Origin of the sequence: Lysobacter enzymogenes (genome assembly GCF_900106525.1) — a bacterium.
GTDB lineage: Bacteria > Pseudomonadota > Gammaproteobacteria > Xanthomonadales > Xanthomonadaceae > Lysobacter > Lysobacter enzymogenes.
This window is the reverse complement of the sequence record NZ_FNOG01000004.1, coordinates 334,298-390,148: the sequence shown is the minus strand read 5'-3', so window position 1 is coordinate 390,148 and position 55,851 is coordinate 334,298. Positions and strand designations below refer to the sequence as shown.

Genomic DNA, 55,851 nt, shown 5'->3' with positions numbered 1-55,851 from the left:
GACCGGCCGCCGAGCGAAGGCGAGCGCCTGCAGCGCGAGGCCGGGCGCGACCGGGTCTCGGCCTGGTACGGCTTCGAACTCGGCCGCGAGCGCCAGGTGACGATGCGCATCGCCACCTCGCTGATCTCGGTGGAGCAGGCGCGGCGCAATCTCGAACTGGAAATCGCCGCCGACGACGACTTCGACAGCGTGCGCGAGCGCGCGCAGGCGGCGTGGGACGCGCAACTGGGCATCGTCCAGGTCGAAGGCGCGCCCGAGCACGAGCGCAGCACGCTGTACTCCAATCTCTACCGCCTGTTCCTGTATCCCAACAACGCCAGCGAGAACACCGGCAGCGCGCAGCAGCCGCGTTGGCAGTACGCCAGCCCGTTCGTGCCGGCGCCGGCGCAAAGCGACGCCGAACGTACCGGCGCGCGCATCGTCGACGGCCGGGTCTACGTCAACAACGGCTTCTGGGACACCTACCGCACCGCGTGGCCGGCCTATGTGCTGCTGACCCCGACCCGCGCCGGCGAGATGATCGACGGCTTCGTCCAGCAATACCGCGACGGCGGCTGGATCGCGCGCTGGTCGTCGCCGGGCTACGCCGACCTGATGGTCGGCACCAGTTCGGACGTGGCCTTCGCCGACGCCTGGCTCAAGGGCGTGCGCAACTTCGATGTGCGCGGGTTCTATCAGTCGGCGATCCGCAACGCGTCCAGCGCCAGCCCGCTCGCCGGCACCGGGCGCAAGGGCATCGAGCGGGCGATCTTCCGCGGCTACACCGACACCAGCACCGACGAGGGGCTGTCGTGGTCGATGGACGGCTACATCAACGACTTCGCCATCGGCGCGCTGGCCACCGCGCTGTCGCGCGAGGCCGGCGCCGACGATCCGTATCGCGATGCCTACGCCGACGATGCGGCCTATTACCGCAACCGCGCGCTGGGCTACGTCAACCTGTTCCATCCGCGCCTGGGCTTCTTCCTCGGCCGCCACCGCGACGGCCGCTGGCGTTCGACCGACACCGAGTTCGAACCGACCCGCTGGGGCGGCGACTACACCGAGACCAACGCCTGGAACATGGCCTTCCACGCGCCGCAGGACGGCGCCGGGCTGGCCGCGCTGTACGGCGGACGGATCGCGCTGGGCAACAAGCTCGACCTGTTCTTCGCCACGCCCGGCACCTTCGAGACCGGCAGCTACGGCGGGGTGATCCACGAAATGCTGGAAGCGCGCGACGTGCGCATGGGCCAGTACGGCCACAGCAACCAGCCCTCGCACCACATCCCTTACATGTACGCGATGGCCGGGCAGCCGTGGCGGATCCAGGAGAAGGTGCGCGACATCATGGATCGCCTGTACGCCGGCAGCGACATCGGCCAGGGCTATCCGGGCGACGAAGACAACGGCGAGATGTCCGCGTGGTGGTTGTTCAGCGCCGCCGGCTTCTACCCGCTGCGCATGGGCTCGCCCGAGTACGTGATCGGCGCGCCGCGCTTCGAGCGCATGAGCATCGCGTTGGAGGGCGGCAAGCGCATCGAGATCCGCGCGCCCGGCGTCAGCGCGCGCAATCGTTACGTGCAGTCGCTGAAGATCGACGGCGAGCCGTGGGAGCGGTTGACCCTGCCGCATGCGCGCCTCGCGCAAGGCGCGCTGCTGGAATTCAAGATGGGGCCGATCCCGTCGAACTGGGGCAGCGCGGCCGCGGCGCTGCCCGAATCGCTGAGCGCCGACGGCGAACTGCCGTTGCCGCTGCGCGATCTGGCCCGGCGCGACAACGCCACGGTCGCCGGCTTGAACGCCAAGCAGGCCGCGGCCTTGTTCGACGACGACGCGACCACCTCGGCCCGGCTCAACGCGCCGATGCCCTTGCTGAGCTGGAACTTCAAGGCCGCCGCGACCGTGCGCCTGTACACGTTGACCTCGTCCGACAAGCCCGGCGACGCCGCGGCCTGGGCGCTGCAAGGCTCCAACGACGGCCAGCAGTGGACCACGCTGGACGAACGCCGCGACCAGAACTTCCCGTGGCGGCGGCAGACGCGCGCATTCGCCATCGCCGCGCCGCAGGCATTCTCGCGTTACCGGCTGCGGCTGGTGGGCGAGGGCGCGGGCGGGATCGAGCTGGCCGAGGTCGAGTTGTTGGGCGAGGCGAAGTAGCCCGACCGGTTGCGCCGCGAGTTTGCGGCTTCGCGGTCGCGACTCGCGTCGCTCCTACAGGTCGCCCCTGTAGGAGCGACGCGAGTCGCGACCGCGCCGACACGACCGCCGGCGCGACCGTGCGCCGCGCGTGACGCACTGCGCGCTTTAACGCCGATCCGCTAACGCCGTCGCAACGCGTGCCCACGCGGCCTGCGAAACCTTCCCGCCGCGTCCCGTTTCCTGCCCACGCCCGTCCTTCGCCGTCGTCGCGCGCCGCGCTAAGGTCGATGCGCGCGATGGTTCGCGCATGTGGTTCAACGCAAGCCCACTCCGCCGGCGCGTTACGCCGCGCCGGCCACTGCGCGGACTGGTTCCGCAAACGAGGCTGACATGGACACGAAGGGACTCACACGGCCCGGCCTGCGGCGATGCGCCGCAACGCTGGCGGCCGGTCTGCTGCTCGCCGCTCCCCTGGCGCAGGCGCAGAATTTCGAAACGTATTACGGGCAGCCCGAATGGCGCGACGCCGCCGAGGACGTCAAGTCGGTCGCCCAGTGCCCGGGCGGCGGCTCGGTCACTGTCGCCACCCGCCGCAACGGCAGTTCCGACCAGGTGCTGATCACGCGCATGGACGACAACGGCGTCAGCGACGGCGCCGCGCCGGGCACCTGGCAGCGCGCGTATCCGATCGCCGGCGCCAAGTTCTCTTCCGGCCTGGGCATCGTCGAGCTGGGCGAACGGCGCGGCTTCGCCGTCACCGGCACGGTGCGCGCGGGCGACAGTTCGCGCATCTACGTCATGAACGTGGACTGCGCCGGCAACATGGTCTGGACCACGCTGCTGGAGAACGCCGACGGCAATGCCATCGCCACCGGCTACGACCTGATCCAGAGCGGCGCGCTGACCTCCTCGGGGAAAGGCGACATCGTGGTCGTCGGCGACGAGATCGTGCCCAGCCAAGGCCGGACCTTCGGCCGTATCGTGCGCCTGGATCTGGGCGGCAACGTGATCTGGGACCAGCGCTACGACGGCCGCGAATGGCCGACGCTGCAGTTCCGCGCAGTCACCGAAAACCTCGCCGCGACCGGCGCGTTCACGGATCTGGTCGTGGCCGGCGGCGCGTCGGGCGGCGATCTGCGCAAGGCGCTGATGTTCCGCACCGACGCCAACGGCGCGCCGGTGTGCGCCACCACCCTGGGCGACGAGCGCGAGCACCGGGATTTCTACGGCCTCACCGCCTTGCTGTCGCGCGGCTACAGCGGCGACACCGTGTTGGTGGGCGAGGCGCGCGGGCCTGCGGAAGGCGCGCTGCCGCGGCCGTACCTCGCGCGCTTCGGTCGCGGCAGCTGCGATCCGAAGGCGCAGGCCGACTGGTATGCGCCCGACAAGCAGGGCTTCACCGCGTTCGATGTGGTCGAGGCCCGCAACATCGACGGCAACGACGGCGCGCTCGCCGTCGCCGGCACGATCTACGGCACCCAAGGCTTCAGTTTCGCCGCCAATCCGGCCGACCTGCGCCAGTACGCCGCCGGCCCGCTGGCCCGTCTCTACGGCAACGAGAAGCGCGAAGCGATCTACGCGATCGACCGCAAGGGCGACCGTTTCGTGCTCGCCGGCTACACCGGCGCCGACCGCGACGGCTCCGGCGATCCGCAGGACGTCTACTTCGTGCAGAGCGATCCGGTGCTCAAGACCCGCTGCGCGCAGGACTGGACGCCGCAGGGCATGGGCGTGGACCTGCCGTACAAGGACACGCGGCCGGAGCCCAAGCGCATCGACAAGTGGTCCGCGGCCGGTACCGAGCCGATCGTGGCCAGCGACTGGAAGTACGCGTGCGAGCGCGACCCGCCGAACGGCTGCCCGGGCGTGATCGACAACGGCACCGTCATGCTCGGCGTGCACGACGCCGGCTACCTCAACATCGAGTGTCCGGCGATCAAGCCCTCGATGGGCCTGTACGGCACCAGCCTGGTCGGCCTGCGGTTGATGTCGACCAACGGCGAAGCCTCCGCGCCCGGCGCGCCGTGCGAAGGCTGGGGCGTGGCCAACGCCGACCCCGCGTTGCCGATCACCGCGCACGCCTCGCGTTGCGGCACCACCGCCAATGTCGTGGCTGCGCCGCTGACGGTGCAACCGACCGCGCCGTTCGACCGGGCCACCTCGACGGTCACCGTCGGCAGCACCTTCCGCATCGTGCATCGCTTCATCCCGACCGCGGTGACGCCGTTCCTGTACCGCGTCGAGGTGTCGATCCAGAACATCGGGCGCAGCACGGTGAAGGACCTGCGCTATACCCGCGGCATCGATTACGACGTGCCGCCGAACACCTTCTCGGAGTACATCACCCTGGCCGGTTCGTCGCCGCTGCTGGTGGGCTGGAACAACAACGGCTTCACTTCGCTCGATCCGTTGGCCGCGCACCCGACCACCGGTGCGATGACCGACAACGGCCCCGGCGATCTCGGCTCGCACATGGACTTCCGTCTGGGATCGTTGGCGCCGGGCGCGACGCGCAGTTTCGTGACGTACTACGGCGCCGCGCCGACCGAAAAGCAGGCGCTCAACGCGTTGTCGTCGGTCGGAGCCGGCCTGTATTCGCTGGGCCAGCCGAACTACCTCAACGGCACTCCGTGGAATGCGCCGATACCGGGGCCGGACGGCCCGCTGCTCGGCGTGCCGAACACCTTCATGTACGGCCTGCAAACCAAGTAAGACGCTTCAGTCGTCGGCCGCGAACGCGGCCGGCGACGCCGCGCCGTCGCGTGGGCTGGCCGCCCGCGCGACGGTCGCGCGCAGATGCAGGTGCATCGCGCCGGCCAGTGCGCATGCGGCCAGCGCGGCCGCCAGAGTCAGGCTCGCGCCGGCCAGGCCGCGGGTTTCGATCAGCCAGCCGGTCGCCAGCGCCGCCAGCGGCATCGCGCCCATGGTCGCGGCCGAGAACCAGGTCATCTCGCGCCCCATCCGGCGCGGATCGGCTCTGCGCTGCAGCCACGACAGCGAGCGGATGCCGTAGTGGTTGCTTGCTGCGGCGAGCAAACCGAACGCCAGCACCGTCGCGCCCAACGGCCATGCCGCCGCGCCCCAGCCGAGCAAGACGTAGGCGAGGGCGGCCGCGAGCCAGCAACCGGCCACCCCGTACAAGATCCGTTCCATGCGCTCGGGCGGGCGCCGCGCCGCGAGCGCTGCGGCCAGCGACACGCCGAGGAACTGCGCGGCGTAGACCGCCAGATAGCGCGGATCGTGGCGCTGCACCAGCAGCACCGGCAGCAGGATCTGCACCGGGCCGAACGCGAGCAGGCTGCTGGCGAGCAGGTAGAGGTAATAGCTGCGCGCGATGGCGGGCGCGTTGACGGTCGCAGCGTTCGTCGTTGCGGCGCCGGCTTCCGCGTCGACGGCCTCGCGCCCGCGCGCCGGCCCGCGCCGGCGCAGCGCCGCGATCAGCGGCAGCGAGGCCGCCACGCATAGCGCATCGACCGCGAACGCCGCGGCCAGCGCGTGCGGGCCGGACGAGGACAGGATCAGGCCGCCGGCCAGCATCGGCATCGCCATCGTCGCCACGCTGGAGGCCAGCGCGAACACCGCATTGGCCGGTGCCAGCAGGCCGCGGCGCAGGTACAGGCCGAAGCAGGCGCGCCCCGCCGGATACGCCACCGCCCAGACGATGCCGCCGATCAGCGCCAGCGCATAGATCAGTTCCAGGCTCATCGCGTCGAACCAGGTCGCTGCGGCCAGGGTGAGGTTGATCGCCACGTACGCCGCGCGGCACCACCACAGCAGGCGCGCCGGATCGAAGCGATCGAGCGCGCCGCGGAACGCGAACAGCAAGACCAGGCTCGGCAGCGCCTCGATCGCCGCGACCGCGCCCAGGTCGAGCGCGCGGCCGCTCAGGCGCATGACCAGGAACGGCAGCGCGATCAGGGTGAACGCGGCGCCGAAGGTAGTGATCAGATTGTCGAGCAGCAGCCAGGCCGGACGCCGGTCGCGCCGGCCGATCCGCAGCAGCCGCGCGGCCGCGCTGCGGCGCGCGCTCATGCGGACGCGCTCAGGTCCGCGCCGGGCGGCGCAGGAAGAACAGTTCGCCCTCGCGTTCGACCTGGAAGCCGAACGCGGCGGCGATGGCTTCGAGCTTGGCCGCGTCCAGGCGCCAGACGGTTTCGACATCGTCCACGCCCACATCCAGGGTCCATTGCATGCCCAGCCAGTGGGTCAGGACGAAGCCGCCGGGCTTGAGCAGCCGCGCCAGCGCGTCGAAATAGCGCTCCAGATGGCGCTGGCAGCAGGCGAAGCTGGCCAGGTTGTTGTCGAGCACGCAGTCGAAGCCGGCCGCGGCGAAGCGTTCGGCGAAATCGCGGCTGTGCTTGTTGAGCAGGTGCACGCGATAGTCGCGCAGGCCCAGCGACTGGGCGTGCTCGAACTCGCCGCGGGCGACGGTGACCGACACCACCCGCGCGCGACCGTCGAGCAGGCGCGCCACCGAGGAATTGCCGGTGCCCACGTGCAGCACGTCCAGGCCGTCGAGCGCGGCGCTGCGCAGCCAGCGGTTGATCGCCGCCTGATCTTCGGTCGGCTCGCAGTTCGAATAGTCCAGCAGCGGCCAGCTCGCGCGTTCGTCGGCGCCCTGGTGGGTGTCGACGTGCGGCTCGCGCCCACAATCGATGCGGTCGGCGCCGATGTCGAAGCGCGGCTGGAAGGCGGGAACGGCGGACGCGGAAAAAGTCGGATTCATGACAGCGGCTCGGACGCGGACGGGGCGCGTCGATTCTTCGCTCATGCGCGAACACGTGTCGAGCGGCGCAGCGCGGCGTTCGCGGAACTGCACGGCGCCGTCACAGATTAAATCGTGCGCTGCTTTCATTCTTCGTTGCGAAAGCGCGGCGATGCACTGCGCTCGCGCCGCGCGGACGGCGTCGGAATTCTTCTATCGGGCACTGCGCTTTCGCGGCAGCCGATGCGAGCTTCCTTCCGCACCAGCTTCGGCCAGCGTTCCCCCCAAGCAATCGTTCCGTCCGCTCCAATCCGCAAGCTTCAGCACCAGGCGTGCGGGCGCCGCATCGCGGCCGTCCGTATCGACGCGTCCGGTCTGCCAATCAGACCCTGCGAGCCCGCAGCGCATGCGCGAATCCGCGCAGCGCCGTCGTGCCCGCGTCCGCCGGATGCGCCGCCCCATGCTCAACCAGTTCGGTTTCGATCGGCTCGTCTTCAGTCAGTTGCTGCTGACCGGCGTGGTCGGCTTTTCCACTCTGATCCTGCTCGCCTGCCTGCTGTTCCTGATCGGCTGGGGGTGCTGGCGCGGTGTGCGCCGGCCGCCGTCGCGCGTGCTGGCGCGCTATCCGTTCGTGTCGATCCTGGTGCCGTTCTACAACGAGCCCGAAGGCTCGCTGCTGGACACGCTGGAATCGATCGAAGGCAACGACTATCCCGGGCCGGTGGAAGTGCTGCTGGTCGACGACGGTTCGACCAACGCCACCGCCGCCGCGGTCGCCGACTGGCTGCGGCAAGCGCGCGGCAAGCGCTACCAACTGATCGCGCGCGAACGCAACGGCGGCGCCAAAGGTTTGGCTTTGGACGCGGCGCTGCCGCAGTTGTCGCCGGATTCGGAAGTGGTCACGGTGATCGACAGCGACACGGTGATCCTGCCCGGCGCGCTGCGCAGCGCGGTCGAAGCGCTGTATTCCTCGCCGCGCCACGCCGCCGCCTGCGGGTTGATCGTGCCGGCCGGGCGCAACCAATCCTGGCTGCACCGGTTGCAGTTCTACGAACACATCGGCGCGCTGGCGGCGATCCGCTACGTGCAGAGCAAGCTCGGCTCGGTCAACGTGGTCGCCGGCGCGTTCTCGCTGCACCGCACCGACGTGATCCGCGAACTCGGCGGCTGGGGCGAGTGGCTGGTCGAGGACATCGCCTGGACCTGGCGCGCGCTAGCCCACGGCTATTCGATCGCCTACGCGCCCGACGCGGTGGCCTACACGATCTGCCCGACCACCTTGGGCGGCCTGTTCCGCCAACGCCGGCGCTGGGCGCGCGGGCGCCTGGAATCGTTCCGCGTGGCCTGGCGCATCTCCTGGCCGCGGACGATGAAGATGCTGCCGTGGTGGCTGCTGTGGGCGCAGTCGGCGCTGGTGCCGACCCTGCTGCTGGCCGCGGCCGGCGCGCTGCTGTACCGCAGCCACGCGCTGCTGGCGGTGGCGGCACTGAACTGGCTGCTGATGGCCGCGCTCAATTTCGTCTCGGTGCTGCACGCGCGCGAACGGCTGCAACTGGGGCCGCTGGATCTGCTGCTGGTCTCGGTCTACAACACCGTCATCGACGTGCTGTTGCTGCCGGCCAATCTGATCGGCCTGCTCGACGAGTTGCGCGGCGGCCGCAAAAGCTGGATGACCCGCTGAGGCGCGCATGGACTATCACGCCTTCCTGGCCCAGCGTCCGCGCGCCTACCTCGGCCGCGGCCTGCCGCGCCGACGCGCGCTCGCGCTGAGTTTCGACGACGGCCCCGGCCAGGCGACGCCGGCGCTGCTGACCGCGCTGCGCGAACTGGAAGTGGCCGCGACCTTCTTCTGCATCGGTCGCCTGCTGCGCGCCTCGCCGTGGCTGAGCGCGCGCATGCTCGCCGACGGCCACGAACTGGCCAATCATTCGATGAGCCACGTCGACGCCCGCGGCCTCGACGCCGAAACCCTGCTGCACGCCGAAGTGGCTCCGGCCGCGGCCGAACTGCGCCGCGCCGGCGCCGACGCGCTGTCGGCGCGGCTGTTCCGTCCGGCCTTCGGCGAGATCCGCGCCGATCAGGTCGACCTGCTGGCGCGGCACGGCTACACCGTCGCCGGCTGGTCGATCGATCCGTGCGACTGGCTCGAACCCGACGCGCCCGGCCACGTCGACTGCGTGGCCGGCGCTGTGCTGGCGCAAACCCATCCCGGTGCGATCGTGCTGCTGCACGACGGCGACGACGACCACGGCCGGGCGCGGTCGCGCATCGTCGAGATCGTGCGCGAGCTGGTGCCGGCGCTGCGCGCGCAGGGTTATGGCTTCGTGCGGGTCGGCGATTTGTTGCGCGAGCGCGAGGCGCAGGGGGAGCTGGGGTGAGGCAGGGGGCGGGCGAGTCGCGCGCGAGTCGAGTGGCGCTGGCCTATGCGATGTCGCGGTCGCGGCTCGCGCCGCTCCTACAGGCAGATCGCAAACTTCGGTCGCTACCTGTAGGAGCGGCGCAAGCCGCGACCGCGACATCGCATAGGCCGGCACCGCTAGCTCAATGCTGCGAAATCACCGCTGCTCGTCTTAACCCGTCTGGCAGATTCACGCAGACGCGGCGGTAAACGCCAACGGCGGCAAGAGTGCAGGCAAATCCGCGCGATCCCTGCGCGCGGCCATATCGGTTCAGCCCTTGGGCCGGCTGGCCCCGCACGACAGCGCATACACCCGCACCAGCTCGCGTTTGAGCGTGGCCTGGGCCTGAGCGACCTCGGCGTCGCGCAGGCGCTGCGGGCTTAAAGGCTCGCGCGGCCACGCCGGCGCCGCGTCGGCCGCAGCGGCCGCGTCGTCGGATTCAGGAAGATCGGCTTGCCTGCGCATGCGTACTGTCCGTCTTGAGGTACCCGGCGAATCTAGCATCGTGTGGGCGCGCGGCTCAAACCCGCGCCGCGGCCGGGCGCCCTTGCGCGCGGTTTTCACCGTCGGCGGCGCTATCATCGCGGCCTGCACGAGGCAGCGGCGCGCTCGCGTATGCGGCGTTTTCCGCAGCCTGCGTCCCGCATTCATCGAACCCGAATCATCGCGAGGTAGTCCGTGGCATCCGTCGTCGCCCAACCCATCGTTGCCGGCCTGACCCGTTCGGCCGTGTTTCTCGTGGTGACCCTGCGGCCGGAGCCGCAACATCGGCGCGCCGTGCGCGCGTTGTGCGCGGACCTGGCCGGCCTGCTGCGTTCGGTCGGTTTCCGCGATCTCGACGGGCGGCTGTCGTGCATCCTGGCGTTCGGCGACCAGGCCTGGTCGCGCCTGTTCGGCGCGCCCGCGCCGGCCGAGCTGCATCCGTTCCGCGCCATCGAAGGCCGCCATCGCGCGGTGTCCACCCCGGGCGATCTGCTGTTCCACATCCGCGCCGAGCGCATGGACCTGTGCTTCGAGCTGACCCAGCAGATCCTCGCCCGCCTCGGCGAGGCGGTAGCCACGGCCGAGGAAGTGCACGGTTTTCGCTACTTCGACCAGCGCGACCTGCTCGGCTTCGTCGACGGCACCGAGAACCCGGTCGACCAGGAAGCGATCGACTCGGCCATCGTCGGCGCCGAAGATTCCGGCTTCGCCGGCGGCAGCTACGTGATCGTGCAGAAATACCTGCACGACCTCAAAGGCTGGGAATCGCTGCCGGTCGAGCAGCAGGAGCGCATCGTCGGCCGGCACAAGCTGTCCAACGTCGAGCTCGACGACGCGGCCAAGCCGTCCTACGCGCACAACGTGCTGACCGTGATCGAGGAGAACGGCGAGGAGCTCAGCATCGTGCGCGACAACATGCCGTTCGGCGATGCCAGCAAGAGCGAGTTCGGCACCTACTTCATCGGCTACGCGCGCTCGCCGCGGCGGATCGAGCGGATGCTGGAAAACATGTTCCTCGGCGACCCGCCGGGCAATTACGACCGCCTGCTCGACTTCAGCCGCGCGGTCACCGGCTCGCTGTTCTTCGCGCCGTCGGCGACGTTCCTGGCGGACGTGGAGGACGAAGACGAAGACGAACAGGCCGCGACGGCCGCCGCCGCCGCGCCCGCGGTTTCATAGGGTTCGGCGCGTACGCCGCGGTCGCGGCGCGCGCGCTTCACGCGATCATGCCGCGAGCGCGGCGGAGGACGCTGTCATGGCCAAGCACGACGACGAAGTGCCCGGAGTCAAAACCTACGAGGGTTCGGCGGGCGGTTGGGGCGCGTTGGGCGCGGTGGCGCGCGCGCTCAAGGGACAGATGGCGATCGCCGAGGACGTGCGCACGCTGATGCGGGTCAACCAGCCCTGGGGCTTCGATTGTCCCGGCTGCGCCTGGCCCGATCCCAAGCACACCTCTTCGTTCGAGTTCTGCGAGAACGGCGCCAAGGCGGTGACCTGGGAGGCGACCAGCAAGCGCGCGGCGCCGGAGTTCTTCGCCGAGCACACGCTCGCGCAGTTGTGGGAATGGTCCGATCACGCCTTGGAAGACGCCGGGCGGCTGACCCATCCGATGGCGTACGACCGCGCCAGCGACCGCTATCTGCCGATTTCCTGGGACGAGGCCTTCGCCCGCATCGGTGCGCTGTTGCGCGGCTACGAGGATCCCGCCACGGTGGAGTTCTACACCTCCGGGCGCACCTCCAACGAAGCGGCGTTCTTGTACCAGCTGTTCGTGCGCGAGTACGGCAGCAACAATTTCCCCGACTGCTCCAACATGTGCCACGAGGCCACCAGCGTCGGCCTGCCGCAGTCGATCGGCGTCGGCAAGGGCACGGTGACGCTGGAGGATTTCGACCACTGCGACGCGATCTTCTCCATCGGCCACAACCCCGGCACCAACCACCCGCGCATGCTGTCGACGTTGCGCGAAGCCTCGCGCCGCGGCGTGCCCATCGTCGTGTTCAACCCGCTCAAGGAACGCGGACTGGAGCGCTTCGCCGCGCCGCAGGACCCGGTGGAAATGCTGACATTGAGCGCGACGCCCATCGCCACGACCTATTACCAGGTCAAGGTCGGCGGCGATGTGGCGGTACTCAAGGGCATGATGAAGGCGTTGCTGGCCGCCGACGCGGCGGCCATCGCCGATGGCGGCGAAGGCTTGCTCGACCGCGAATTCATCGCCGAACACACCACCGGTTTCGAGGCCTTGGCCGCGGACTTGGAGGCGTTGGCGTGGCCGACCATCCAAGCCCATTCGGGCCTGAGCCGCGCCGATATCGAGGCGGCGGCGCAAGTCTACGCCGCGGCGAAGCGGGTGATCGTCTGCTACGGCATGGGCATCACCCAGCACCGGCACGGCACCTCCAACGTCCAGCAATTGGCCAATCTGTTGCTGTTGCGCGGCAATATCGGCCGCGAGGGCGCGGGCATCTGCCCCTTGCGCGGCCATTCCAACGTGCAGGGCGACCGCACCGTCGGCATCACCGAGATTCCCTCGCGCGCCTTGCTCGACGGGATCGAGCGCGCGTTCGGCTTCGCCCCGCCGGATTCCAGGGGCCACAACGCGGTGGAGGCGCTGCAGGCGATCGCGGCGGGGCGTTCGAAGGCGATCATTTGCCTGGGCGGCAATCTCGCCGTGGCCATGCCCGATCCGCAAACCGTGTTCCCCGCCATGCGCGGGCTGGAACTGGCCGTGCACGTGGCGACCAAGCTCAACCGCTCGCACCTGCTGACTGCGCGCGAATCGATCCTGCTGCCGTGCCTGGGCCGGACCGAGCGGGATGTGCAAGCCGGCGGCCGCCAGTCGGTGACGGTCGAAGATTCGATGTCGATGGTGCACGCCTCGCGCGGCACGCTGAAACCGGCGTCGGAGCAACTGCGTTCGGAACCGGCCATCGTCGCCGGCATCGCCCAGGCGACCTTGGCTGAAACCAAGGTGGACTGGGCCGGGTTGATCGCCGACTACGCGCTGATCCGCGACAAGATCGAAGCGGTGTTTCCCGACTTCCATCGTTTCAATGAGCGCATCGCGGTGCCCGGCGGTTTCCGCCTGGACGTGCCGGCCTCGCGGCGCGAATGGCGCACCGCCTCGGGCAAGGCCAACTTCCTGCTCTGCGCCGGGGTCGAGGAAGACCCGCGCGCCGGCGGCGCCGACGCGCTGCGCCTGGCGACGATCCGCAGCCACGATCAGTACAACACCACGATCTACGGCCTCGACGACCGCTACCGCGGCATCGCCGGGCGGCGCGACGTGGTGTTCGTGAACCCGCGCGATTTGCAGCGGTTAGGGCTGGCGCACGGCGACTTGGTCGATGTCGAGACGGTGGCGGCGCACGCAGGCGCACCGCCGCGTGCGCTGCGCGGGCAGACCGTGGTGGCTTACGAGATCGCGCCCGGTTCGGTCGCTGCGTATTACCCGGAAGCCAACGGGTTGCTGGCCTTGGACCAGTACGACGAGCGCAGCGGAACCCCGGCGTACAAATCGATTCCGGTTTCGATCCGGCGCGCGCGCTAGCGCGCCGGCCGTTGCCGCGCATGGGTGCGCCGTGGCCGCAAACGCGGCCGGGCCATGTCGCGGCGCGACGACGGCGCAGTGGGGCGAACGTTCGCGCGAGCGCTCGCGCTGGCGTGGTGCTGATTCGGCGGCCGCTGGCTCAATCGGACTGGAACTTGACCTTCGCCGACACGAAGTAGCCCGCCAGCTTCCACTTGCCGTCGACGTGCTCGAAGACGAACTTCTCCTGCCCGGTCTTGATTCGGGAGAATTCGGTCGTGATCGCGATCGTGCCGAAACGCCCGGCGATGCCGTCGATCTCGTTCTCGAACCCGAAGCCGGCGACTTTGCGCTCTCCAGGCGTGCCCGCGACGCTCCTCATCCGCGCGGCGGTGTTCCCGAACTCCTCCTGGGACGCCTGCTTGGACAGCCTCGGACTAGCCTTGGCCCATGCCGCGGTATAGCGGCCGGCGTCGAGATCTTTCGCCACGGCTTCGGCCGCGCGCAGCAATTGCAGCTGCTCGGCTTCGGTGCCGGTGTTTACGGCTTGCGCCTGCTTCTTCTGCGAGGGGCCGACTTGTACTTTGCATGCACACAGCGTCCCGGCCAGCATCGCAGCCGCCATCGACACCGCCGCGGTTCGCGCGAACCGATTGCAGGCCGTTGTTTTCATGTCTCGCCCCCGTGTCGACGGGGCCATCATAGTCGCAGGCTGCGATGGGGCGAGGCGGCGGCGGCCCTTCTTGGCGTGGGCGCAAACTGCGTCGATCCAGGCGGGGAGGGGCGCAGTCGCGCTTGCAGCAGCGTGGGCGATGCGTTCGCGAGTTTGTCGCGCAAACGAAAAAGCCGGCACTGGGCCGGCTTTTATCGCACGATGATTGGTCGGGGAGACAGGATTCGAACCTGCGACCTCTACGTCCCGAACGTAGCGCTCTACCAGACTGAGCTACACCCCGACTTCGTGAGCCGCAAATTCTAGCGATGCTGACCGGGGGGCGCAATAGGGGACGACAGAAAAATTTCATTCCGGTTGCGCCGCCCGTCCCGGATGGCCGGAAACCCGCGTGGCGCGGGGCTGCGCCCCAGCCATTATCGGCAAAGTCCGGCAAATTCCAGCGCGGGCGCCGTCCGGCGGCGCTGGACGGGGATGCGCGCGCGAGTGCGGTCCCGGGGCCGCGCAATCGCTAAACTAAGCGGCATGCCGGCGGCGCCCGCGGCGCATCCCCTCGGGGACGCCCGCCGCACCCGTTCCGGGCCCGCCCTTTCGCGCCTTTTGCAGTGATTTCGGAGTCTGTCTTGATCAAGCCTCGCACCCCGCCCGGGGTCATGGAGCTGCTGCCCCGTGACCAGATCGCGTTCCAGCGCATGCTCGACACGATCCGCCGCAATTTCGAACGCTTCGGCTTCCTGCCGGTGGAAACGCCGGTGATGGAGCTGACCGAGGTGTTGCTGACCAAGTCCGGCGGCGAGACCGAGCGTCAGGTGTATTTCGTCGAGTCGACTGGCGCGCGCGCCAACAACGCACAGGAAGGCGACGGCCGCGCCACGCCGGAACTGGCGCTGCGCTTCGACCTGACCGTGCCGCTGGCGCGCTACGTGGCCGAGCACGAGGCCGAACTGGCGTTCCCGTTCCGCCGCTATCAGATGCAGCGCGTCTACCGCGGCGAGCGTCACCAGCGCGGCCGCTACCGCGAGTTCTACCAGTGCGATATCGACGTGATCGGCAAGGACAGCCTCAGCGTGCGCTACGACGCCGAGCTGCCGGCCTGCATCTACGCGGTGTTCTCCGAGCTCGACATCGGCGCATTCACCATCCAGCTCAACAACCGCAAGCTGCTGCGCGGCTTCTTCGAAGCCCAGGGCGTGGCCGACGGCGAGCTGCAGGCGCTGGTACTGCGCGAGGTCGACAAGCTCGACAAGCGCGGCGCCGATTACGTGCGCGATGTGCTGATCGGGGCGAATTTCGGCCTGCCCAGCGACGCGGTGGACCGGATCCTCGATTTCGTCGCGGTGCGTTCCAACTCGCACGCCGATGCGCTGGCCAAGCTGGACGCGCTGGGCGAGGGCAACGACTCGCTGCGCCAGGGCGTGGCCGAGCTGCGCGAAGTGCTCGAGCTGATCCGCGCGCTGGGCGTGCCGGAGGCCAACTACGCACTGAACTTCTCCATCGCCCGCGGCCTGGACTACTACACCGGCACGGTCTACGAGACCACGCTCAACGATTACCCGCAGTTGGGTTCGATCTGCTCGGGCGGGCGTTACGAAGACCTGGCCAGCCACTACACCAAGTCCAAACTGCCGGGCGTAGGCATCTCGATCGGTCTGACGCGGTTGTTCTGGCAACTACAGGAAGCTCGGTTGGTCAGCACCGCCGACAGCAGCGTGCAGGTGCTGATCACCCAGATGGACGATGCGCACCTGCCGCAGTGCCTGGCGCTGGCCAGCGAGCTGCGCGCGGCCGGGCTCAATACCGAAGTGGTGATGGAAGCGTCCAAGCTCGGCAAGCAGTTCAAGTACGCCGACCGCGCCGGCATCCGCTTCGTGGTGGTGCTGGGCGAGGACGAAATCGCCAAGGGCAGCGCCACGGTCAAGGACCTGCGCCGCGAGGACCAGTTCGAGGTCGCGCGCAGCGAGCTCGCGCGCACCTTGCGGGTCGAACTGGAACAGTCGCGGGTCATGAAGTGACCTTGCGGCGCGCCCATCGCAGCGGCCGCGCGCGCGTTCGTCGCGCACGGCCCGCGGCGTGCGCGCGCGGTGCCGCGGGTTGCCGCGCGCATCGCCGCCATCGTCCATCCTGTCATTCGCCGCGCCGGCATCGCCCGGCGCCGGCAGCAGCATCGGCGCGAGCCGACACCCACGCCGCGGCCTTCACCCGCCGCGGTTTCCTTTTGTCTGACGCACCGACTCCCGAGTATGCGCGCCGCCGATCCGCCGGCGCCGCGCAGATGATCGCCAGGGTGCGATGCGGAGAACCCCAGCTTTGAACAAGATCCGACTCGACGGCCGCTCGCTGACGCGGTCCCAGCTCGTCGCCGTGGCTTACGGCGCCCAGGTCGAACTATCCGCCGAGCAACTGCCGGCCGTGACGCGCGCGGCCGATTTCCTGGCCGAACAGGTGCGCCGCGAAGAGCCCATCTACGGCGTGTCCACCGGCTTCGGCAGCAACGCCGACCGCCTGCTCGGCGCCCACCACCTGCGCGACCAACTGCCGGGCGCCAAGCGCTCGCCCGAAACCCTGCACGAAGAGCTGCAGCGCAATCTGATCGTCACCCACGCAGTGTGCGTGGGCGAGCCGTTCGCGCCGGAGATCGTGCGCGCGATGCTGTGCATCCGCATCAACACGCTGATGCGCGGCCACTCCGGCATCCGCGTGCAGACCTTGCAGGCGCTGACTCAGATGCTCAACGCCGGGATCGTGCCGGTGGTGCCGCAACTGGGTTCGGTCGGCGCCAGCGGCGACCTCGCGCCGCTCTCGCATCTGGCCATCGTCCTGCTCGGCGGCGGCGAAGCCTTCTTCGAAGGCGAGCGCCTGCCGGGCGCGCAGGCGCTGGCGCGCGCCGGTCTGGAGCCGGTGAAGCTGTCGTACAAGGAAGGCCTGGCACTCAACAACGGCACCGCGCAGATGCTGGCCTGCGGAGTGCTGGCGCTGAGCAAGCTGGAAGACCTGCTCGACACCGCCGACCTCGCCGCGGCGATGACCATCGACGCCTTCGCCGGGCGCCTGGGCGCGTTCGCGCCGGAAGTGCATGCGCTGCGTCCGCATCCGGGTCAGGTCAAGGTGGCCGAGAACCTGCGCAGCTTGCTCGACGGTTCGACCCTGGCCGATATTCCCTACCACCTAGTGCCGCGCTTCCGTCCGTGGCTGCCGCAGAGCTGGGACACCGAAGCCGCGCAGCAGCTGAGCTTCGACATCGGTTGGGACTGGGTGCCTTTCAGCCAGCGCCACGGTCGCGAGAAGTTCTACACCCGCTTCCGTCCGTTCCGCGGCGGCAAGAAGCACCAGCCGCAGGACAGCTATTCGCTGCGCTGCATCCCGCAGGTGCACGGCGCGGTGCGCGACGCCATCGCCCAGGCTGCGCGGGTGCTGGAGATCGAACTCAACTCGCTGACCGACAACCCGATCGTGTTCCCCGACGCGCAGGCCGAGCACGTCGAACAGCAGGTGATCTCCGCCGGCCATTTCCACGGCATGCCGCTGGCGCTGGCGATGAGCTACGTCAAGGCCGCGATCCCGGTGCTGGCGAGCATTTCCGAGCGCCGCCTCAACAAGCTGGTGGACCCGGCGACCAACGACGGCCTGCCGGGCTTCCTGATCGGCAACGAAGACGCCACCGAGTCGGGCCACATGATCGTGCAGTACACCGCCGCGGCCATCGTCAACGACCTGGCCAGCCGCGCGCATCCGGCTTCGGTCTATTCGATCCCGACCAGCGCCAACGCCGAAGACCACGTCTCGATGGGCGCGAACGAAGCGCGCCATGTGCTGGCGATGGCCGACGATCTGGGCAAGGTGCTGGCGCTGGAGCTGTACACCGCCGCCCAGGCGCTGGACCTGCGCCGCGACATGATCAACGCCGCGCGCGACCTGGCCGACCGCGCCGACGCCGCGACCCTGGCGGCGAAGGTCGCCGGCGGCCCGGTCGCCGGCACGGACGATCACGCCGGGTTCCTGGCAGAAGTCGAAGGCTTGCGCGCCGAGTTGTCGGCGGCCGAAGAGTTCCGCCCGGGCCGCGCGGTGGCCATCGCCCACGCCAAGCTGCGCGAGTCGATCGCCTTCCTCGACCACGACCGCGCGCTCGACGGCGAAGTCGCGACCGCGGTGCAACTGGTGCGCGACGGCAGCGTGCTGTCGGCGGTGCGCGCGGGTCTGCAGGACTGATCCGGTGCGGCCCCTCCCGCCTGGGAGGGGCCGCATTCGCCGCGCAAGCCGCGTTTCCCCTTGTAGGAGCGGCGCAAGCCGCGACCGCGACAATGCAACTGCGACGCGGGTTTCGACGTCGCTGCGATAGCGCAGTCGCGGCTCGCGCCGCTCCTACAGGGTCTGCGGCCGGTTTCGTTTCAGACTGTAGGAGCGGCGCGAGCCGCGACCGCGACAATACAACTACGACGCGGGTTTCGACGTCGCTGCGATAGCGCAGTCGCGGCTCGCGCCGCTCCTACAGGGGCTCCGGCCGGTTTCGTTCCAGACTGTAGGAGCGGCGCGAGCCGCGACCGCGACATAACAACTGCGACGCGATTCTCGACCCGATCGCGGCCGCACAACCGGTTCCGCCAAGCCTCGTCCAGACCGGCGCAACGCCCGTACCCCGCCGATCGGCGCTATCGTTCTACAACACCCCAGGCCACGGACAGCCGCCATGCAGGTCATCCATCACAGCGCAACCGTCTTCACCCTGGCCGGCCTGCTGACCCCGGCCGAATGCGAGGCCTTGATCGCGCAGGCCGAAGCCCACGGCTTCGAACCCGCCGGCGTGCGCACCGCCGACGGCGGCCAGAAATCGATGGCCCACGTGCGCAACAACAAGCGCGTGGTGTTCGAATCGCCGCACTGGGTCGACACGCTGTGGCAACGCCTGCGCGCCGCCGATCTGCCGGCGCTCGACAACGAAATCCCCGCCGGGCTGCCGCGCGCATTGCGCTTCTACAAATACGGCCCGGGCCAGCGCTTCCGCATGCACAAGGACGGCCCCTGGAGCGAGGACGGCCGGTCGAGCAAGCTGACCTTGCTGGTCTACCTCAACGACGGCTTCGTCGGCGGCGACACCGCGTTCCGTGGGTTCCGGGTCGAGCCGCGCGTCGGCGACGCGTTGCTGTTCGTGCACGACACCTGGCACGAAGGCTCGGCGGTGGAGCAGGGCGTGAAGTACGCGCTGCGCTCGGATGTGATGTACGCGCCGCCGGCGTGAGCCGAATGCGGCGCGTTTAGGCCGCCGCGCCCCACATCCGCACGCAATCGCGCCCGCCGGCCTTGGCCAGGTACAGCGCCTGGTCGGCGAATTGCAGCGCCGCTTCGACGCCGAGGTCCGAATCCGGCGCGATCTCGTGCACGCCGATGCTGGCGGTGACCGGGATGTCGTGGCTGCGGCTGGGGCAGGGTTGGGCGCGCAGGCGCAAGCGCAGGGTTTCGGCCACGCGCGAGCCCGCTTCCAGGTCGTGATCGGGCAGCACGGCGACGAACTCCTCGCCGCCGAAGCGCGCCAGCAGCGCGTGGTGCGGCGCCAGCGTCTGCGAAATCAGCCCGGCCGCCCAGCGCAGGCATTCGTCGCCGACCAGGTGGCCGTGGTGGTCGTTGATCTGCTTGAAGTGGTCCAGGTCGATCATCATCAGCGCCAGCGGCCGCCGCTGCCGGCGCGCGCGGTGCAGCAAGGATTCGAACGCCTCGCGGAAATGGCTGCGGTTGTGCAGCCCGGTCAGGCCGTCGCGCTGGGCGGTTTCGCGCAGGCGGTCGTGGGCTTTTTCCAACTGCGCCAGCGCGGTGCGCAGCTCGCCGGTGCGCTGCTCGACTTTCTGTTCGAGCTGTTCCTTGGCCTCGCGCACGATCCGTTCGTTCTCGTTGCGCAGCGAGGCGTAGCGGTAGCCCAGCGCCACCGACAACAGCAGCATTTCCAGGGCCGAGCCGATCTGCACGCCGTATTCGGTGATGAACACCTTCGGCAGCAGGTCGAAGGCGATCGCCGCGAACATGCCGGTGCCGAGCAGGAACGCCGACCACGCCAGCAGGAACAGCCGCGCCGGCTTGTAGCCGCGGCGCAGCGCCGCCACGCTCGCCACCGCGATCCAGCCGATGCTGACGAACACCGCGGCCGAGGCGATCGGGGTGACGATGCGATAAGGCGCCTGGGTCGCGATCAGCCCCAGCAGCACGAAGAAGGCGATCATGCCCCGGCCGACGTAGTCGCCCAAGCGCCAGCGTTGCGACAGGCCGAGGAATTCGCGCGCGAATTGCTGCATGCCGACCTGGGCCAGGCAGATCGACAGCGGCACCGAGTGGTCGGCCAGCCACGGCGAGTCCGGCCATAGGTATTCGAACCCCAGGCCGTTCAAGGTCAGCAGCACCAGGCCGAACGCGCAGATGTGGAACAGATACCAGAAGTAGCTCGAATCGCGCAGGCTCAGCCACAGCACCAGGTTGTAGAAGAACAGCGCCAGCAGGATGCCGTAGTAGATGCCGATGCCCAGTTGCGCGTCGCGCGATTGTTCGGTGAAGGCGCTGGGCGTGTACAGGGTCAGCGGCACCTGCATCGAGCTTTGGCTCTGCACTCGCACGTACACGTCCACGCGCTGGCCGACCGGCAGGTCGATCCAGAAGTTCGGATGGCGGTAGCGGATCGCGCGCGAGTCGAACGGCAGGTTGTCGCCGCCGCGCTGGTGGCGGACGCCGCCGTCGTCGCTGTGGGTGTAGACGTCGATGCGGTCGCTCAGGGCGAAGCCCTGCACCAGCAGCCAGCGCGGCGTGTCGGCGTCGGCGTTGCGCGCGGCGAAGTGGAACCAGTAGGCGCCGCGCTGGAAGCCGAACGAGCTGTTGCCGCCCGGCAGCAGGCGAAAGCGCCCTTCGACCCGTGCGCGTTCGGCGCCGGGCAAGTCGAGGCGGCCGCCGGGGTCGTGGTAGTAGCCGGTGAACGGGGCCAGTGCGACCTCGGCGCTGTGCCGGTCGAGGTCGAGCAGGCTCTGCGCCGCGGCGGCCGGAACCCCGCCCGACAGCAACAGGCAGAGCAGCAGCCACAGCCGGAACAACGGCGACGGGCGCGCGGAGCGGGCGGGAGTCGTATTCATCTTCCTTGGACCGGAACCTTCCTTGGGCCTGCCGGCGCAGGCCGTCGCGCCGGTGAGGGAGGGGCGGCGGCGCCGGTGGACGGCGCGCGACGCGTGCCTGGAGTCTTAACGCAAATCCCGGGCCATGCAGGCCGGGTTGACGGACGGCGGTTTCGCGAGCTAATGTATTAACGCGTTATCACATTAATGCATTAGTTCGCTCTCTCGTACAGGTAGATGCGTCCAGGGGTGTCCGGCGAGACGCCGGCCCGCTGGATCGCTCGCCATGGTTGGGCGGTCCGATGAGCCTCGCCCCGCCGGGTCCAGATTCGCTTCCCCGTTCATCCATCCTTTCCTTCAGCCGTCCAGCCCTCCTCCATGAAACGCCGCACCGCCACCACCGTCGAAGCCTACGCCGAAGACTCTCTGGCCGAACTCGCCGCGACCTTGTCCGCGCTGCGCTCGCCCGAGCAGGTGCGCGCGTTTCTCGAAGACCTGTGCACGCCGGCCGAGCTGGAGGCGATGAGCGACCGCTGGCGGGTCGTGCCGCTGCTGGAAGAGGGCGTGCCTTATCGCGAAATCCACGACCGCACCCAGGTCAGCGTGACCACCATCGGCCGCGTCGCGCGGGTGCTCGAGCGCGGCGCCGGCGGCTATGCCGCGGCCCTGCATCGGCGCGGCCTGCGACATCGCTGACGGCCCGTTCCGTCCGCCGCCGGCGCTGCCGCCGGCCCTGGCCCGCACCGCCGCCCGCCCACGCCTTCTCCCGAGACCGAGTCCATGAGCCCTCCCGCCAGTGCCGCCGCACGCGACCGCCTGCGCATCGCGATCCAAAAGTCCGGCCGCCTCGCCGATCCGGCGCGCTCGCTGCTCGCCGCCTGCGGCCTGAGCTGGCGCGAAAGTCGCGACCGTTTGTTCTGCTACGGCGAAACCCTGCCGGTGGACCTGCTGCTGGTGCGCGACGACGACATCCCCGGCCTGATCGCCGACGGCGTCTGCGACCTCGGCGTGGTCGGCCGCAACGTGCTGCTGGAACAGGACGGCGACCGCCGCGGCAACGGCCGCGCGCCGGCGTTCCGCGAATGGCGCGCGCTGGGTTTCGGCGGCTGCCGCCTGTCCATCGCCGTGCCCGACGCGTGGCAGTGGCAGGGGCCGCAGGATCTGTCCGGCAAGCGCATCGCCACCAGCTACCCGGCGCTGTTGTCGCAGTGGTTGGCGCAGCAGGGCATCGATGCGCAGGTGGTGCTGCTGTCGGGTTCGGTCGAAATCGCCCCGCGTCTGGGCCAGGCCGAGGCGATCTGCGACCTGGTCTCCAGCGGCGCCACGCTGTCGGCCAACCAGCTCAAGGCGGTGCAGACCCTGGTCGAAAGCGAGGCGGTGCTGGCCGGCCCGGTCGACAAATTCGACGACGTGCGCGGCGAACTGGCCGACCTGCTGCTGCGCCGCCTCGACGGCGCGCTGCGCGTGCGCAACAGCAAGCTGCTGATGTTCCAGGCGCCGCGCGATCTGCTGGCCGAACTGCTGCCGCTGCTGCCCGATGCCGAGCAGCCCACGGTGATGCGTCTGGACGACGGCGACGATGTCGCCCTGCAGGCGCTGTGCCACGGCGCAGTGACCTGGCAGCGGCTGGAAGAACTCAAGCGCGCCGGCGCGCGCGGGCTGATGGTGCTGCCGGTGGAGGGCATGCTGGCATGAACGCCCGGGCCGCCATGCAACGCTACGAATGGAGCGCCCTCGACGCCGGGCAGCGCGCGCAGGCGCTGCGCCGGCCGGCGCAGGAAACCCGTCAGACCACCGCCGATGCGGTCGCCGCGATCCTGGCCGAAGTGCGCGCCGACGGCGACGCCGCGCTGCGCCGCTTCGGCGAACGCTTCGACGGCGCCGCGCCCGAGGCCTTCGCCGTCTCCCAAGCCGAATTCGCTGCTGCCGAGGCCGCGGTAAGCGCGCCGCTGCGCAACGCCATCGACGAAGCCGCGCGCCGGATCGAACGCTTCCACGCCGCCGGCATGATGCCCGGCTATGCGCTCGACACTGCCGAGGGCGTGCGCTGCGAACGGATCCTACGGCCGATCCCGCGGGTCGGCTTGTACGTGCCGGCCGGCTCGGCGCCGCTGCCGTCGACCGCGCTGATGCTGGGCGTGCCGGCGCGTCTGGCCGGCTGCCGCGAAGTGGTGCTGTGCACGCCGCCGCGCAAGGACGGCAGCGCCGATCCGGCGGTGCTGTGCGCGGCCCGGCGCTGCGGCATCGGCACGGTCTACAAGGTCGGCGGCGCCCAGGCGATCGCGGCGATGGCCTTCGGCACCGCAACCATCGGCAAGTGCGACAAGTTGTTCGGGCCGGGCAACGCCTATGTCACCGAGGCCAAGCGCCAGGTCGCGCTGCTGGAAGGCGGCGCGGCGATCGACATGCCGGCCGGGCCGTCGGAGGTGCTGGTGATCGCCGACGCCGGCGCGCGCGCCGATTTCGTCGCCGCCGATCTGCTGTCGCAGGCCGAGCACGGGGCCGACTCGCAAGTGATCCTGCTCAGCGACGACGCAGCCCTGCTCGACGCGGTCGATAGCGAACTCGAACGCCAACTGGCGCGGCTGTCGCGCGCCGACACCGCGCGCGCCGCGTTGTCCAAGTCGCGCTCGATCCAGGTCGATTCGATCGCCACCGCGATGCAGGTCAGCAACCGCTACGCGCCCGAGCACCTGATCCTGGCCCTGCGCGACGCACGCGCGTGGCTGGCCAAGGTCGAGGCCGCCGGTTCGGTGTTCCTCGGCGACTGGGCGCCGGAAGCGCTCGGCGATTATTGCAGCGGCACCAACCACGTCCTGCCGACCAGCGGCGCGGCGCGTTATGCCGGCGGGCTCAACGTGTCCAGCTTCCAGGTCGCGATCACCGTGCAGGAAGTGCAGCCGCGCGGGCTGCTGGAAATCGGCCCCTGCGCGGTGATCCTGGCCGATGCCGAGGGCCTGGACGCGCACCGCGAGGCGGTGGCGCTGCGCTTGGCCGCGCTGGCCGACGCGCCGGCGCAGGCGCGCCGCGCCTGAGCGAGTCCGCCCGGCCGCACGCCGGGCGATTGCACCTTCCAAGCAGAACTGATCCGGTCCTCCCCGCCATGTCCCAGACCCGCGACGACAATCCCCTCGACCTGCTGCGCGACGACCTGCGCGATTTCGCCGGCTACAAGTCGGCGCGCAGCGACACCCGCAGCGGCCGGGTCTGGCTCAACGCCAACGAGGCGGCCTGGCCGAGCGTGGCCGATTGCGACGGCGCGGTGCGCCGCTATCCCGACCCGCAGCCGGCGGCGCTGCGCGCGGCGCTGGCGCGGCTGTACGGCTGCGCACCTGAGCAGTTGCTGGCCGGACGCGGCAGCGACGAGGGCATCGACCTGCTGGTGCGCGCGTTCTGCCGCCCCGGCGGCGACGCCATCGCGATCGCGCCGCCGACCTTCGGCATGTACGCGGTCAGCGCGCGCCTGCACGGCGTGCGCGTGGTCGAAACTCCGCTGCGCGACGGCGCCGACGGCTTTTCCTGCGATTTCGACGCGCTGGCCGAGGTGGCCGAGCGCGAGGGCGCCAAGTTGGTGTTCGTGTGCTCGCCGGGCAATCCCTCCGGCACCTTGCAGCCGCTGGCGGCGATCGACGCGCTGGCCCAGCGCTTGAGCGGCCGCGCCCTGGTCGTGGTCGACGAGGCCTACCTCGAATTCGCCGACGGCGACTCCGCGACCACCTTGCTGGCGCGGCGCCGCAACGTCGCGGTGCTGCGCACATTGTCGAAGGCGCATGCGCTGGCGGCCGCGCGCATCGGCAGCGTGATCGCCGACGCCCAGGTCGTCGCTGCGCTGCAGCGCTGCCAGGCGCCGTACCCGTTGCCCACGCCGTGCGTGAACCTGGCCTTGCGCGCGCTCGGCGAAGTGCCGGGCAATACCACCAAGGCGCGCGTGGCCACCGCGATGAGCGAGCGCGAACGTTTGTTCCAGGCGTTGCGCGCGCTGCCCGGCGTGCGCCGGGTCTATCCCTCGCAGGCCAATTTCCTGCTGGCGCGTTTCGACGACGCCCAGGCCGCGCTCGATGCCTTGCTCGACGCCGGCGTGGTGGTGCGCGACTTCCGCCACGCGCCGGGCCTGGGCGATGCGCTGCGCATCAGCGTGGGCACGCCGGAGCAGAACTCGGCAGTGATCGAAGTGCTGGGCCGCGCGCTGCGCCGCAGTGGGGTGGCCGCATGAGCGCGCTCAAGCCGATCCTGTTCGTCGACCGCGACGGCACCCTGATCGAGGAGCCGGCGGATTTCCAGATCGACAGCTACGCCAAGCTGCGCTTCGTGCGCGGGGCGATCCCGGCGATGCTGAAGCTGCGCGACGCCGGCTACGAATTCGTCATGGTCACCAACCAGGACGGGCTGGGCACCGAGTCGTTCCCGCGCTGGTCCTTCGACGGCCCGCACGAGCTGATGATGCAGGTGTTCGAAAGCCAGGGCATCGTGTTCCGCGACGTGCTCATCGACACCAGTTTCCCGGCCGAGAACCTGCCGACGCGCAAGCCCGGCATCGGCCTGGCGCTGCCGCTGCTGAAGGACCGCGGCATCGATTGGGAGCGCTCGGCGATGGTCGGCGATCGTGAGACCGACAACGGCTTCGCCGCCAATCTGGGCATCCGCGCGTTCCAGCTGCGGACCCGCGAGTTCGGCGGCGAGTGGGACTGGGCCGGCATCGCCCACGTGCTGGCCGAGCGCCCGCGCACCGCCAGCGTGCAGCGCAACACCAAGGAAACCCGGATCCAGGTGCGCGTCGACCTGGACCGCGCGGCCGAGCCGCAGGTCGCCACCGGCCTGGGCTTCTTCGACCACATGCTCGAACAGCTCGGCAAGCACGGCGGTTTCGCCCTGGAGCTGAGCTGCCAGGGCGACCTGCACATCGATGAGCACCACACCATCGAAGACAGCGCGCTGGCGCTGGGCCAGGCGCTGCGCGAAGCGCTCGGCGACAAGCGCGGCATCGGCCGCTACGGCTTCGAGCCGCGCGCGGGGCAGGGCGACGACGTCGCCGCGCCGGCCGCGCACGAGTTCGTGCTGCCGATGGACGAGACCCTGGCGCGCGCGGCGCTGGATTTTTCCGGGCGTCCGTACTTCGTCTTCGGCGGCGGCTTCGCGCGCGAGAAGGTCGGCGATTTCCCGACCGAGCTGCTGCCGCATTTCTTCCGTTCGTTGTGCGAAACCGCCGGGCTGAACCTGAATCTGAACGTGGAAGGTGATAACGATCACCACAAAATAGAGGCTTGTTTCAAGGTCGTCGCACGCGCGCTGCGGCAGGCCATCGCCCGTCAAGGGCGCGAACTCCCGAGTACCAAGGGAGTTCTGTGATGACGGTTGTAGCTGTCATCGATTCGGGTGGGGGGAACATCGGCTCGGTGCGTTATGCATTGGAGCGGCTGGGTGCGCGGTCGATGTTGACCGCGGACCCCGCGATGATCGCCTCAGCCGATCGCGTGATTCTGCCGGGCGTGGGCGCCGCCGCCCCCGCGATGGCCCGACTGCGCGAACTCGACCTGGTCGCCACGATCCGCCGCTTGCAGCAGCCGCTGCTCGGGATCTGCCTGGGCATGCAGCTGTTGTACGAGTCCTCGGAGGAGGGCGAGGTCGAATGCCTCGGACTCCTTCCGGGCCGTATCACCAGGCTGCCCACCGGACCAGGAGTACGAGTGCCGCATATGGGATGGAATCTCCTTCAGAAGCATGAATCGGCCTTAGGCGAACGCTTGCTGGCCGGTATCGGCGAGCGCGATCAAGCCTATTTCGTGCACAGCTACGCCGCCCCCGTCACCGCCGACACCTTGGCCAGCGCGGGCTACGGCGCCCGCTTCACCGCGGTCGCCGGGCGCGGCCGCTGCTTCGGCGCCCAATTCCACCCCGAGCGTTCCGCCGCGGTCGGTTCGCGCCTGCTCGCCAATTTCCTGGCGTTGGAGGCATGAACATGGGCAACAGCACCCTCTACCCCGCGATCGACGTTCGCGACGGGCGCGTCGTGCGCCTGCACCAGGGCGACTACGCCCAGGAAACCCGCTACGAAACCGAACCGCTGGCGCTGGCCACGCGCTACGCCGAAGCAGGCGCCAAGTGGCTGCACCTGATCGACCTGGACGCCGCGCGCTACGGCGGCTACACCCTGGCGCCGCTGCTGCGCGCGATCACCACCTCCAGCTGGATGCGCGTGCAGACCGGCGGCGGCGTGCGCAGCGAGGCCGATGTGGAAGCCATCCTCGACGCCGGCGCCGACCGGGTCGTGGTCGGCTCGCTCGCGGTCAAGGATCCGGACACGGTGATCGGCTGGCTCAAGCGCTTCGGTTCCGAACGCATCACCATCGCCCTGGACGTGCGCCAGAACGAGTCCGGCGAATGGGAACTGCCGGTGGCCGGCTGGACCCAGGACAGCGGCGTGCGCCTGGAACCGCTGCTGGAGCGCTACGCCGCCGCCGGCCTGCGCCACCTGCTGTGCACCGACGTCTCGCGCGACGGCACCATGGCCGGGCCCAACCTGGATCTGTACAAGCACATCCGCGAAATCGCCCCGGACGTGCAGCTGCAGGCCTCCGGCGGCATCCGCGACATCGCCGACATCGTCGCCGCCGACAGCATCGGCTGTTCCGGCGCGGTGCTCGGCAAGGCCCTGATCGAAGGCCGCTTCCAACTCACCGATGCCTTGAAGCAAGTACGCCGCTGCTGACCCTTATGCCCGAGAACGCCACGCCCTTGCCGACGACCACGCTCAGCCGCCGCATCGTGCCCTGCCTCGACGTGCGCGACGGGCGCGTGGTCAAGGGCGTGCGCTTCCGCGATCACGTCGACATGGGCGATATCGTCGCGCTGGCGCTGCGCTATCGCGACGAAGGCGCCGACGAGCTGGTGTTCTACGACATCACCGCCAGCCCGCAGGGGCGCAGCGTCGACCGCGACTGGGTCGAGCGGGTGTCGCGCGCGATCGACATCCCGTTCTGCGTCGCCGGCGGCATCCGCAGCGTCGCCGACGCGCGCGGCGTGCTCAACGCCGGCGCCGACAAGATCTCGATCAACACGCCGGCGCTGGAACGGCCGGATTTGATAAGCGAGATCGCGGCGGAATTCGGCGTGCAGTGCGTGGTGGTCGGCGTCGACAGTCTGCGCGACGCCGACGGCCAGTGGCGGGTGCGCCAGTACACCGGCGACCCCTCGCGCACCCAGGCCTTGCCCAAGCGCACCCTGGACTGGGTGGTCGAGGCGCAGCGCCTGGGCGCCGGCGAGATCGTGCTCAACTGCATGGGCAGCGACGGCGTGCGCAGCGGTTACGACATCGAGCAGCTGGCCGCGGTGCGGGCGATCTGCGCGGTGCCGCTGATCGCCTCCGGCGGCGCCGGCGCGATCGAGCATTTCGGCGAAGTGTTCCTGCGCGCCGACGTCGATGCGGCGCTGGCGGCGAGCGTGTTCCATTCCGGCAGCGTGCGCATTCCCGAACTCAAGCGCGCGCTGAGCGCGCAGGGCGTGCCGGTGCGGGAGTTGAACTGATGGCCGCCGCCACGCTGAGCCCGCAGGAGATCGACGCGCTGGCCTGGGACAAGCAGGACGGCCTGCTGCCGGCGGTGGTGCAGGACGCGGCCAGCCTGCGCGTGCTGATGCTCGGCTACATGGACCGCGCCGCGCTGCGGGCCACGCTCGACAGCGGCCACGTCACCTTCTTCAGCCGCAGCAAGCAGCGGCAGTGGACCAAGGGCGAAAGCTCGGGGCACTTCCTCGACCTGGTCTCGATCGAAACCGACTGCGACCGCGACACCTTGCTGGTGCGCGCGCTGCCGCACGGGCCGACCTGCCATCTCGGCCGCGACAGCTGTTTTCCCCATGCGCCAGGCGACGCGCTGGCGTTCCTCGGCGAACTCGACGCGCTGATCGCCCAGCGCGAACGCGAGCGCCCGGCCGGCAGTTACACCACCGGCCTGTTCGAGCGCGGGCTGCGTTCGATCGCGCAGAAGGTCGGCGAAGAGGGCGTGGAAACCGCGCTGGCCGCGGTGGCCGAAGACGATTCCGCGCTGGCCGGCGAAGCCGCCGACCTGCTGTTCCATCTGCAAGTGCTGCTGCGCGCCCGCGGCCTGTCGCTGGCCGATGCGGTGGCGGTGCTGCAGCAGCGTCACGGCCAGCCGCATCGCGGATTCAAACCCGCCGAGTAACCTGCCGCGTTGAAGCGGGTTTCGTCGTAGTCGCGATGTCGCGGTCGCGGCTCGCGCCGCTCCTACAGGAGCCCATGCCGCAGCCGAAGCCCCTGTAGGAGCGGCGCAAGCCGCGACCGCGACACCGCACCTGCGACGAAACCCCGCAACCCCGCGCCGCCCGCCCAATCGCGGACACCCACCGGCCTGATTGCGCCACCCCCGCCCAGCCGCCCCGCCTGGACCCGCCGCATAATGCCGGCTTCGTTCCGGAGACCGTTCCATGCGCCTGCGCGCCAGCCTGCTCGCCCTGTCCCTGCTCACTGCGATGCCCACCGTCGCGCTGGCCGCCGCGCCCGCGGCGCCGGCCGGTTCCGCGCCGCCGTGCGCCGGCGGCACGGTGTTCGAGGATCGCAACGGCAACGGCCGGCGCGATCCGGGCGAGCCCGGGCTGGCCGGGCAGCGCGTGTCCGACGGCCGCAGCATCGTGCTGACCGATGCGCAGGGCCGCTACGCGCTGCCGCCCGGCGAGCGCAGCAGCCAGTTCCTGATCAAGCCGGCCGGCTATCGGCTGGCGGCGCGCGCCGACAGCGGCCTGCCGGATTACTGGCTCAACGTGAACCCCAGCGCGCCGCCGCCGCTGAAATACGGCGGGATGCCGCAGGCCGCGCCGGGCTGCCGCGATTACGCGTTGATCCCCGACAAGCGCGCCGCGCGTAGCGGCGACCTCGACGTACTGGTGTTCGCCGATCCGCAGACCCGCAACGCTACCGAAATCGGCTACTACCGCCGCGACATCGTCGAGCCCTTGCTGGCGCAGCGCAAAGGCCGCGCGCCGCTGGCCGATCTGGGCCTGAGCCTGGGCGATATCGTCCACGACGATCTGTCGCTGTATCCGCAGATCAACGCGGTCACCGCGAGCCTGGGCGTACCGTGGCTGCACGCGCCGGGCAATCACGATCTCGACTTCGACGCCCGCAGCGACGAAGACTCGCTGCTGAGCTACCGCCACGTCTACGGCCCCGACACTTACGCCTGGGAAGAGGCGCAGGCCAACTTCGTCGTGCTCGACGACGTGATCTACCTGCCCGGTTCCAAACCCGAGTACATCGGCGGGCTGCGGCCGGAGCAGTTCGATTTCCTCCAGGCCTATCTGGCCCGCGCCGACAAGCGCCGGCTGCTGGTGCTGGCGATGCACATCCCGCTGTTCGACGCCGCGCCCGGGCGCGAGACCTTTCGCCATGCCGACCGCGAGCGCCTGTTCGGGTTGCTGCGCGAGTTCCCGCACGTGCTGGTGCTGAGCGGGCACAGCCACGCCCAGCGCCACGTCTATCACAGCGGCGACAGCGGCTGGCGCGGCGCGGCGCCGCTGCACGAGTACAACGTCGGCGCGGCCTGCGGCGCGTTCTGGTCCGGGATCAAGGACGCGCAGGGCCTGCCCGATTCGACCATGAGCGACGGCACGCCCAACGGCTACGCGCGCCTGCGCGTGCGCGGCGATGCCGGTTACGCGCTGAGCTGGCATCCGGCGCCGTCGGCCGGGCACGCGCTCGGCGCGGCGGCGGTCGCCAACGAGTATCTGCGGCTGTATGCGCCCAAGGCGCTGCGCAAGGATTCGTATCCGGTCCGAGGCGTCTACGCCAACGTGTTCATGGGCCGCGACGACAGCCGCGTGGAGTACCGCATCGACGGCGGCGCGTGGAAGCCGATGCGCCGGGTCGAGCAGCCCGATCCGGCGCTGCTGGGCGAGAACGCGCGCGACGACGCTTCCGCGCAGTTGCGCGGCTTCGACCGCGCCGCGCCCGCCACGCCCACGCCGCATCTGTGGAACGCCGGATTGCCGACCGACCTGGCCGCCGGCGAGCATGCCATCGAGGTGCGCGCGTTCGACCCCTGGCAGGGCGAACAGCGCCTGGGCACTTCTTATCGCCTGATCGAGGCCGCGCCATGACCGCCAAGCCCATCGGCCCGGCCGACGACCTGCCGGCGATCGCGTTCGCCGACGCGGCCGAGTTCGAACATTGGCTTACTTCGCCGCCGGCCAAGGCCGGGCTGTGGCTGAAGATCGCCAAGAAGGGCACGGGCGTGGTCACCTTGAACTACGCGCAGGCGTTGGAGGTGGCCTTGTGCCACGGCTGGATCGACGGGCAGAAGCGCAGCCTGGACGAGACCTATTTCCTGCAGCGCTTCGTACCGCGGCGCGCGCGCAGCCTGTGGTCGCAGATCAACATCGGCAAATGCGAGGCGCTGATCGCGCAGGGGCGCATGCGCGCCGGCGGCCAGCGCGAGATCGACGCGGCCAAGGCCGACGGACGCTGGGCGGCCGCCTACGCTTCGGCCAAGACCATCGAAATGCCCGAAGACCTGGCCGCCGCGCTGGCACAATCGGCCAAAGCGCGCCGTTTCTTCGACACTTTGGATGGTGCCAACCGCTACGCCGTGCTGTGGCGCGTGCACACCGCGAAGAAGCCCGACACCCGCGCCGCGCGCATCGCCAAGCTGATCGACATGCTCGCGCGCGGCGAAAAGATCCATCGCTAGCTCCGGCTGCCTCCTGTAGGAGCGGCGCGAGCCGCGACCGCGAAACTTCAACTGCGTCGCAACCTCGTTGCAGGCGAGCGGCCACGGCTCACGGCTGCAAACACGCGCGCGCGATCGTCAATCGCGTCGTCGCTCCATTGGCGCGGTCGCGGCTCGCGCCGCTCCCACACGGAGCAATCGCACCGCCGTCCATACGGCGCGGGCGTCGCCAGAATTGACGCAGGTTTTACGGCCCGCCGCGCGCGCTGCATAGCGCCTTTATGCCCGCGGTTCCTACAGTGGCATCCATGGCGCACCGCTCCGAGTGCGCAGCGAGTGATAACGTGTCGATCCTGATCCTGCGCGGCCCGAACACCGATGCGGCCGTCGATTCGATGGTCCCGCCGCTGGCCGGCGAAGTGCGCGCCACCCTGGTCGAACGCGCCGCCGGCGCCGGCAAGGCGCTGACGCTGCGCAGCTGCCGCAGCGAGAGCGAGCTGGTGGAATGCCTGCGCGGCATGCGCGCGGCCAACGCCGAACTGCTGCTGCTCGACCCGGGCGCCTGCCTGCCGGCCAGCGCGGAACTGCGCGGCGCGCTGCAACAGCTGCCGGTGCCGTACATCGAAGTCCACGACGATCACATGAACGCGCTGGAGCCGAGCCTGGCGCCGGACTGCGGCCGCCGCCTGCGCCTGGTCCACGGCTACTCGGCGCAGAGCTACACCCTGGCGCTGTCGATCGCGCTGGAGCACCTGGGCTGTGCGGAGAGCGGCAACGACATCCACGTCGGCACCTGAGCGGCCATGGACGCGCATTACTGCTACTTCGCCGACTACGAGATCCTGGTCGGCGGCCGGTTCATCGTCTGGGGCCAGACCACGCTCGATTACGCGCCCGGCGAACCGGGCCGTTTCGATCCGGCCGAATTGCTCGACCGCATTCGTCGCCAGGCCGCGCGCGAGCACGGTGTGGAGCGCGATGAGGTGCGGGTCAGGAATCTGAGCCGGTTGTTGTAGCCGCGCGGATTCGCTGCGGGAGCGGGCCGTTCAAAGCGCGGCGAACGCGGAATGCGGGCGCGATGATCGTTGCGGCGTAGTCGTCTTTTCGTGGTCGCGGCTCGCGCCGCTCCTACATGGGCTACCTGTAGGAGCGGCGCGAGCCGCGACTGCGACATTGCGTTTGCGACGAAGCTTGCGGAGGCCTGCGAAAGGCTCAACCTGCACGGATTGCGGGTTTCGCGCGCGGCGATGATTGCGGCGTAGCTGTCTTTTCGTGGTCGCGGCTTGCGCCGCTCCTACAGGTAGCCCATGTGGTGGCGATCAGGTCTCGATCTGGTCGAACGAAACCACCCGCACGTGGCCGTGAGTGGCTTCGCCTTCGCGCGGTTGCGGGTAGTCTTCGCGCCGGTCCACCAGCACCGTGCCCAGGCCGGCTTCGCGCGCGGCGTCGAGTTCTTCGACCACGTCGGACAGGAACGCGATCTCTTCGCCCGGCAGGCCGATGCTCTCGCGGATGCGCTGATAGCTCGCCGCCTCGCGCTTGCCGCCCACTTCGGTGTCGAAGAAGCCGGAGAACAGGTCGGTAAGGTCGCCCGCGTCGCTGTGGCCGAACAGCAGCCGCTGCGCCGGCACGCTGCCGGAGGAGTACACGTACAGGCGCAGGCCGGCGTCCTTCCAGCGCTGCAGTGCCGGCGCGGCGTCCGGGTACATGTGCGAGGTGAAGTCCGCGCTCTTGTAGCCGTCGGCCCAGATCATGCCCTGCAGCGCCTTGAGCGCGGTGTGCTTGCGGTCTTCGTCGATCCAGCCCTGCAGCACCTCGACGATCACCGAATCCTGGCAGGCGCCGCCGTTCTCCACCGCCACCACGTCGAGCCACTTGCGCACGTTCGGCTCCTTGCCTCGCGCGGCGACGAAGCCGGGCAGGGCGCGCCGCGCATACGGGAACAGGACGTCCTTGACGAAGGAAATGCTGCTGGTGGTGCCTTCGATGTCGGTGAGGATGGCGCGGATAGGCATGGGCTAGGAGATGGCCGGTAGGAGATGGGAGATAGGAGATGGGAGATAGGAGATAGAGAAAAGCGGGAGGCGAAGCGAAGGCGAATACGGCGAGGCGATGGCTTTCGCTATCTCCTATCTCCTGTTCGCCATCTCCTGCTTTCAGCCCGCTTGGCCGCGCTCGTAGCGCGGAAACTGCTGGGCGATGTCGGTCCCGGTGAAGTAACCGACCCAGCCGTCCGGCTCGGTGAAGAAGCGGATCGCGACGAAGCTGGGCTCCGGGCCCATGTCGAACCAGTGCAGGGTGCTGTCGGGCACCGAGATCAGGTCGCCTTGTTCGCACTTGATCTCGTACACGTTGGGTTCGACGTGCAGGGTGAACAGGCCCGAGCCGGCGACGAAGAAACGCACTTCGTCTTCCTTGTGGTAGTGCTCGTCGAGGAACTTGCTGCGCATGGCTTCGCGCTGCGGGTTGTCCGGGGCGATGCTGACCACGTCGACGGTCTTGAAGCCGCGCTCGACCGTGATGCGCTCGATGTCGGCGCGGTAGGCGGCCATGATCGTCTCGGGCGTGTCGCCCGGCTTGACCGGCTGCGCCGCCTGCCACTGTTCGAAGCCGACGCCGATCTTGGCCAGCTCGCGCGCGATCTCGGCTTGGTCGCTGGTGCTCAGCGCCGGGCTGTCGGGCTGGTCTTGGGGAAAAATACGCAAGCGGCTCATCGGCGCAGTCTCCGCAGTTCGAGTTCGCAACCCAGCAGGAATTCGAAGGCCTCCAGGTGGCGGCGGGCCTCGGCCATGTCGCGGCCCCAGGCGTACAGGCCGTGGCCGTCGATCAGATAGCCCCACATCGCCTGCTGGTCGAGGGTGGCGTCGACCTGGGCGGCCAGGGTCGGCATGTCCTGGGTGTTGGGATAGACCGGCAGGTCCAGCTCGGTGTCGTGGGTGGTGGTGCCGGCGAAGGCCTTGAGCAGCTCGTAGCCTTCCAGGTGCACGTGGCCCTGGCCGGAGTACAGGCGCGAGGCCACGGTCTGGGTCTGCGAATGGGTGTGCAGGACGCAGCCGATCTCGGGGTAGCGCTTGTACAGCTGGGTGTGCAGCAGGGTCTCGGCGGACGGGCGGTGGCTGGTCGCCACCGGGGCGCCGTCCAGGTCCACGACCATGATGTCCTCTTCGGTCAGCCGGCCCTTGTCGCGGCCGGAGACGGTGATGGCCACGTGCTGGCCGTCGATGCGGCGCGAGAAGTTGCTGCTGGTGGCCGGGGTCCAGCCGCGCTGGGCCAGCTCGCGCACGTTGACGATGATCTCGCCGGCGCAATGCGCCAGGCGCTGCGGGTCGTAGGGCAGGGGGCTGTTCATGCGCCCATTTTAGCGCCCGGATGTGGCGCTTGCCTCGTTTTTGCCATAACGCAGCGTTATGGCGGCAAGCCGGAGGGCGCTCTTGTGGGAGGGCCTTCAGGCCCGATGCTCTTGTCTCAGATCGCCGCGATCCGACCGGAGAGCCTCGGGCCTGAAGGCTCTCCCACAAACGCTGAAACACCAGGCCTGAAGGCTTTTCCAGAAAAACGAAAGGCCGGCCCCGGGGCGCCCGGGGCCGGCCTTCGCGGGGAGCGCTGCGCTCAGCGGCCCTTGGCGAGGAAGCTGTGGCGGTAGCCGTAGGCGAAGTAGATCGCGAAACCGATGCCGGTCCAGACCCCCATCAGCATCCAGTTGTGCGCGCTCATCGTCGACAGCAGCACCAGGCAGCTGAGGATGCCGCTGATGCAGATCGGCCAGGCGAACGGGATCCGGAACGGCCGCGGCAGGTCGGGCTGGGTGCGGCGCAGGATCAGCACGCCGGCGCAGACCGCGGCGAACGCGATCAGGGTGCCCATCGAGGTCATGTCGCCGAGGATGTCGAGCGGGAACAGCGCCGCCAGCAGGGCGATGCCGATGCCGGTGATGACGGTGTTGATGTGCGGGGTGCGGTGCTTGGGATGGATCTTGGTGAACACCGGCGGCAGCAGGCCGTCGCGGGCCATGATCATGAAGATGCGCGGCTGGCCGATGATCATCACCAGCACCACCGACGACAGCCCGACCAGGGCGCCGACTTCGACCACCACGCGCAGCCAGTTCAGCGCCGGGTGCGCGGCGATCGCGGTCACCACCGGCTCGTCGGTGCCCAGGGTGTAGTAGGGCGCCAGGCCCGTCATCACCGCGGCCATGGCGATGTACAGCACGGTGCAGATCGCCAGCGAGGCCATCATGCCGATCGGCATGTCCTTCTGCGGCTTGTGCGATTCCTGCGCCGCCACCGACACCGCCTCGAAGCCGATGTAGGCGAAGAACACCATCGAGGCGCCGCGCAGCACGCCTTCCCAGCCGTACTTGCCGTGGCCCTGCGATTCGGGGATGAAGGGCGTCCACAGCTCCGGGTTGACGTACTTCCAGCCGACCACGATCACCAGCACGATCAGGCCCGACTTGAGCACCACCATGGCCATGTTCATGGCCGAGGACTTGCGGATGCCCACATAACACAGCCAGGTCAGCAGCAGCACGATGGTCGCGGCCGGGATGTTGGCGATGGCGCCGGTCGGGCGCAGCTTGGCGTCCAGCGGCGCCTGCGTCAGCGCCGCGGGCAGCGTTATGTCGAAGTGCTGCAACAAACTCAGGAAGTAGCCGGTCCAACTCACCGCCACCGCCGAGGCGGACACGCCGTACTCCAGGATCAGCATCCAGCCGATGAACCAGGCCGCCAGCTCGCCCAGGGTGGCGTAGGTGTAGGTGTAGGCGCTGCCGGAGACCGGCACCATCGCCGCGAACTCGGCGTAGGCCAGGGCGCAGAAGGTGCAGCAGATCGCGGCGAGGATGAAGGACAGCATGATCGCCGGGCCGGCGTGCTCGGCCGCGGCCTTGCCGGTGATGACGAAGATGCCGCCGCCGATCACCGCGCCGATGCCCAGCGCGGTCAGGCCCCAGGGCCCGAGGGTGCGGTGCAGGCTCAGCCCTTCGGCCTCGGTGTGGGCGGCGTGCGGGTGTTTGGTCGCCCGGAGTTGTTCCAGCATGGTGGTTCGTCCTGGTGTTGCGTCTATCCGCGCGCTGCGATCCTTCGGTCGTCATTCCCGCGAGCGCGGGAATCCAGGGCTTCACCGAGGCAAGACTCTGAAGTCTCTGGATTCCCGCGTTCGCGGGAATGACGGCTTCAAGCGAAGTCTCCGACGATGGAGCCGGACGCGATAGAAACGTGCCGCTGTAAAAGGAAAAAGGCCGGCGGGTTATCCCGCCGGCCTCGAATCATGGATGCGCCGGATTCAGGCCTTGCCGCCCGCCGCCTTGCGCAGCTTGCTGTTGTGGTAGCCGTAGCCGAAGTAGATCAGCATGCCGATCGCGGTCCAGCCGGTCATCAGGTGCCAATGCTCGGAGAACGGCTTCCAGAACAGGTACAGACAGGCCACCGCGCCGAGCGGGCAGACCACGACCGCCAGCGGCACGCGGAACGGACGCGGCAGGTCGGGGCGGGTGTTGCGCAGGATCAGCACGCCGACGCAGACCGTGGCGAACGCCAGCAGGGTGCCCATCGACACCAGCTCGCCGAGCAGGCCGATCGGCAGCAGGCCGGCCAGGATGCAGGCGAACACGCCGACGACGATCGTGCCCACGTACGGGGTCTGGAACTTCGGATGCACCTTGGCGAAGAACTGCGGCAGCAGCCCGTCCTTGGCCATCGAATAGAAGATGCGCGGCTGGCCCATCAGCATGACCAGGATCACCGAGCTCAGGCCGGCGATGGCGCCGACTTCGACCAGCAGCTTGAGCCAGCCCAGCGCCGGATAGGCTTCCAGCGCGGTCGCCACCGGCTTGGGCGTGCTCAGCATGTGGTACGGCAGCAGGCCGGTCAGCACGCCGGAGACGATGATGTAGATGACGGTGCAGATCACCAGCGAGCCGAGGATACCGATGGGCATGTCGCGCTGCGGATTCTTGGCCTCGCCGGCGGCGGTGGAGACCGCGTCGAAGCCGATGTAGGCGAAGAACACCACCGAGGCGCCGCGGATCACGCCGTCGATGCCGTACTTGCCGGGGCCCTGGCTTTCCGGAATGAACGGCACCCAGTTGTCCGGGTTGACGTACTTGGCGGCGAACGCGACGAACAAGGTGATGACCACGACCTTGATCGCCACGATGATCGTATTGATGAAGGCCGACTGGGTGATGCCGACGTAGCACAGGCCGCTGAGCGCGGCGACGATCGCCACCGCCGGCAGATTGACCAGGCCGCCGGTGTAGACGAAGGCGCCGTCGACCATGTTGAGCGGCGCGGTCGACAGCGACGCGGGCAGGCCGACGCCGAAGCTGGTCAGCAGGCTGTTGAGGTAGCCCGACCAGCCCACCGCGACGGTGGACGCGGCGAACAGGTATTCCAGCACCAGGTTCCAGCCGATGAACCAGGCGACGAACTCGCCGAGCGTGGCATAGGAATAGGAGTAGGCGCTGCCCGACACCGGCAGCATCGCCGAGAACTCGGCGTAGCACAGGCCGGCCAGGGCGCAGGCGAAGCCGGCGATGACGAAGCTCAGCACGATCGCCGGGCCGGCGTGTTCGGCCGCGGCGTGGCCGGACAGGACGAAGATGCCGGCGCCGATGACCGCGCCGATGCCCAGCATCACCAATTGGGTCGCGGTCAGAGACCGTTTCAGCGTTGCCTCGCCTTGGAGGCTGCCCTCTACGGGCTCGCCGGCGTCCACATGGCCGGCGGGTGCCACCGGCTTGGTGATGAACAGGCCTCTCGACATCGAACTCCCCTCTCTCTCGTAAGAAGTGATCTGTGCCCGTCGTTCTGGCGACGACGTGACCGACCCCGGTACGGGGCGGCGGGCCACCTTAACTCAGGGTGTAAATAAGCGGCAAGCGCACACGGTCATGGTCCGGGCGGCGATAATCCCGACTCCCGTTCCTGAATCGCCAGCCCGTCTCCATGCCAGCGCAACGCCCCGACGCACTCGCCGAACTTCGTTCCGAACTCACCGACTATGCGCGCCGCTGGCCGCAAGAAGCCGAACATACGGCGCCGTTCCTGCAATTGCTGGCCGAGGCCGAGGATTTCGACGCAGCGCGTGATGCAGCGCAACATATGCCGGCCGACCCGTTCCGCCGCGAGCGCCTGGCCGGCCACTTCACCGGCGGCGCCTGGCTGGTCGACCGCGCCGGCGCGCGCGTGCTGCTGACCCACCACCGCAAGCTCGGCCGCTGGCTGCAACTGGGCGGCCACGCCGACGGCGACCGCGACATGGCCGCGGTGGCGTTGAAGGAAGCCGAGGAAGAGTCCGGCCTGAGCGGCCTGAGCGTGGACGCGGAACTGTTCGACCTGGACCGCCACTGGATTCCCGAACGCCGCGACGTGCCCGGCCACTGGCACTACGACCTGCGTTACGTGGTGCGCGCCGGCGACGACGAAGCCTTCGTGGTCAGCGAAGAATCGCTGGACCTGGCCTGGCGCGGGATCGGCGACGTGCTGAGCGACCCCGACAGCGACGAATCGATGCGGCGGCTGGCGCGCAAGTGGCTGGCGCGCGCGGGCTGAGCGCGACGTACACGCGTCAATGCCCGGATTGCGGCGCGCGGATGCGGGTGCGCGCGGTCGATCTGCTCGGCTGCTTCGGCGCCTTCAGCCAGTGCGCGACGTGCAAGCGCAGGTCGAACCCTTCCTTGATCGTCTCCAGCGCGATCGCTGAGTGCGCGTGGGCCGGCGGCGGTTTCGTCGCGCTGCAAACGCTGCACGCGGCCGAGCGCGCGCTGGGCGCGCCGGCGCCGCTGTGGTCGTGGGGCTTGATGTTCGTTGCCGGTTTCGCGGCGATGCTGGTCGTCTGGCTGGCGCTCGCGCATAGCGTTTGTTTCCTGCGCGCGTTGCTGACGCGCTAGCGCGGCAGGGTTCGGCATTGGCCTTGAGGCGGCGACCGCCAGTCGCGGCCCGCGCCTACGCCGCGCAAGCAACTGCGCTACGCTGAACCCCCCATCCGCCCGCGCTGCCGCATGTCGACCAAACGCTCGGCTCTGAACGAAACCGGCTTCGGCGGCGATTTGCGCGGCATCGGCCGGCTCACCGTCGACGCGATCACCGGCGTCACCGATCTGGTCGAATCCGTCCACGCGACCATCGCCGCCTTGCCCGGGCCGCTCGGCGCGCCGGTGTACGACCCGACCCGCGGCCTGACCGGGCAGGTCTATCGCGGCGTGCGCGGCATCACCCGCCTGGTCGGCGGCGCGCTCGATCTGGGGCTGGCGCAGGTCGCGCCGTGGCTGGACCGGATCGACTCGCTGCCGCAACGCGACGCGGCGATCAGCGCGCTCAACGGCGTGCTCGGCGATCACCTCGACGACACCGGCAACCCGCTGGCCATCGGCATGCGCCTGTGCAGCGGCGGCCGGCCGTTGCCGTCGGGCCGCAAGGCCTTGAGCGCGGCGCTGCCGCAGGCCAGCGGCAAAGTGCTGGTGCTGGTCCACGGCCTGTGCATGAACGATCGGCAGTGGCGCTGGAACGGCCACGACCACGGCGCCGCCCTGGCCCACGACGCGGGTTGGACGCCGGTCTATCTGCGTTACAACAGCGGCCGCCGCATTTCGCGCAACGGCCGCGATTTCTCGATCCAGCTCGAGCGCTTGCTGCGCGATTGGCCGGTGCCGGTGGAGCGTCTGGCGATCGTCTGCCACAGCATGGGCGGCCTGGTCGCGCGCAGCGCCTGCCACGCCGCCGCGCAGGCGCGGCATGGCTGGATCGATACGCTCGACAGCCTGGTGTTTCTCGGCACGCCGCATCAGGGCGCGCCGTTGGAACGCGCCGGCAGCTGGTTCGATACGGTGATCCAGCTGAGCCCGTACACCGCGCCGTTCGCGCGCCTGGGCAAGATCCGCAGCGCCGGCATCCAGGATCTGCGCCACGGCAATCTGCTCGATTCGGATTGGCGCGCGCATGCCGACCGCAAGCGCGCCGGCGCCGACGCGCGCGCCGACACCCGCACGCCGGTGCCGTTGCCCAAGGGCGTGCGCAGCTACGCGATGGCGGTGTCGACCGACGCGCGCGCCGCGCGCGATGCGGGCGAGCAACGCCGCGACGATCCACCGTCGGGCGACGGCCTGGTGCCGGTCGCCAGCGCGCTGGGCCAGCACCGCAATCCCGCGTTCGACCTGCGCATCCCCGCGTCGCGGCAGTGGCTGGGCTACGGGCTGCATCATCTGGACCTGCTCGGCGATGCGCAGGTTTATGCGCAACTGCGGCGCTGGCTGAAACCCGGCCGCCGATAGCGATAGGCCGCGCCGGTTGCGCATGCGTCGTTCCGGGTCGCCGCTTGCGGGTGCGGCCGCACTGCGCCGCGATCCGGGCCCTTCTACGCGTGGCTTGCGTCGAATGCACAGTGGCGCGGTCGCGGCTCGCGCCGCTCCTACAGGAAGCCGCCGCAACCGCGCGAATGCCGGATCGCCCCCTGTAGGAGCGGCGCAAGCCGCGACCGCGCCAACCCAACCACGACGAACCCGCCCTCGGGCGACGCGATTGCAGCGCGAGCGAGCGGCTACCGCCTGCGTGCGGACACGCTGCGCCAAGGCCGCTGTTCGCTGTCGATGAAGCTCTCCCATTCCACCGCGAACCCGGCCCGTGCCAAGCGCTCGTCCAGCGCCGCCGCCGACCAGCGCACCACCCGGTAGTCGCCCGCGTCGCCTTCCCATTCTTCGCCGTCGCCGAGCATGTGCGACAGCAGCATCGCGCCGTTCGCGGACAACCCGCGCGCGAGCTTGGACAAGACGCCGTCGAGCTGATCGCGCTCGAAGTGCTGGACGACGTAAAGCATCAAGATGCCGTCGTAGGTCGCATCGATCTCGTCGGTCAGCAGATCGAATGGGTACGCCTGCTTGCCGCGCTCGATCTGAAACTGCACGAACGCTGCGGTGACATCGGTGCGGCGCACCTGCGCGCCCAGGGTTTCGAGGAAGTCGGCGTCCCAACCCGGCCCCGAACCGATGTCGAGCACCCGCGCCGGCGGCGCGAGCGCGGCGGCGAAGCGGCGCAAGTCCTCGGCCGCAGGCTCCGACGGCGTGGACGACACCGCTGCGGCGTAGCCGCGCGCATAGCCTTCGTACGCCGCGACGGTGCGGCGGTTGTTGCGGCGGTCGGCGGCGCTCATCGGCAGGCTCCGGCTCAGGCTGGCCTGCAACGTAGCAGAGCTCGCGCGGGCGGGTGAGGGCGTTGCGCCTGGATTCGGTATGCGAAACGCAGGGGCCAAGGAAACAGGCGATGACGGGGCGCCGGGGAAGCGCCGAAGCTGCCTCCCGACTATTCCCCGTTCCCCTTGTTCCCTTCACTGCGTTCGCGCAGCGCCGCGCTCGCGCGGCGCCGCCGAAATCAAACCCCGATCGCCGGATCGCTGACGCTGTCCTCGCCGTTCTCCGCATGCCCGGCGAAGCGGCGCAGATAGCCGCTGTCCTTGTTGGAGGTGACGCTGAGGTCGTACCAGCGCTTGCCGCCCGCCAGCGGCCAGCTGTCGCTGCGCTTGGCGCCCGGCGCCAGCGTGTAGGTGCGCGCGGCGGCGCTGCTGTAGCGGTTGGGTTTCAGGGTCAATGTGCACGCGGCCTTGCCGGTGTTGACCAGCTCCAGCAGCAGGCGGCCGCCGGCGACATCGTGGCGCACCGTCACCTCGGGGTTGGCGCCGTCGGCCGCCAGCGCCTTGTTGAGGTCGCCTTTGAACGCGCGCAGGAAACCGTTCGGCCCGTATGCCGACAGGTCGTAGATGCCTTGGCTGTACTGCTTCGCGCTCCAGTAGTCCGACAGCGCGGTGCCTGCATCGAGCGTGTAGTACCACGGCCCGTCGCTGCGATTGCCGGCATAGACGTTGAAGCAGGCGCCGGCCACGCCGCTGTTGCCGAAGTCGAGCCAATAGCGCCCGCTCGCCGCTTCGATGCGGCCGCCGACCTGCAACTCGTACGGCAGCGCGCGCGCCAGACGCTGGCCGCGTTCCTGCTTGGGCAGGCGCTGCTGCGCCGGCGGCTTGGGCACGGCCAGGCGGCAGCTGGCGTCGGCGTTGCTCATGCTGTCGTCGGTGTCCGGCAGCGCCGGCCACGCCGCATTGGGCGTGGCGAAGTCGAAGGCGGTGCTCAGGTCGCCGGCCACGGTGCGGCGCCACGCGCTGATGTTCGGCTCGGCGACGCCGAAGCGCGCTTCCAGGAAACGCAGCACCGAGGTGTGGTCGAACACCTGCGAGTTGACCCAGCCGCCCTTGCTCCACGGCGAGATCACGAACATCGGCACGCGCACGCCCAGGCCGACCGGGATGCCGTTGTAGTTCTCGGTGGCGGTGTCGACCGTGCTCTTGCCGAGGTTGGCGTTGATCGCCGGTAGCGGCGCGGGCAGGTGATCGAAGAAGCCGCCGTTCTCGTCGTAGTTGATGATGAAGACGGTCTTCGACCAGACCTCGGGATTGGCCACCAGCGCTTCCAGCAAGCGCGCGGTCAGCGACTCGCCGTAGGCCGGGGTGGCTTCCGGGTGCTCGCTCATGATGTAGGACGGCACGATCCACGACACCGCCGGCAGGGTGCCGTTGCGCACGTCCTTGGCGAATTCGGCGATCAGATGCTCGCCGCGCGACGTCTTGGCGTTGGCCTCGTTCGAGCCCGGCACGATCGCGCGGCCGCGCTTGTACAGCTGCGAACTCGGGTCTAGCTTGCGGAACGCGGCGAAGTAGGCGAGCGAGTTGTCGCCGTAATTGTCGTGCTCCTGGTAGACGCGCCACGGAATTCCGGCGTTCTGCAGACGCTCGGCGTAGGTGGTCCACTTGTGCCCGGCGAAATTGGGATTGTCGCGCGACGCATCGCCGGTCCAGTTGCCGTCGTCGGCGTTGTTGACCGCCTGCGGCCCGAGGTCGCCGACGGTCATGCCGCTGGTGCCGGTGAACAAATGCATGCGGTTGGGATTGGTCGGGCCGTGGTGCGAGCAGTAGTACGCGTCGCAGACGGTGAACGCGTCGGCCAGCGCGTAATAGAACGGCATGTCCTCGCGGGTGAAGTGGCCCATGCACATCGGGCCCTTGACCGAGATCCAGGCGTTGTAGTCCTTCCAGCGCGAATACGCGCCCTTCCAGCTGTGGTCGATGTCGGCCAGGCAATGCGCGGCGGTGTTGGCGGTGTCCAGGTGGAACGGCAGCACCACGTTGTTCGGGTTGCTCGCGGACTTGGGCTGCTCGAACACGGTCTTGCCGCCGGGCAGCGGGATCGGCCGCGGATCGTCGAAACCGCGCACGCCGCGCAACGCGCCCAGGTAATGATCGAACGAGCGGTTCTCCTGCATCAGGATCACCACGTGCTGCACGTCCTGGATGGTGCCGGTGACGCGCGCGGCCGGCGTGGCCAGGGCGGTGCGGATGCTGGGCGGCAGCAGGCTCAGCGCGGCGGCGGAGCCGGCGAGCTTGAGGAAATCGCGACGGGTCGGGGATGCCAAGGCCTTGCTCCAAGCTGGGCGCGGCGCGGTTGCGCCGCCGGGGGAAACGATAAAGCTTGGGAAACGCAGATTGCAGCTTCGTGGCAAGGGTTTCGGTGCGTGCGCGATCACGCAATGACAAGCCGATGGCCGGATTTTTCCGGGATTTTTATGTGAAAGCCGTCGCTGCTATCGATATCCGGCGTTGTGCGGCTTGAGGTTCGTCGTCGGTGCGGTGCGCGGATCCGGCGCAACGAAAGCCGCAGCCGGTTTTTCTTTCGTTTACGGCTGAACAAGAGCCTCGGGCAGCGATTGTGGGAGGGGCTTCAGCCCCGACGCTGTCCGGTCCGATCGCCATGCCTCAGCGGATAGAAAAGCGTCGGGGCTGAAGCCCCTCCCACAGTCAATCCTGAAGCCCCATACAGTCGGGGTTGAAGCCCCTCTCACATTCAGGAGCGAAGCCGCTGCCGCAACGATCTCAATCGCGCAGCCACAAGGTCATCAACCGGCGCGGGTGCACGATGTATCCCGCGCGCTCGTAGATGCCGCGCGCATGCGCATTGTCGTCGTTCACTTCCAGACGCAACGCGTCCAAGCCTTCGGTCCGGCACAAGGCTTCGACTTCGGCCAGCGCGCGCTTGGCCAGGCCGCCGCCGCGATGCGCCGGCAGCACGAACAACTCGTCCAGCAAACCGAAGCGCCCGCCGAATTCCAGGCTGAAGCAGAAGCCCAGCACGAAGTAGCCGGCGATTTCGCCGTCGCGCACGATCAGCCGCAGCCGTCCCGCGTTGGGATCGCTCACCAGCGCGCCGAGCGCGCGCCGCAGCGCCGGCTCGTTCCACGGCAGGTGCTCGACTTCGTAGAACTCGCGCAGCACCGGAATCAGCCGCTCGATGTCGGCGGCGGTGGCGGGCGCGAAGGCGTAATCGTTCTGGCTCATTTTGCTTACCTCAGATGCGGCCCGGCCCGCGCGAGGCGGGCCGGGCTTGCTTGCGAAAAGCTCGGCGGCGATCAGTCCGCGCGTCCGGCGAACTCGCCGGTGGCGGTGTTGACCAGTACGCGCTCGCCGGTGCCGATGTACTCCGGCACCATGATTTCGATCCCGGTTTCCAGCTTGGCCGGCTTCGGCCGCTTGGTCGCGGTGCCGCCCTTGAGTTCCGGCGGGGTCTCGATCACTTCCAGCGACACGCTGGCCGGCAACTGCAGGCCCACCGGCTGGTCGTCGATGATCTGCACGTAGAAGCCGCCGAGGTCGGCGATGATGTAGCCGGCGGCGTCGCCGACCACGTCGGCGTCGAGGGTGTAGGGCGTGTAGTCCTCGTCGTCGAGGAACACGAAGGCGTCGCCGTCCTTGTACGAGTAGGTCGCCTGGCGGCGGCTCAGCTCGACTTCCTTGAGTTCGTCCTCGGCGCCGGCGCTGAGGTCGAACTTGGTGCCGCCGGGCACCGAGTACATGGTGAAGCGGAACTTCACGTTGCCGCCGCGGCCCTGCGGCGAGCTGCGTTCGATATCGCGCACCTGGTACACGATGTTGTTGTGTTCGATGACGTTACCTTTTTTGACGTCGTAGGCTTTCATTGCGTCGATTCCGATCGATGTTTTGTGGCGTATCCGAATGTAGGAGCGGCGCAAGCCGCGACTGCGGAGTTGCACGTTCGCGCCGAAACTGCCGGCGTAGTTGCGTTGTCGCGGTCGCGGCTCGCGCCGCTCCTACAGGTAGGGGGTGGGGTTTACTTCGGGGCGAGGCGGGTCGCGCCGTCGAGGCGGATGGTCTCGCCGTTCAAATAGCGGTTGCCGAGGATGTAGGCGACCAGATCGGCGAACTCTTCCGGCCGGCCCAGGCGCGAGGGGAACGGGATCGAGGCCGACAGCGACTGCTGCACCGACTCGGGCATGCCGTCCACCATCGGCGTCCAGAAGATGCCCGGGGCGACGGTCATCACGCGGATGCCGAAGCGCGAGAGTTCGCGCGCCATCGGCAGGGTCATCGCGACCACGCCGCCCTTGCTGGCCGAATACGCGGCCTGGCCGATCTGGCCCTCGTACGCGGCCACCGAGGCGGTGTTGACGATCACGCCGCGCTCGCCGTCTTCGCCCGCGTCGTTGTGCTGCATCAGGTCGGCCGCGGCCTTGGCCACGTTGAAGCTGCCGATCAGGTTGACCATCACCGTGGTCTGGAACTGCGACAGCGCCATCGGCGCTTCCTTGCCCAGCACTCGGCCCGCGCCGAGGATGCCGGCGCAGTTGATCGCCGCGTTCAAGCCGCCGAGGAACGCCTTGGCCGCCTGCAGGTTCGCCGCCACCCCGGCCTCGTCGGTCACGTCGGTGCGGAAATAGCGGGCGTTGGCCTCGCCCAGCGCGGCCACGGCCTGCGCGCCCTTGTCGTCGTTGACGTCGAACAGCGCGACCTTGCCGCCACGGGCGACCAGATGCTGGGCCACGGCGAAACCGAGGCCGGAGACGCCGCCGGTAATGACGGCGCGGGCATTTTCGAGTTGCATGGGGCGGTCCTGAGGGCGGAAAAGGCGCCATTCTAAAGGACCGCGGGTGAGGGCGCCGCCCCGGGACGGCCGCGGTTCCCGGCCGATCCGGCTCCGGATGGTTCCCCACGCGACGCCGGCACTTGTGGGAGGGCCTTCACGCCCGAGGCTTTTCGCTCAGACCGCGGTGCTCGGACCGAAAGGCCTCGGGCCTGAAGGCCCTCCCACGGCAGTTTCGGCCGCGCGGCCCGGTTCGAGGCGCATCCGCCCAAGACTGCATCGGTTCACAGCGAACGCAGGTACCAGGTGTGGCTGCCGCGCAGCTCGCCGTAACCCAGCGGCGCCTGCAGCAACTGGAAACTATTGGCTTCCAGCAAACGGTGCGCCTCGCTCATCCGGTCCAGCGCCTCGACATAGCACTGGCCATAGCCGAACCCGCGTGCGGTGAGCAGGCACTTGTCCAGCAGCGCCTGGCCCAGACCGATGCCGCGCACGCCCGGCAGCAGATAGAACTTGCGCAGTTCGCACACGCCGTCGTCGCCGCCCAGCAAGGGCGCGATGCCGCAGCCGCCGCCGAGCCGGCCGTCGCGTTCGACCACGAAGTAGGCGCTGCGCGGCCGGCTGTAGGCGCGCTGCATCGCATCGGCTTCGGGATCGTTGGCCAGACCGGAGCCGAACTCGGCCAGCACCTGCCGGGTGATCGCCGCCACCGCCGCGTCGTCGCGCGGCAGGATCGGACGCAGGACGACACCGGGCGGCAAGGTCATGGCGAGCGGGGTTCCTCAGGACGTAGCGCACATCCTCGCTCAACGACGGGCGCTTGCGAAGCCGGCAGTTTGCACAGCCGGCGGCGCCGGCCCGGCCTGGCCGCAGGGGTAGGCGCATTGCGTTTAAGCGCGCGGCGAACGGCGCCGCGCATCCCGTGCTCGCTCGCGCGGCGCGCTCGGCGCGCGGCAGTTTGCGAACGCCCGTGCTCGCGCCCGCGCGCGCCACGCCCAAAAGAAAGCCCGACCCGGTACCGGTTTGAGCGACCGTGAGCCCGACGCGGCCCCGCGGCTGGCCTCGGCAACGGCGCGAACGCGTTAACACGGTCAATCCACAGGGGAGCGCAACGATGAAAACCGCACTGGCCGTCTCGGCCCTCGCGCTGGCCTGCGTGCTGGCCACGGCCGTGTCGCAAGAACGTCCCGCCGCGCCCGCGGCGTCCGCCGATGCCGCCGCCGCGGCGTCGGCCGCGCGCTTTCCCAGCTACGACCCGCGCTATCCGCCGCCGCCGGGCACGCCGCCGGCCGACATCTTCCAGCTCAGCCAGAACTACCCCAAGACCTACGCCAACGAAACCTTTCCGTGGATGGCCATCGACTTCAAGGCCTTCCCCAACGAATACCTGCGCGCGGTGCTGAACTACTGCCTGGAAGGCAACGTCGACGTCGACTTCCGCGTCCAGGACAACCGCGTGCGCAAGTGGTACCACGCGCCGTGGCTGCACGACGACGGCAACCAATTCGGCGGCGGCCGCGAATACCGCCACGGCATGACCCGCGAGCGCATGTCGCGCCCGTTCGAACTGCACACCCGGCAGACCGGTCGCGGCCAGAACTGGGCGGTGGGCTTCTACAACGATCGCGGCGGCTCCGCCCTGGGCAAGGTCTGGCTGACCGCCGACGGCCGCCCGGACCCGGCCAAGTCGACGTTCCCGCCGAACAGCGTGGCCTGCAAACTGCTGTTCACCGACGCGCCGGTCGAGCAGGTTCCGTACTTGCAGAACGGCAAAGTCTGGACCGCCAACATCTACCCCGACACTAACTACAACAAGCCGCGGGTGAACCGCGAGATGCGCCTGCTGCAGCTCGACGTGGCGGTGAAGGACCCGCGCCTGGCGCGCACCACCGGCTGGGTGTTCGGCACCTTCGTCTACGACGGCGGCTCGCCCGGCAAGACCGTGTGGGACCGCATGAGCCCGGTCGGCCTGAGCTGGGGCGACGACCTGGCGGTGCGCACCGACGCCCAGCGCGACGGCGTGTTCGTCAATACCGCATTGACCGAAGCGCGCATCAACGGCTTCCTGGTCGAACAAACCGGCTGGGACTACGGCAACCGCGCCTACGTGCGCCACCACGGCCTCGGCGGCCGGGTCAACGGCCCGATCGACAGCCCGGTGTCCTCGTGCGTGTCCTGCCACGGCCGCGCCGGCACCTTCGCCAACGCCAACGACCCGCTCAATCGCGGCCGGCCGATGGCGATGGCGGTGTTCACCGCCAACAAGCCCAGCGAGTACCCGATGGACAAGTTCGGCGAGTTCTTCAAGCCGATCCCGGATGGGGCGCACGTGGAGACGCAGGACGGGAGTCAGTTCATGACCACGGACTACTCGCTGCAGGTCACCGCTGGGATCCGCAACTACTACCAGAACCTGCGCAGCCAGCCGCAGCCGGTGGCGGCGGAAGCGGCGCGTGCGACGCGGGGCCTGAAGGCCGCGGCGCCGGTGGATCTGAGCAATGCGCCGCCGTTGCCGCGGGTGGATCGCGACGCGGATTGAGGACGGCGTTGGGTGCGGGGAGGGTGGTGCGCGAGCGTCGTTACCTCGTGTGCAAGCTCTGAGATCTTGCGCGCAAGCCGTACGCGCTTGTGCGCAAGCTCGGCGGCCCCGGCTGCGAGTCGGAAAATCCCGGCGCTGCCCCAAATTGGGGCGGCGCCGAGTAGGGCGAGACTTGCGCGCAAGGCGTTTTGGCTTGCGCGCAAGCCGCGATGGTTCAGGTTCGGACCGAAATGCCTCGTCGGTAACTAGCCTGGCCTTTTTCCCCGAGGCATTTTGTCTTGCGCGCAAGCCGTGACGGTTCGCGCGCGACGCTTGGCGGCTTGCTCGCGACGCGTTCGGAGCCGGCGCTGAGCCAAGTGGGTGCGGAGCCGGGGGACATTGCCTTGCGCGCGAGCCGCGTCGGGTTGCGGCTGGGCTTGCGCGCACCGACGGCGAACGAATTCGCCTTGAGCGCGAATCGAAATAGCTTGCGCGTCGGGCTCACCGCCACGCGCGTGAAGCAAAAAGCACCGCGTCCCAGGCGAACCGCGTCGCACGCGACGCAGGCAACCGCCCGCGAGCCCGAGCGGCCGCTGCGCCCGCTACGGAAATCCTCGTCATCCCCCGCGCCGCCTCTGGCGTCCGCCCCGGCTGCCGGGCCAGAATCGTCCGCGCGACGACCGCGTTCTTCCGCCCTGGATGGCACCGACATGCTGACCCACCTGCGCCGTTTGTTCCGGCCCACCGCCGCCCAGCCTTCCGCGCCGGCCGCCGCCGCGCCGCAGCCCATCGTTGAGATGCACTGGTTCGGCGGCACCCGCCAGCCCATCCCCGACTGGGAGCGCATCGCCGCCGCCGAACGCGCGGACTGGACCATCGCCGAACGCGACGCCTTCTGGACCGCCGCCGCCGAACATTGGCTGCGCGCCCTGGCCGACGCCCTGGGCCCCGACTACCGCGTGCAGGCCTCCGAGCGCTTCCTGCTGCTGACCGCGATGGAACCCGCCGACGCCCAGACCTATCTCAAATTCTGCGAAACCGCGCGCCGCCGGATCGTGCGCAACCTCGGCGCGCTGGCCCAACCCATCGGCGGCGGCAAGCACGTGTGCCTGGTCTTCATCGACGAAGACGAGTACTACGACTACATCGCCCACTACTACCCCGACGGCGGCGAATACGCGATGTCCGCCGGCGTCTTCCTCAGCGCCGGCTATGGCCACTTCGCCCTGTGCGAAAGCCACGGCGACGCGATGCAACCCACCATCGCCCACGAACTGACCCACGCCTTGCTCGCCCACCTGCCGATCCCGACCTGGCTCAACGAAGGCATGGCGGTGAACACCGAACACAGCCTGTTCCCGCAGCTGGCCCATCCCGCCAACCAGCTCTACACGCCGAAGGAAATCGAGCGCAAGCACGAAGCGTTCTGGAACGCCGAACGAATCCAGGAATTCTGGTCCGGCGCCGCGTTTCACCGCACCGACGACGGCAACCTACTGTCCTACGACCTAGCCAAGAAAATGGTGGGATTGGCCGCGCACGACCACGCTGCGTTCGTGCCGTTCGTGCTGGCGGCGCATCGCGACGATGGCGGTGCGAAGGCGGACGAACACTTGGGCTATCCGGTAGGCCACTTGGTGGAGGCGGTGTTGGGCGAGGGCGAGTGGGGACCGCAACCGTTGCGATGGAACGGCGCAGTGCAGTCGCCTACGGTAGATGTGGGCTGAGCAAGATGACCGGCGCGCGCGCGTTGGCATTTCGGCGGGAGGCGAGCCACGCATCGCCTCCCGAGCGGGATCAAGTCGAACGAGCGGTTTCCAGCGTGCGTTCTACCTGATCGGCCCAAGTGCGGAACACCGAGGCCAACGCGCGATGGCGGGCTTGCTCGGTCTTGCGAGGGGAGGGCGAGGGTGAAGTCTCCGGATCGATGGTGTGGGCCGCACCCAGCAACTGATCCTGAAACGCCTGCAGTTCGAAATACGCATCCAACGACAGCGAAATACGGCGTGACACCAAACAGTCGGGCTCGACGGTCGGGGCTTTGGGCGGCATATGCGGCACTCCTGTTCCTTGGTTACAGCGCCAGGGCCCGCGCTGCGGACGTCGCAGGCGGGAAGTCGGGAGGCTCGAAACCGCACAAAGACGGCGGGCGTATTCCCCTTGCGGGTGTTGTATTAGCGCCCTCGCGACGTAAGAGCTCGTCGAGCTTGTGCCTGAACATTAGGCGCAAAAGCCATCATGTTTTCAGAAACGAAACCGCTTCATGAGGGGTCTTAAGTCGCCGATAAAGGTTGTTTACTGCTAATGTCGTTTGTGTCAGGTTGTTGCCGAGGGGTGTTGGGATGACGCCAAAAATAAAGGGGGGTGTATGCGTATATATATAATTGCTTCTATCATGATAATAATTGGCCTTGTTGTAATTGCGTACGGGGGCGCGCTCGATCAGACTAGTTGGCAGAAGCCTTATCTGTCTGAGGTTTCCAGTGCCTTGTTAGTTGGTGGCCTATTGTCTTTATTGTTTAAGATTTTTCAGGACAAGGAGACCAATTCAACACTCCGTAGGTTGTTGCGTATCCACGACAGCGTTGATGAGCTTGGTTTGGTAGAGATCCTTCCTGAGGTGCAGGGATACAATTTCACCGAAATGCTGGAGGATTCTGATCAGTTATTCGTGGTTATGAATGACGGTCAGCGTTGGGTTGGTAATTATGCGACTTCTCTTTGTAAGAGATTTTCAAAAAAATCGACCACGGAGTTCTTCACCGTAGACCCGGCGTCGTCGTTTGTTGATACGCTCGCCAAGAAAATAGGATCTGATCCGGCTGCCCTTCGTTCTAAAATTGAAGATAGCTGGAAGCGCATACAGGTTGCTTATGAGAACTCGGAAAAAAAAGGCAGCGTGGTGATTTATTCTATTGAGACATTTCCTACGCGATCCATTTTTCTCACAGAGGATTGTTTAATTGAAACGCCCTATCAGACAGCGGCTGGGAGAGCAAAGATTCCACTGTTCAAATATAGGAGGGTGGCGAGAAGCGATTCCCCATTTAGTTTTGCCCTGAACGATGTTCAGCAGTTAAGAAAGGAGGCAAAGAAAGTTATTGAGCTACGGCCGGAAAATTGAATGGCTCTTTGCTAGGGCTGCTTTGTGCTGTTTGATGGATGAGCTTGATTCATGGCATTTGTTGATCTTCTTTTCAAGGTTTTTAGCTTGATAGATTTTCATTGAAGGCTCTCCGTGATTTGACGTGCGAAGCGTGCGTTAAACAAAACGCACGCTCCGCTGCCTGGTGCTTACCTGATGCCGTGGCCGAAGAGATCGATTAACCGCTTCGCCGCTAACGTTGCCCCATCGCCGCGAACCATTCCGGCGACCACTTCCGCCCGCACCTCCGTCTCCGTTTTCAACACCGAAACCAGCGCGTTGCTGAGCGATTCAATACTCGCCACCGGCCCCGCATGCGCCACGCCGATGCCGAGGTCGGCCACGCGCCCGGCCCAATACGGTTGATCGGCGATCTGCGGCACCACCACCTGCGGCCGGCCCGAGCGCGTCGCGGCCATGGTGGTGCCCGCGCCGCCGTGGTGGACGATGGCCGCCACGTGCGGGAACAACGCTTGTTGGTTGACCTCGCCCAGGGCGAAACAGTCTTCGCCGTGGTCGATGGGCGTCAGGCCGGCCCAACCGCCGGCGAGGAGCACTCGCCGGCCCTGCGCGCGCACAGCATCGACGGCCACGCGCGCGGCGTCGTCTTTCCAGGCGTGCAGCGACATGCTGCCGAAGCCGACGTACACCGGTGCGTCTCCGGCGTCGAGGAAGGTACGCAGGTCGGGCGCGAGCGGGCGGTCGTCGGGCAGAATCCAGGCGCCGGTCTGGAACACCTCGCATAGGCTGGTCGGCGCCCAAGGGCTCAGCACCGGGTCGCTGGCGAGCCAGGGCAGGTCGGTGAATACGCGGTCGCGCAGGTCGTGCACCGGCGGCAGGCCGAGTTCGGCGCGGTGGCGGTTGGCGGTGTCGCCGAAGGTGTCCTGCATGGCTTGCGCGTTCAGCGCCCAGCGCTCGCGGTTGTCGGCGCTGTCCGGCGGGCGCGGATAGTGCGGGAACTGGAACGGCGCGTGGTGCGCCGACGGCAGGTAGGTGGGGCAGTAGCCGGCGTACACGTAGGGCAGGCGATGGCGTTCGGCCAGCATCTGCGCGGCGGTGGTGGAGGGGAACAGGCCGGTGGCGACGACGGCGTCGCAGTCTTCGATGGCCACGGCCAGCGCGTCGCGGTACAGGCCCATGATCTGCGCGCCGCGTCGGGGGATGTCGGGCTTGGGGTCGGCCAGCACGTCGCGGATCCATTCGCGCACCGGCGGGCCCGCCGGGAACAGTTCGACCCCGGCCTGTTCCATCCGCCCGGCGAAGTCCGGCGAGGCGCATACCCGCGCCTGCGCGCCTTGAGCCTGCAATGCCGACGCCAGCGCCGCCAGCGGCTCGGCGTCCCCGCGCGAGCCGAACGTCGATAACAAAACACGCATGCCGTTACTCCCGTTTGCGCCGATAGCGGCGGAGGGCGGCGATCCTGCGCCCGCGCGGGGGGCTTGCTGCAAGCCCTGGACGGAGTACTATGTTGATACCGGGAAGGGCGAAAGCCCTTCCCGTTTTGTTTTTGGCGGGCCGTATCGCGGCGCGGGCGCGGGCGCGGGCGCGGCCGAGGCGTTCGGGAGGGGCTTCGCGCATACTTGGCGCATGGACGGATCGACCCAGAGCGAATGGAAATCGTTGTTGCGCGGCACCATGCTCGCGGCCGCGGTCACTGGCGTGTTGCTGGTCTCCAACGCGCCGTTGCAGCGCGGTTCCTTATCCATCAGCGACTTCGGCATGGCGCTGTTCGCGTTCTATTTCGCGCTGCCGGCGGTGGCGCTGATCGGATTGCCGTTGTTCCTGGTCCTGCGCGCGCTGGGCTGGGCGCGCTGGTGGTCGACCGCATTGGCCGGCGCGCTGGGCGGGGCGCTGGTGACGATCGTTCTGCAGCTTCCAGATACGCCGAATCCTCGCCACTTTCCGTGGATGTGCGGTGTGGGCGCGGTGGCGGCGTTGGCGTTTTGGTGGGCGGCGACAAGAAGGCCGAAGCGAAACAGCGGCGCTGCCGAAGAGGCGGGGTGAAAGCGGATATCGCCGGCGGTGTGTCGGCATTGCTGTGCCTGATCGGGGTCGCGGCATTCGCTACCCGGCCTACGCCGCTTGGGCAACTGCTGTCGATATTCGCGGTACTGCTTACCGCAGCGCTATTGGTGGTTTTCGCGGGGCGCGCCATCTGGCATTGGCGCAAGCTCGGACTCCTGAGCTTGCTAGCGCCAGCGCTGCTATTGGCGGCGTTGCCATCGGGCGCGCATATCGGCCGAAGTCTGCGGGCATGGCAGTTCCAGCGCGACTTGCCGCGCTATCAGGTCGCCGCCGACTGGGCGAAATCGCAAGCGGTTGTGGGTACCTCGGTTCGCGTAGCGCTGCCGCCGGAAGCCGCCGATCTGGCGTACGCGACGTTTGTCGAGGCCAAGCCAGGCTGCGGAACCGTGGTCGATTTCTACTGGGGCTCGGGATTTCCGGTGAAGCACACGGTGCGCCGTTATGCCGAGGATCCGGCCTCGTTCGGCCAGCCCCAGTGTCTGGAGGATTGGACGATCAGGCACCGGCGTGCGAAGCACTGGGTCGAGATGGCGGACTAACGCCGTCCAATCCCCGGCGCGCCTCGACGCGCCGGGGCCAGGTTCAACGCGGCATCGGACAAGGCCGCTGCCCATCGCCGTAGCGCAGGCACTCCACATACCACTGGTAGCACTGCGCTTCGCTGGTGCCGCTGGACTGGCAGGCGGTGTAGTTGTTCTCGCAGCGCGTGCAGACGTTGGCGGCGTTGGCGCCGAGCGAAGCGGCCAGGCCGAAGGCGAAGGTCGCCAGGGCCAGACGCAGGCGGGTTGGGGTTTTCATCGAAGCCTCCTTGCAAGACAGGGACGCGCCGCCCGCGCGGAACGGTTCCGCGCGGGCGGCGGGCGGATCGGGATTACAGCGGGCAGGGATGCTGGCCGTCGCCGCGGCGCATGCAGCCGAAGTAGGTGCTCCAGCACTTGCTGGTGTCGGTGCCGGTCATGCAGCGCGTGTAGTTGTCTTCGCAGATCTGGCACGGATTGGTCGGCGCTGCGACGGCGCAGAACGCCAGACCGAACGCGAACACGGACAGGGCGATGCGGATCGTTCCTTGCTTCATCGGAAACCTCCTGGAAAGTGGCGATGCCGCTGGCAGTCGCCCGGCAGGGCGGTGCTTGCGCGGCCGGTCCATGCTAGGAGCGACGGCTGATGCGATTTGTGCTGGAAAGCGCAGTTTTCCCGGAGCAAGATGCCGCAGGGCTCAGCGGGCCCAGAAACGCTTTGCTGCCGACGACGGACTCGACACCAGTCCGGTGCACTGGCACCGACCCGGCTTGAAAGGAGCTTCAAGGATGTATTGGAAGGATATCGAGAGCGATAAAGGCAGTTGGGTCGGCTTGGAAATCCGGTGCGGCGAGCGCGAGCCCGGTTTTCGCAAGCCGGCCTTGCGCCTGGAAAGCGGCGTCGATGGTTGGTTGCGCCTGGTGCAAGACTCTGTCGGATCCGACGAACCGTTGGTGCGTTGGTGGGCTCGCCAGGAAAAAGGGTATGACGGAGTCCACTTACTGCGCAGCGATGCGGCGATGGCGTCGCCGGTGCCGGCATCCGCGCTGGATTCTGCGACGG

The 55,851-nt window shown here is 68.8% G+C and carries 53 protein-coding genes, 1 tRNA gene and 1 pseudogene (2 of these 55 only partly in view); 33 read left to right on the top strand and 22 right to left on the bottom strand.

Annotation, left to right across the window (positions count from 1 at the left end; genetic code table 11):
• Both BLU84_RS12580 and BLU84_RS12575 read left to right on the top strand, forming a co-directional pair.
• Positions 1–2,139 carry the 3' portion of a GH92 family glycosyl hydrolase gene (locus BLU84_RS12580; protein WP_083382535.1) on the top strand. Its footprint begins 1,281 nt before the window's first position, so the window shows 2,139 of its 3,420 coding nt (coding positions 1,282–3,420); its start codon lies off the left edge, out of view; it ends in the stop codon at positions 2,137–2,139.
• 372 nt (positions 2,140–2,511) lie between these two features.
• Positions 2,512–4,833 (top strand): hypothetical protein, encoded by a 2,322-nt coding sequence (locus tag BLU84_RS12575; RefSeq protein ID WP_074867323.1) that lies wholly within the window; start codon positions 2,512–2,514, stop codon positions 4,831–4,833.
• A gap of 6 nt (positions 4,834–4,839) precedes the next feature.
• Here BLU84_RS12575 and BLU84_RS12570 read toward each other — a convergent pair whose 3' ends face one another.
• Both BLU84_RS12570 and BLU84_RS12565 read right to left on the bottom strand, forming a co-directional pair.
• Positions 4,840–6,153 carry an MFS transporter gene (locus BLU84_RS12570; protein WP_074867321.1) on the bottom strand — a complete coding sequence of 438 codons (1,314 nt, stop codon included), beginning with the start codon at positions 6,151–6,153 and terminating at the stop codon, positions 4,840–4,842.
• A 10-nt stretch (positions 6,154–6,163) separates the two neighbouring features.
• Positions 6,164–6,847 carry an SAM-dependent methyltransferase gene (locus BLU84_RS12565; RefSeq protein WP_074867319.1) on the bottom strand — a complete coding sequence of 228 codons (684 nt, stop codon included), beginning with the start codon at positions 6,845–6,847 and terminating at the stop codon, positions 6,164–6,166.
• Positions 6,848–7,286: 439 nt separating this feature from the next.
• Between BLU84_RS12565 and BLU84_RS12560 the strand changes: the two genes are divergently transcribed.
• A complete protein-coding gene (locus BLU84_RS12560) occupies positions 7,287–8,507 on the top strand; it encodes a glycosyltransferase family 2 protein (protein ID WP_170849156.1) in 1,221 nt (406 codons plus the stop codon).
• 7 nt (positions 8,508–8,514) lie between these two features.
• Complete coding sequence (locus BLU84_RS12555; RefSeq protein WP_074867315.1) at positions 8,515–9,204, top strand: polysaccharide deacetylase family protein; 690 nt, start codon at positions 8,515–8,517, stop codon at positions 9,202–9,204.
• A gap of 291 nt (positions 9,205–9,495) precedes the next feature.
• Here BLU84_RS12555 and BLU84_RS12550 read toward each other — a convergent pair whose 3' ends face one another.
• Positions 9,496–9,690: a hypothetical protein gene (locus tag BLU84_RS12550; protein WP_074867313.1), complete on the bottom strand. Its 195-nt coding sequence runs from the start codon at positions 9,688–9,690 to the stop codon at positions 9,496–9,498.
• A gap of 213 nt (positions 9,691–9,903) precedes the next feature.
• On the opposite strand from BLU84_RS12550, the gene BLU84_RS12545 reads away from it, so the two are divergent.
• Both BLU84_RS12545 and BLU84_RS12540 read left to right on the top strand, forming a co-directional pair.
• Positions 9,904–10,887, top strand: coding sequence for a Dyp-type peroxidase (locus BLU84_RS12545; protein ID WP_074867311.1), 984 nt, complete (start codon positions 9,904–9,906; stop codon positions 10,885–10,887).
• Between the two features lie 76 nt (positions 10,888–10,963).
• Positions 10,964–13,261 (top strand): FdhF/YdeP family oxidoreductase, encoded by a 2,298-nt coding sequence (locus BLU84_RS12540; protein ID WP_074867309.1) that lies wholly within the window; start codon positions 10,964–10,966, stop codon positions 13,259–13,261.
• A gap of 139 nt (positions 13,262–13,400) precedes the next feature.
• Here BLU84_RS12540 and BLU84_RS12535 read toward each other — a convergent pair whose 3' ends face one another.
• Positions 13,401–13,913: a DUF4019 domain-containing protein gene (locus BLU84_RS12535; protein WP_170849155.1), complete on the bottom strand. Its 513-nt coding sequence runs from the start codon at positions 13,911–13,913 to the stop codon at positions 13,401–13,403.
• A 206-nt stretch (positions 13,914–14,119) separates the two neighbouring features.
• Positions 14,120–14,196: transfer RNA gene (locus BLU84_RS12530), tRNA-Pro, on the bottom strand.
• A 340-nt stretch (positions 14,197–14,536) separates the two neighbouring features.
• On the opposite strand from BLU84_RS12530, the gene hisS reads away from it, so the two are divergent.
• The 3 genes from hisS to BLU84_RS12515 all read left to right on the top strand — a co-directional run bounded on the left by hisS (position 14,537) and on the right by BLU84_RS12515 (position 19,146).
• Positions 14,537–15,925, top strand: coding sequence for a histidine--tRNA ligase (hisS, locus tag BLU84_RS12525; protein WP_074867305.1), 1,389 nt, complete (start codon positions 14,537–14,539; stop codon positions 15,923–15,925).
• Positions 15,926–16,220: 295 nt separating this feature from the next.
• Complete coding sequence (locus BLU84_RS12520; RefSeq protein WP_425479367.1) at positions 16,221–18,119, top strand: HAL/PAL/TAL family ammonia-lyase; 1,899 nt, start codon at positions 16,221–16,223, stop codon at positions 18,117–18,119.
• 478 nt (positions 18,120–18,597) lie between these two features.
• Positions 18,598–19,146: a prolyl hydroxylase family protein gene (locus BLU84_RS12515; RefSeq protein WP_074867301.1), complete on the top strand. Its 549-nt coding sequence runs from the start codon at positions 18,598–18,600 to the stop codon at positions 19,144–19,146.
• Positions 19,147–19,162: 16 nt separating this feature from the next.
• Here the strand turns inward: BLU84_RS12515 and BLU84_RS12510 are convergent, their stop codons facing one another.
• Positions 19,163–21,013 (bottom strand): sensor domain-containing diguanylate cyclase, encoded by a 1,851-nt coding sequence (locus BLU84_RS12510; protein WP_083382532.1) that lies wholly within the window; start codon positions 21,011–21,013, stop codon positions 19,163–19,165.
• Positions 21,014–21,370: 357 nt separating this feature from the next.
• Here BLU84_RS12510 and BLU84_RS12505 point away from each other — a divergent pair, with 357 nt between their 5' ends.
• The 13 genes from BLU84_RS12505 (at position 21,371) to BLU84_RS12445 (ending at position 32,684) form a co-directional block, all read left to right on the top strand.
• Positions 21,371–21,688, top strand: a complete 318-nt coding sequence (locus BLU84_RS12505) for a YerC/YecD family TrpR-related protein (protein ID WP_074867297.1) — start codon at positions 21,371–21,373, stop codon at positions 21,686–21,688.
• 84 nt (positions 21,689–21,772) lie between these two features.
• Positions 21,773–22,687 (top strand): ATP phosphoribosyltransferase, encoded by a 915-nt coding sequence (gene hisG, locus BLU84_RS12500; protein WP_074867295.1) that lies wholly within the window; start codon positions 21,773–21,775, stop codon positions 22,685–22,687.
• A gap of 14 nt (positions 22,688–22,701) precedes the next feature.
• Entirely contained in the window at positions 22,702–24,027 is a 1,326-nt protein-coding gene (gene hisD, locus BLU84_RS12495; protein ID WP_074867894.1) for a histidinol dehydrogenase, read from the top strand.
• A 68-nt stretch (positions 24,028–24,095) separates the two neighbouring features.
• Positions 24,096–25,205: a histidinol-phosphate transaminase gene (hisC, locus tag BLU84_RS12490; RefSeq protein ID WP_074867293.1), complete on the top strand. Its 1,110-nt coding sequence runs from the start codon at positions 24,096–24,098 to the stop codon at positions 25,203–25,205.
• The gene (gene hisB, locus BLU84_RS12485; protein ID WP_074867291.1) at positions 25,202–26,338 is read left to right on the top strand and encodes a bifunctional histidinol-phosphatase/imidazoleglycerol-phosphate dehydratase HisB; all 1,137 of its coding nucleotides are present in this window, start codon (positions 25,202–25,204) and stop codon (positions 26,336–26,338) included. Before hisC ends, hisB begins: the two co-directional genes overlap by 4 nt.
• Positions 26,338–26,946, top strand: coding sequence for an imidazole glycerol phosphate synthase subunit HisH (gene hisH, locus BLU84_RS12480; RefSeq protein ID WP_074867289.1), 609 nt, complete (start codon positions 26,338–26,340; stop codon positions 26,944–26,946). The genes hisB and hisH overlap by 1 nt, the downstream gene beginning before the upstream one ends.
• 2 nt (positions 26,947–26,948) lie before the next feature.
• Complete coding sequence (gene hisA, locus BLU84_RS12475) at positions 26,949–27,698, top strand: 1-(5-phosphoribosyl)-5-[(5-phosphoribosylamino)methylideneamino]imidazole-4-carboxamide isomerase (protein WP_074867287.1); 750 nt, start codon at positions 26,949–26,951, stop codon at positions 27,696–27,698.
• A 5-nt stretch (positions 27,699–27,703) separates the two neighbouring features.
• Positions 27,704–28,513, top strand: coding sequence for an imidazole glycerol phosphate synthase subunit HisF (gene hisF, locus BLU84_RS12470; protein ID WP_074867285.1), 810 nt, complete (start codon positions 27,704–27,706; stop codon positions 28,511–28,513).
• Positions 28,513–29,169, top strand: coding sequence for a bifunctional phosphoribosyl-AMP cyclohydrolase/phosphoribosyl-ATP diphosphatase HisIE (gene hisIE / locus BLU84_RS12465; protein WP_074867283.1), 657 nt, complete (start codon positions 28,513–28,515; stop codon positions 29,167–29,169). Before hisF ends, hisIE begins: the two co-directional genes overlap by 1 nt.
• Positions 29,170–29,431: 262 nt before the next feature.
• Positions 29,432–31,099: a calcineurin-like phosphoesterase C-terminal domain-containing protein gene (locus BLU84_RS12460; protein WP_074867281.1), complete on the top strand. Its 1,668-nt coding sequence runs from the start codon at positions 29,432–29,434 to the stop codon at positions 31,097–31,099.
• Complete coding sequence (locus BLU84_RS12455; RefSeq protein WP_074867279.1) at positions 31,096–31,689, top strand: YdeI/OmpD-associated family protein; 594 nt, start codon at positions 31,096–31,098, stop codon at positions 31,687–31,689. The genes BLU84_RS12460 and BLU84_RS12455 overlap by 4 nt, the downstream gene beginning before the upstream one ends.
• A gap of 323 nt (positions 31,690–32,012) precedes the next feature.
• A complete protein-coding gene (locus BLU84_RS12450) occupies positions 32,013–32,465 on the top strand; it encodes a type II 3-dehydroquinate dehydratase (protein ID WP_074867277.1) in 453 nt (150 codons plus the stop codon).
• Positions 32,466–32,471: 6 nt separating this feature from the next.
• Positions 32,472–32,684 carry a hypothetical protein gene (locus BLU84_RS12445; RefSeq protein ID WP_074867275.1) on the top strand — a complete coding sequence of 71 codons (213 nt, stop codon included), beginning with the start codon at positions 32,472–32,474 and terminating at the stop codon, positions 32,682–32,684.
• 303 nt (positions 32,685–32,987) lie between these two features.
• Here the strand turns inward: BLU84_RS12445 and mtnC are convergent, their stop codons facing one another.
• The 3 genes from mtnC to BLU84_RS12430 form a co-directional block, all read right to left on the bottom strand.
• Positions 32,988–33,683, bottom strand: coding sequence for an acireductone synthase (mtnC, locus tag BLU84_RS12440; RefSeq protein ID WP_074867273.1), 696 nt, complete (start codon positions 33,681–33,683; stop codon positions 32,988–32,990).
• A gap of 141 nt (positions 33,684–33,824) precedes the next feature.
• Entirely contained in the window at positions 33,825–34,382 is a 558-nt protein-coding gene (locus tag BLU84_RS12435) for a 1,2-dihydroxy-3-keto-5-methylthiopentene dioxygenase (RefSeq protein ID WP_074867271.1), read from the bottom strand.
• Positions 34,379–35,017, bottom strand: coding sequence for a methylthioribulose 1-phosphate dehydratase (locus BLU84_RS12430; RefSeq protein WP_074867269.1), 639 nt, complete (start codon positions 35,015–35,017; stop codon positions 34,379–34,381). Before BLU84_RS12430 ends, BLU84_RS12435 begins: the two co-directional genes overlap by 4 nt.
• On the opposite strand from BLU84_RS12430, the gene BLU84_RS28635 reads away from it, so the two are divergent.
• Positions 34,976–35,311, top strand: coding sequence for a DUF6053 domain-containing protein (locus tag BLU84_RS28635; RefSeq protein WP_425479366.1), 336 nt, complete (start codon positions 34,976–34,978; stop codon positions 35,309–35,311). The two genes, BLU84_RS12430 and BLU84_RS28635, sit on opposite strands and share 42 nt — an antisense overlap.
• Here the strand turns inward: BLU84_RS28635 and BLU84_RS12425 are convergent.
• The gene (locus BLU84_RS12425) at positions 35,278–36,708 is read right to left on the bottom strand and encodes an amino acid permease (RefSeq protein WP_074867267.1); all 1,431 of its coding nucleotides are present in this window, start codon (positions 36,706–36,708) and stop codon (positions 35,278–35,280) included. The two genes, BLU84_RS28635 and BLU84_RS12425, sit on opposite strands and share 34 nt — an antisense overlap.
• A gap of 246 nt (positions 36,709–36,954) precedes the next feature.
• Positions 36,955–38,436: an amino acid permease gene (locus BLU84_RS12420; protein WP_074867265.1), complete on the bottom strand. Its 1,482-nt coding sequence runs from the start codon at positions 38,434–38,436 to the stop codon at positions 36,955–36,957.
• A gap of 182 nt (positions 38,437–38,618) precedes the next feature.
• Between BLU84_RS12420 and BLU84_RS12415 the strand changes: the two genes are divergently transcribed.
• The 3 genes from BLU84_RS12415 (at position 38,619) to BLU84_RS12405 (ending at position 40,942) form a co-directional block, all read left to right on the top strand.
• Positions 38,619–39,224, top strand: coding sequence for an NUDIX hydrolase (locus BLU84_RS12415; protein ID WP_074867263.1), 606 nt, complete (start codon positions 38,619–38,621; stop codon positions 39,222–39,224).
• A 125-nt stretch (positions 39,225–39,349) separates the two neighbouring features.
• The gene (locus tag BLU84_RS12410; protein WP_139174966.1) at positions 39,350–39,562 is read left to right on the top strand and encodes a hypothetical protein; all 213 of its coding nucleotides are present in this window, start codon (positions 39,350–39,352) and stop codon (positions 39,560–39,562) included.
• A gap of 111 nt (positions 39,563–39,673) precedes the next feature.
• Entirely contained in the window at positions 39,674–40,942 is a 1,269-nt protein-coding gene (locus BLU84_RS12405; protein WP_074867259.1) for an esterase/lipase family protein, read from the top strand.
• Positions 40,943–41,208: 266 nt separating this feature from the next.
• Here the strand turns inward: BLU84_RS12405 and BLU84_RS12400 are convergent, their stop codons facing one another.
• The 5 genes from BLU84_RS12400 to BLU84_RS12380 all read right to left on the bottom strand — a co-directional run bounded on the left by BLU84_RS12400 (position 41,209) and on the right by BLU84_RS12380 (position 46,603).
• Entirely contained in the window at positions 41,209–41,817 is a 609-nt protein-coding gene (locus tag BLU84_RS12400) for a class I SAM-dependent methyltransferase (protein ID WP_139174965.1), read from the bottom strand.
• 218 nt (positions 41,818–42,035) lie between these two features.
• Positions 42,036–44,123 carry a phosphocholine-specific phospholipase C gene (locus BLU84_RS12395; protein WP_074867255.1) on the bottom strand — a complete coding sequence of 696 codons (2,088 nt, stop codon included), beginning with the start codon at positions 44,121–44,123 and terminating at the stop codon, positions 42,036–42,038.
• A 457-nt stretch (positions 44,124–44,580) separates the two neighbouring features.
• Complete coding sequence (locus BLU84_RS12390; RefSeq protein ID WP_074867252.1) at positions 44,581–45,042, bottom strand: GNAT family N-acetyltransferase; 462 nt, start codon at positions 45,040–45,042, stop codon at positions 44,581–44,583.
• 71 nt (positions 45,043–45,113) lie between these two features.
• Positions 45,114–45,680 (bottom strand): elongation factor P-like protein EfpL, encoded by a 567-nt coding sequence (efpL, locus tag BLU84_RS12385; protein WP_074867250.1) that lies wholly within the window; start codon positions 45,678–45,680, stop codon positions 45,114–45,116.
• A gap of 152 nt (positions 45,681–45,832) precedes the next feature.
• Positions 45,833–46,603, bottom strand: a complete 771-nt coding sequence (locus BLU84_RS12380; protein ID WP_074867249.1) for an SDR family NAD(P)-dependent oxidoreductase — start codon at positions 46,601–46,603, stop codon at positions 45,833–45,835.
• Positions 46,604–46,700: 97 nt separating this feature from the next.
• Between BLU84_RS12380 and BLU84_RS28630 the strand changes: the two are divergent.
• A pseudogene (locus BLU84_RS28630) lies at positions 46,701–46,802 on the top strand (DUF6053 domain-containing protein); the annotation flags it as partial.
• Positions 46,803–46,866: 64 nt separating this feature from the next.
• Here BLU84_RS28630 and BLU84_RS12375 read toward each other — a convergent pair.
• Entirely contained in the window at positions 46,867–47,349 is a 483-nt protein-coding gene (locus tag BLU84_RS12375) for a GNAT family N-acetyltransferase (protein WP_074867247.1), read from the bottom strand.
• 347 nt (positions 47,350–47,696) lie between these two features.
• On the opposite strand from BLU84_RS12375, the gene BLU84_RS12370 reads away from it, so the two are divergent.
• Entirely contained in the window at positions 47,697–49,121 is a 1,425-nt protein-coding gene (locus BLU84_RS12370; protein ID WP_074867245.1) for a hypothetical protein, read from the top strand.
• A gap of 214 nt (positions 49,122–49,335) precedes the next feature.
• Here BLU84_RS12370 and BLU84_RS26455 read toward each other — a convergent pair whose 3' ends face one another.
• A complete protein-coding gene (locus tag BLU84_RS26455; protein WP_139174964.1) occupies positions 49,336–49,812 on the bottom strand; it encodes a hypothetical protein in 477 nt (158 codons plus the stop codon).
• Between BLU84_RS26455 and BLU84_RS12365 the strand changes: the two genes are divergently transcribed.
• Entirely contained in the window at positions 49,811–50,827 is a 1,017-nt protein-coding gene (locus BLU84_RS12365) for a hypothetical protein (protein WP_074867244.1), read from the top strand. The two genes, BLU84_RS26455 and BLU84_RS12365, sit on opposite strands and share 2 nt — an antisense overlap.
• A 70-nt stretch (positions 50,828–50,897) precedes the next feature.
• On the opposite strand, the gene BLU84_RS26450 is transcribed toward BLU84_RS12365, so the two are convergent.
• On the bottom strand, positions 50,898–51,152 hold the full coding sequence (locus BLU84_RS26450) for an XAC0095 family protein (RefSeq protein WP_139174963.1): 255 nt from the start codon (positions 51,150–51,152) through the stop codon (positions 50,898–50,900).
• A 316-nt stretch (positions 51,153–51,468) separates the two neighbouring features.
• Between BLU84_RS26450 and BLU84_RS26445 the strand changes: the two genes are divergently transcribed.
• Positions 51,469–52,224: a hypothetical protein gene (locus BLU84_RS26445; protein ID WP_139174962.1), complete on the top strand. Its 756-nt coding sequence runs from the start codon at positions 51,469–51,471 to the stop codon at positions 52,222–52,224.
• Positions 52,225–52,394: 170 nt separating this feature from the next.
• Here the strand turns inward: BLU84_RS26445 and BLU84_RS12360 are convergent, their stop codons facing one another.
• Positions 52,395–53,621, bottom strand: coding sequence for a glycosyltransferase (locus BLU84_RS12360; protein ID WP_074867242.1), 1,227 nt, complete (start codon positions 53,619–53,621; stop codon positions 52,395–52,397).
• On the opposite strand from BLU84_RS12360, the gene BLU84_RS12355 reads away from it, so the two are divergent.
• Both BLU84_RS12355 and BLU84_RS12350 read left to right on the top strand, forming a co-directional pair.
• A complete protein-coding gene (locus BLU84_RS12355) occupies positions 53,620–54,249 on the top strand; it encodes a hypothetical protein (protein WP_139174961.1) in 630 nt (209 codons plus the stop codon). The two genes, BLU84_RS12360 and BLU84_RS12355, sit on opposite strands and share 2 nt — an antisense overlap.
• Complete coding sequence (locus BLU84_RS12350; RefSeq protein WP_139174960.1) at positions 54,246–54,809, top strand: hypothetical protein; 564 nt, start codon at positions 54,246–54,248, stop codon at positions 54,807–54,809. Before BLU84_RS12355 ends, BLU84_RS12350 begins: the two co-directional genes overlap by 4 nt.
• A 43-nt stretch (positions 54,810–54,852) precedes the next feature.
• On the opposite strand, the gene BLU84_RS12345 is transcribed toward BLU84_RS12350, so the two are convergent.
• Entirely contained in the window at positions 54,853–55,068 is a 216-nt protein-coding gene (locus tag BLU84_RS12345) for a hypothetical protein (RefSeq protein ID WP_074867236.1), read from the bottom strand.
• Positions 55,069–55,141: 73 nt separating this feature from the next.
• Positions 55,142–55,345, bottom strand: a complete 204-nt coding sequence (locus BLU84_RS12340; RefSeq protein ID WP_074867234.1) for a hypothetical protein — start codon at positions 55,343–55,345, stop codon at positions 55,142–55,144.
• Positions 55,346–55,577: 232 nt separating this feature from the next.
• Here BLU84_RS12340 and BLU84_RS12335 point away from each other — a divergent pair, with 232 nt between their 5' ends.
• On the top strand, positions 55,578–55,851 hold the 5' end (the start) of the coding sequence (locus BLU84_RS12335; RefSeq protein ID WP_074867232.1) for a hypothetical protein. Its footprint extends 755 nt past the window's final position; only the first 274 of its 1,029 coding nucleotides appear in the window; the start codon lies at positions 55,578–55,580; its stop codon lies off the right edge, out of view.

Bases quoted from the DNA above. Each gene is read 5' to 3' on its own strand.
- BLU84_RS12575 (WP_074867323.1), top strand. From the start codon at position 2,512: ATGGACACGAAGGGACTCACACGGCCCGGCCTGCGGCGATGCGCCGCA.
- BLU84_RS12570 (WP_074867321.1), bottom strand. From the start codon at position 6,153: ATGAGCGCGCGCCGCAGCGCGGCCGCGCGGCTGCTGCGGATCGGCCGG.
- BLU84_RS12565 (WP_074867319.1), bottom strand. From the start codon at position 6,847: ATGAATCCGACTTTTTCCGCGTCCGCCGTTCCCGCCTTCCAGCCGCGC.
- BLU84_RS12560 (WP_170849156.1), top strand. From the start codon at position 7,287: ATGCTCAACCAGTTCGGTTTCGATCGGCTCGTCTTCAGTCAGTTGCTG.
- BLU84_RS12555 (WP_074867315.1), top strand. From the start codon at position 8,515: ATGGACTATCACGCCTTCCTGGCCCAGCGTCCGCGCGCCTACCTCGGC.
- BLU84_RS12550 (WP_074867313.1), bottom strand. From the start codon at position 9,690: ATGCGCAGGCAAGCCGATCTTCCTGAATCCGACGACGCGGCCGCTGCG.
- BLU84_RS12540 (WP_074867309.1), top strand. From the start codon at position 10,964: ATGGCCAAGCACGACGACGAAGTGCCCGGAGTCAAAACCTACGAGGGT.
- BLU84_RS12535 (WP_170849155.1), bottom strand. From the start codon at position 13,913: ATGAAAACAACGGCCTGCAATCGGTTCGCGCGAACCGCGGCGGTGTCG.
- BLU84_RS12515 (WP_074867301.1), top strand. From the start codon at position 18,598: ATGCAGGTCATCCATCACAGCGCAACCGTCTTCACCCTGGCCGGCCTG.
- BLU84_RS12510 (WP_083382532.1), bottom strand. From the start codon at position 21,013: ATGAATACGACTCCCGCCCGCTCCGCGCGCCCGTCGCCGTTGTTCCGG.
- BLU84_RS12505 (WP_074867297.1), top strand. From the start codon at position 21,371: ATGAAACGCCGCACCGCCACCACCGTCGAAGCCTACGCCGAAGACTCT.
- hisG (WP_074867295.1), top strand. From the start codon at position 21,773: ATGAGCCCTCCCGCCAGTGCCGCCGCACGCGACCGCCTGCGCATCGCG.
- hisD (WP_074867894.1), top strand. From the start codon at position 22,702: ATGCAACGCTACGAATGGAGCGCCCTCGACGCCGGGCAGCGCGCGCAG.
- hisC (WP_074867293.1), top strand. From the start codon at position 24,096: ATGTCCCAGACCCGCGACGACAATCCCCTCGACCTGCTGCGCGACGAC.
- hisB (WP_074867291.1), top strand. From the start codon at position 25,202: ATGAGCGCGCTCAAGCCGATCCTGTTCGTCGACCGCGACGGCACCCTG.
- hisH (WP_074867289.1), top strand. From the start codon at position 26,338: ATGACGGTTGTAGCTGTCATCGATTCGGGTGGGGGGAACATCGGCTCG.
- hisA (WP_074867287.1), top strand. From the start codon at position 26,949: ATGGGCAACAGCACCCTCTACCCCGCGATCGACGTTCGCGACGGGCGC.
- hisF (WP_074867285.1), top strand. From the start codon at position 27,704: ATGCCCGAGAACGCCACGCCCTTGCCGACGACCACGCTCAGCCGCCGC.
- hisIE (WP_074867283.1), top strand. From the start codon at position 28,513: ATGGCCGCCGCCACGCTGAGCCCGCAGGAGATCGACGCGCTGGCCTGG.
- BLU84_RS12460 (WP_074867281.1), top strand. From the start codon at position 29,432: ATGCGCCTGCGCGCCAGCCTGCTCGCCCTGTCCCTGCTCACTGCGATG.
- BLU84_RS12455 (WP_074867279.1), top strand. From the start codon at position 31,096: ATGACCGCCAAGCCCATCGGCCCGGCCGACGACCTGCCGGCGATCGCG.
- BLU84_RS12445 (WP_074867275.1), top strand. From the start codon at position 32,472: ATGGACGCGCATTACTGCTACTTCGCCGACTACGAGATCCTGGTCGGC.
- mtnC (WP_074867273.1), bottom strand. From the start codon at position 33,683: ATGCCTATCCGCGCCATCCTCACCGACATCGAAGGCACCACCAGCAGC.
- BLU84_RS12435 (WP_074867271.1), bottom strand. From the start codon at position 34,382: ATGAGCCGCTTGCGTATTTTTCCCCAAGACCAGCCCGACAGCCCGGCG.
- BLU84_RS28635 (WP_425479366.1), top strand. From the start codon at position 34,976: ATGCGCCAGGCGCTGCGGGTCGTAGGGCAGGGGGCTGTTCATGCGCCC.
- BLU84_RS12430 (WP_074867269.1), bottom strand. From the start codon at position 35,017: ATGAACAGCCCCCTGCCCTACGACCCGCAGCGCCTGGCGCATTGCGCC.
- BLU84_RS12425 (WP_074867267.1), bottom strand. From the start codon at position 36,708: ATGCTGGAACAACTCCGGGCGACCAAACACCCGCACGCCGCCCACACC.
- BLU84_RS12420 (WP_074867265.1), bottom strand. From the start codon at position 38,436: ATGTCGAGAGGCCTGTTCATCACCAAGCCGGTGGCACCCGCCGGCCAT.
- BLU84_RS12415 (WP_074867263.1), top strand. From the start codon at position 38,619: ATGCCAGCGCAACGCCCCGACGCACTCGCCGAACTTCGTTCCGAACTC.
- BLU84_RS12405 (WP_074867259.1), top strand. From the start codon at position 39,674: ATGTCGACCAAACGCTCGGCTCTGAACGAAACCGGCTTCGGCGGCGAT.
- BLU84_RS12400 (WP_139174965.1), bottom strand. From the start codon at position 41,817: ATGAGCGCCGCCGACCGCCGCAACAACCGCCGCACCGTCGCGGCGTAC.
- BLU84_RS12390 (WP_074867252.1), bottom strand. From the start codon at position 45,042: ATGAGCCAGAACGATTACGCCTTCGCGCCCGCCACCGCCGCCGACATC.
- efpL (WP_074867250.1), bottom strand. From the start codon at position 45,680: ATGAAAGCCTACGACGTCAAAAAAGGTAACGTCATCGAACACAACAAC.
- BLU84_RS12380 (WP_074867249.1), bottom strand. From the start codon at position 46,603: ATGCAACTCGAAAATGCCCGCGCCGTCATTACCGGCGGCGTCTCCGGC.
- BLU84_RS12375 (WP_074867247.1), bottom strand. From the start codon at position 47,349: ATGACCTTGCCGCCCGGTGTCGTCCTGCGTCCGATCCTGCCGCGCGAC.
- BLU84_RS12370 (WP_074867245.1), top strand. From the start codon at position 47,697: ATGAAAACCGCACTGGCCGTCTCGGCCCTCGCGCTGGCCTGCGTGCTG.
- BLU84_RS12365 (WP_074867244.1), top strand. From the start codon at position 49,811: ATGCTGACCCACCTGCGCCGTTTGTTCCGGCCCACCGCCGCCCAGCCT.
- BLU84_RS26455 (WP_139174964.1), bottom strand. From the start codon at position 49,812: ATGTCGGTGCCATCCAGGGCGGAAGAACGCGGTCGTCGCGCGGACGAT.
- BLU84_RS26450 (WP_139174963.1), bottom strand. From the start codon at position 51,152: ATGCCGCCCAAAGCCCCGACCGTCGAGCCCGACTGTTTGGTGTCACGC.
- BLU84_RS26445 (WP_139174962.1), top strand. From the start codon at position 51,469: ATGCGTATATATATAATTGCTTCTATCATGATAATAATTGGCCTTGTT.
- BLU84_RS12355 (WP_139174961.1), top strand. From the start codon at position 53,620: ATGCCGTTACTCCCGTTTGCGCCGATAGCGGCGGAGGGCGGCGATCCT.
- BLU84_RS12360 (WP_074867242.1), bottom strand. From the start codon at position 53,621: ATGCGTGTTTTGTTATCGACGTTCGGCTCGCGCGGGGACGCCGAGCCG.
- BLU84_RS12345 (WP_074867236.1), bottom strand. From the start codon at position 55,068: ATGAAAACCCCAACCCGCCTGCGTCTGGCCCTGGCGACCTTCGCCTTC.
- BLU84_RS12340 (WP_074867234.1), bottom strand. From the start codon at position 55,345: ATGAAGCAAGGAACGATCCGCATCGCCCTGTCCGTGTTCGCGTTCGGT.